The sequence below is a fragment of the Pseudoalteromonas sp. APC 3691 genome, from assembly GCF_030408135.1.
Lineage (GTDB): Bacteria > Pseudomonadota > Gammaproteobacteria > Enterobacterales > Alteromonadaceae > Pseudoalteromonas.
Genome location: NZ_JASDCB010000018.1, coordinates 1 through 57,671 on the forward strand (window position 1 = coordinate 1; position 57,671 = coordinate 57,671).

Below are 57,671 nucleotides of genomic sequence, written 5' to 3' on the forward strand. Positions count from 1 at the left end.
TGCGCATCTTATACAGTATGCCTTCGAGCGTTTTTCTATGGTCGGGCTTATTATAAATTCGACCACTTAAGTACATTACTTTTGATAAGACATTCCATGTCCCGTCTGTTAACATTAATCTTGGCATGTAGGTTCGGTGTAAAGTTTTCTGGCGAATTCAATTATACCTTATCTTCATGCTGTTTGTTTTTCATACCACAAAGATCAACACGCCCTAGATATAAAAATTTTTGCCTAGTTCTAGCGTAATTTTCTTAACGTTAAATAGACCCCATATATAAGCAGATTGGTATAACAAGTTTTGTCTTGTTATCGACATTATTTTCTTATCTCATAATAGATTACTTAGTTAAGCGAATTGGTATTTTTTGAGTTTTTATATAGGTGAAATTAAAAACGCCTAATAAATTAGGCGTTTTTATTTATGCTTTATGCTTCATTAAGCGTTCTTTTTCACGCGACCAGTCTTTATCTTTACCGTCTTCGCGTTTGTCGTGTAATTTCTTACCTTTTGCCAAATGAAACTCAAGTTTTACCCAGCATTTTTTCCAGTACATCGCTGTAGCTATTAAAGAATAGCCATCGCGCTCTGTAGCACCGAATAAACGGTCAAGTTCGCGTCTGCTTAATAGCAATTTACGATAACGTAGCGGGTCGCAAATTACATGGGTCGATGCACTGATAAGTGGCTGAATTTGACTGCCAAGTAAAAATGCTTCGCCATTTTTAAGGTGAATATAAGTTTCTGTGATATTTACTTTACCAGCTCGGATACTTTTAACTTCCCAGCCTTGTAGTTCAACACCCGCTTCAAACTTATCGTGTAAAAAATACTCATGTCGCGCTTTTTTGTTTAGCGCGATGGTATTACTTGTCGATTTTGATGAATTTTTCTTAGCCATAGTGCCCTATAATATACGTAATGTGAGATGTTTTACATCGATTTTTTTAATAATGCTTTTAAAAATTTAGCTTTAATTTAAGCAGCATGAAAATTTGGGGAAACGCGCAAAGCTTGCTAAAATTCGCCCACACAGTTGGGAGTGAGTATGCCACAAATAGAAAAAAGTGCGCTGGTTATGTACAGCACTAAAGAGATGTTTGATCTAGTTAATGATGTAGAAGCTTATTCACAGTTTTTACCAAATTGCTCAGACTCAAAAATTGTTTCACAGCACGATAATAACATGACCGCGAGTTTAGAAATATCTAAGGCGGGTATAAAAAAGTGGTTTACCACCGAAAACACCTTTGTTGATGAGCAAACCGTGATACTGCGCCTTGTTGATGGTCCGTTTAAGACGTTAAAAGGGCGCTGGCATTTTCAAGAGCTTGACGCCAAAGCATGTAAGGTTCATTTGCACCTAGAGTTTGAATTTTCAAGTAAGTTAATAGAGCTTGCCTTTGGAAAGATTTTTAACGATGTAGCAAAAAATATGGTGAGTGCATTTACTCAACGTGCAAAACAGGTTTATGGAGCGCGAGTATGATTAATGTTGAAGTGGTCTTTGCATTACCGACCACGGCCACGTGTTTATCAATTGAAGTGCCACAAGGGACTACAGTCGAGCAAGCTGTTATTCAGTCAGGTATTATAGAAAAGTGCCCAGAAATAGATGCCACATCGCTAACGTTAGGTGTGTGGAATCGAACTGTAAAAGCTAACTATGAATTAAAAGACGGTGACCGTATAGAAATATACCGTCCACTAATTGCAGATCCTAAAGATGCCCGCAGAAAACGTGCAGAAAAAGCAAAAGAAGAGGGGCGTGCAAATAAAATAACGGGTGGTCGCCCACTCGAGAAGTAATACCAATCGGCATAAACTTCGAACAATTTAACAGATTAAATCACACGCTAACGTCGTTTAAAATGGTAAAAGCTTTTTAAGTAAACCAATAAAAAAGGTGAGCCATGCTCACCTTTTTTACTACCTGAGACGTTTATTGCTCTAGCGGTGTAGTAAAGTTTTCAGGTTGGTCATAATCACCTGAGATTGAAACTAACTTTTCATTTTCAAAGTTAATTACTAACTCTTTATTTTGTTCGTTTTTACGGCCTTTATTAAAGCTGTAAATATAGCGCCAAGTATTGTTATCAAAGGCGTCCTCGGCAATAGGTCTACCTAATACATAAACAACTTGCTCTCGGGTCATATTTACACGAAGTTTTTCAACATCCGATTGCTCTAAAAAGTTGCCTTGTGGGATGTTAATTCGGTATACCCAGCTAGAGCAACCTGCTGCTGAGCTAAGTGTTAAAGCGACGATAAGCCAAAGAGAAAAAGTTTTTAACGACTGCATTGTTAGTTGTGATCCTTATTTTTTATAATCTGCATGATACCGATTAGTCACTGAAGGTAAAACCCTTTTAAGCAATTGTTTTATGTTAAGGGCGTTAAGGTAATGTTTTGACCACTGATAATGAAAAAAGTTTACAGTATATTGAAACGAATATTTTAAAAACTGAGTCTACTTGGTTTTTATATATAGTTGAAACACGATTTGGTCATTGGTACACAGGGATCACGACTAATGTTGAAAAACGCTTTGCAACTCATCAGGCTGGTAAAGGAGCTAAAAACCTTAGAGGAAAAGGGCCTCTTTTACTTATCCATCAACAACAAGTAGGTAATAAAAGTGAAGCAAGTAAGCTTGAGTATCAATTAAAAAAGCTTCCTAGAGCTAAAAAGGAAGCGTACGTTTTAGCGTTTAATAGCGGCGATAGTGAAAACACTTAGTTTGTATAAATTAAGCATATTAGCTATGAGCAAAAACTATCTTCGAATATAGTTTTTGCTCATAGCTGGCGTGTAATATTAGAGTCGCTTAGCGATGCTTTTCAAAGGTAGCTACAAGTGCATCAAGGGTTTGTGCGCTGTTTGCTAAGTCTCGAATAGCTTGCTCTGTATTGATTTGTTCGCTCATTGCTTTATCGCTAATTTCGCTAATCTGCTCAATATTACGACTTACATCGGCAACCACATTACTTTGCTGCTCAGTTGCAGTCGCTATGAGCGTAGCCATATCGTTTATCTCATTTGCTGTTTCGGTTATTGTATCAAGTAATTCAACAGAGCTTTGCATAGCACCAACGCTTTGCTGAGCTTTATCTTTCGATTGACCAATATCGTTAACTACATCGTCAGATATTCTTGTAAGCTCTTCAATCATAGATTGAATTTCGGTGGTTGATTGCGATGTACGGTTTGCCAGTGCACGTACTTCATCAGCAACAACAGCAAAGCCGCGTCCGTGTTCACCTGCGCGAGCAGATTCAATTGCAGCATTTAAAGCAAGTAGATTAGTTTGATCCGATATGCCTCTAATTGAGTCAACAATACTTGCAATATCAACCGTTTTTTTAGAAAGCAAAGTAACTTGCTCTGTTATGCCATCAATATCGCTGGCAAGGGCTGATATAGTTGCTTGGCTTTGGAGTACTTGTTTGTGACTTTGAATGGTGTTTTCGCGGCTATTATCGGTTAACTTAGCTGTATTTGCTGCGCTTTGCGCTATTTCTTGTACTGTGGCGCCCATTTCGTTGATTGCTGCTGCGACAGATATTGTTTGTTCTTTTTGGTGATCTATTGCTTGAGAATTTCGTTTGGCTTGTTCAAATACATGATCAGAGCTTTGACGTATATCGTGGCTTTCGCTTGCAACCTGAGTAATGGCTGTTTCTATTTTGTTAATAAACTGATTAAAGCCATTACTTAGGTTGTTAAGCTCTGGTTGGCTCGATTCTGGTAAGCGGTACGCTAAATTTGCATCGCCTGAGCCTAATCGTGAAAATAACTCAGCCATTTTAGAAAGTGGAGATGAAAGTGAGCGTGCAAGTAAGTAACTGATTAAACTCGCAACTAATGCTGTAATTATCGTAAAGGTAAAAATTTGCCATTGTAAGGTATTTACACTTGCGAAAACTTCACTTTTTGGTACTTGAGCTACAACATATAAATCGGTGTTTTTAATAGGCGTAGCAGCTACAAGTGTCGGTTCGCCATTTAAATTAATTTCTTCTAGTGCAAAGCCATTACTATTAAATAGTTGGCTGTGGATATTTGCAGTATACAAATCATCAATATTTGCTTTAGCTACTTTACTTGCATCTTTATGAAGCTGAATCAATCCATTTTTATCTGCAATGAATACAAAGCCTGTTTGCTCAATTTTAAATTGCTGTAATAGCTTTTGCATATCAGTGATGCTTTTTGCAAGACCTGCTAAACCAGTACCATTGGCCTGCTGATGGTTTACAAACATTTTCACATCATTGGCTGACTCTTGATAAATACTGATAGAGTAAGGTTGTTTTGATTGCTTAAAAGCAAAAAACCAGCCATCGGCTGCATCGTTTTTTAACACACGCAAAAACCCATTCTGGTTCCAGTACTGTGCAGTGTCTCTATTTGCCCAAGATGCTGTGGCTAAATCGTATTGCTGGGCAACGCGATTTAATTCTTTTAATAGTAATGTATCGTCTTGGTTGTTTGATTGAGCCCATTGTAAAATAAATTCGTTTGATGATAGTTGCTGAGCAGCACCGAGTAACTCGTTGATTTCACCGCCTATGTGATTGCTGATTGTTTGCAGTTTACTAGGGAGCTCTGACTCAATCATACGTTGCTCAATTATATCTTCTGAGCTGTATAAAGAGGTCAAGCCAATAAGCGCGGCTACACATATAGCAATAGCACTGCCTAAAGCTGTGATTTTTTGAGTAATAGAAAGGTTTTGTATCGTCATGATATTAATTAATTTTACAACTGAGTAGAGGACTATATTAGCACATTATTTATTTTGATCTAAATATTGCCTATAAAGGGATGGATAAAAGGTAGCGTTGGATGATTAAAGTTTTATGAATGAGCATAAAAAAGCCCACATGCAAAAAGCATACGGGCTTGGTTTCTAACAAGCGAAACATTTACTGTTTAGGGTTAAACAATCTTTTTCATTGCTGACATGTAGCCACGTAATTTAGCACCTACTTTCTCAACTGGGTGTTCGCGCAATGCAGCGTTAATTTGAATTAATGTTTGGTTATCAACTTGGTTACTGTGCTCGCCAAGGCCTTTACCGATAATGTCTGTATCAACGTTTTTCATAAAATCAGCAAGTAATGGTAAACATGCATGGTTATATAAATAACAGCCGTATTCTGCAGTATCAGAGATAGTACGGTTCATTTCAAAAAGCTTTTTACGCGCAATAGTATTGGCGATTAATGGCGTTTCGTGTAATGACTCGTAGTAGGCCGACTCTTCGATAATGCCGGCTGCTGTCATGGTTTCAAATGCAAGTTCAACACCTGCCTTAACCATTGCTACCATTAAAATACCGTTATCAAAAAATTCTTGTTCTGAGATTTCCACATCGCCAGCAGGGGTCTTTTCAAAGTTAGTTTCTGCCGTTTCTGCGCGCCATTTAAGTAAGTTTACGTCATCGTTATTCCAGTCTTCCATCATAGTGCGTGAGAAAGTGCCGTCGATGATGTCATCTTGATGCTTATTATAAAGCGGGCGCATAATTAGTTTTAGCTCTTCACTTAGTTCAAACGCTTTTACTTTTGCTGGGTTTGAAAGGCGGTCAAGCATGTTAGTAACGCCACCGTACTTAAGTGCTTCGGTAATTACTTCCCAGCCGTATTGAATTAGTTTTGATGCATAACCCGCATCAACGCCTTTTTCTACCATTTTATCAAAACATAAAATAGAGCCAGTTTGTAACATGCCACATAAAATGGTTTGCTCGCCCATTAGGTCAGACTTAACCTCAGCAATAAATGATGATTTAAGTACACCTGCGCGATGTCCGCCCGTACCCGCTGCATACGCTTTAGCTTGTGCTAAACCAAGACCTTGAGGGTCATTTTCTGGGTGAACTGCGATCAGAGTTGGTACACCAAAACCGCGTTTGTATTCTTCACGTACTTCAGAACCAGGACACTTAGGTGCAACCATGATTACAGTAATGTCTTCACGTACTTGCATGCCTTCTTCAACGATATTAAAACCATGAGAGTAAGCAAGTGTAGAGTCTTTTTTCATAAGTGGCATAATTGCACTTACTACAGCGGTATGTTGTTTATCTGGCGTTAAGTTAAGTACTACGTCAGCGGTAGGTATTAATTCTTCATAAGTACCAACAGTAAAGCCGTTTTCAGACGCATTTAAAAATGATTGGCGACGCTCAGAAATAGCTGAAGCACGTAATGTGTAAGAAACATCTAAACCAGAGTCACGTAAGTTTAAGCCTTGGTTTAAACCTTGTGCGCCACAGCCTACAATAACTAGTTTTTTACCTTTAAGTGCGTCAACGCCATCGGCAAATTCGCCTGCGTCCATAAATTCACATTGCGCTAATTGCGCTAATTGCTCGCGTAAAGGTAAGGTGTTGAAATAATTCGCCATTGTTAGTGTCCTATAAAGTCATGTTTGTTAGATGCGCAAGATTTATTGCGCTTACAAACACCATATGTAAAATCGTTGCTTGCGTAAAATGATATATTTGAATTAAAGTGTTTCATAATATGAAATACTGGGTTTGGCATGGATCATAAACATTTAAACTACTTTTTAGCACTGGCTAAAACACTTCATTTTGGACGCGCAAGCGAGCTTTGTCATATAAGCGCACCCACTTTAAGCCGCAATATAAAACACTTGGAAGAAGAGGTCGGTGTTGCATTATTTGTACGCGATAACCGCAGTGTTAAATTAACGCGTGAGGGTGAGTCGTTTATTGATTACGCCACAGCAACGCTTGCTAATTGGCAGCGGTTTAAAACGAATGTGAAAGACCCACAACAACATATTTACGGCAAAGTAAGTATTTATTGCTCGGTTACTGCATCTTATAGTTTTTTACATCAAATATTAGAGCAACTTCGTGCGCAGCATCAGTATATAGAAATAACATTAAATACAGGCGACCCTGCACTTGCTATAAACCGTGTATTAGATGGGCATGAATTAATGGCTATTGCAGCTAAGCCAAATAAGTTACCGGCGCAAATTGCTTTTGTAGATATAGGGCATTCTCCACTTATATTAATTGGACCAAAAATTCAATGCCCGATCACACAAAAACTAACGCAGAATGGTGATGACATTAATTGGTCTGATTTAGAATTTATTGTGCCAGAACAAGGTTTTTCTCGCCAAAGGTTAGAACACTGGTGGCGCAAAAATAATATTCACGGGAAAATTTACGCACAGGTTGCTGGGCACGAAGCAATGGTATCCATGGTGAGCTTAGGATTAGGTGTCGCAATGGTCCCTAAAATAGTGCTAGATAACAGCCCGCTGCAAGATAAAGTACAAATACTAACACCAAAAATGCAAGCACCTGATGGGTTTGATATTGGTTTGGCAGTATTAAGGAAAGAGTTAAATGACCCTGCAATCAGTGCTTTGTGGAATATTGCGCAAACTTTAGATGCAAAAGCGATTTAATGCGCGCAGAGAATAAGCAAGTTAGTTAAATAGTATGAATATAGGTTGCGTATAAGTTTACTATTACTTAACATTGAGCGCTAATAACAAAAACAATGACGCTTGAGAGTTTATTTATGAACCACGCCGTATCACTTGCTCATTCTGCTCAATGCCTAAAAAAGGCGATTCCTTTGATGGTAAAATACCGAATGCCGGTTACACCCATCAACTATGCAATTTGGTACTGTTATATTCAAGGAAACAAACCTTCATTAAATGCTGAGTTAGACCATGTTATTGCTCTGCAACAAACATGTTCACAAGACAAAGTAAAAGAAATTTTTGATAAACATTTAACGCAAGACGATCTCGTTTTTTTTCAAGAAATGACTGAAAAATTTCATACAACTATGGAGCAAGTTCAGCAAGATATAAGCACAACGCTTGATCACTCTAAAAGCTTTACGACGAGTTTAGTTGACTCACAAAATGAATTAAATATGCTTGTTGATGTAAACTCTTACAATGAGATACTAGGTTGTGTTGAGCGTTTAACCGACGATTCTATTGCAATGCAAGATTATGCTCGGGAGTTTCAGACTAAATTAGCCGTTGCCTACAATGAAATAAAAGATTTAAAAGAAGCACTCAATATTTCAAAGGAAGCAGCCGATATCGACACGCTTACGGGTTTTTATAATCGAGGTAAGTTTGATTCTGATATTGTAAACTTTTGCCTCGAATACTCAGAGCAAGCGCAAGAAGACTCTCTTGCCGTACTCATTATGTTTGATATTGATCATTTTAAGCGCTTTAACGATGATTTTGGCCATCAAAAGGGTGATGAAGTGCTTAGGCTAGTTGCTAAAAAAGTGAGAGAAAATACAACTGAAGCTGCAAATGTGTATAGATACGGTGGCGAGGAGTTTTGCATAACAGCCTACTTTGACACTATTAACGATATAATAGCGTTTGCCGATTGTATACGTTTAGCTATTGCGAAATTAGCGATTCGTAAAAAGCATGATATAACAGCTAAACGTGCTATTTCTGCAAGTTTTGGTTTAGCTATTTTACTTCCATTTACTAATAGCTCAGTTTTAGTTGAGCGTGCAGATAGAGCCTTATATATCGCAAAAACACATGGCCGAAACCGAATAGAAATAGCCCCTGATATTTAATAAGCATCAGAAGCTTGATTTATTACGGCTAAAGCCGCTATTAACTTTGGTAACCTAGTAGCTTGTAAGGTTAATAAAAAAAAGTTGTTAGAGTTGGCTTCCTGCAGATTTTATTTGAATTAAAGCATTTGCGAGGTTATCCCTCATTTCCAAAGTTTCTCAAAGCAGTGCCAGCTTAGCCAACGCACATAACTAATTTGAAGGGTTTGTCACTTCAAAAACACAAAAGTTAACATTTGTGTATACAAATTGTGAATAATTGTAACCAGCTAGAGCTAGTTTAAAAAGACCTTGCTAGTATGGGGAACTTACTTAATTTAATACTTTGATGTACGCTGATGCGGTATTCCTTCTCCTTATTAACTGCTCTATGTTTTAGCACTTTGTTTGCTTGCCTTTCGGTGCAAGCAACACAGGCAAGCAAGCATGCTGACGATTATACAGAGCAAGATATAACAACTGATCGCCTGCATTTGAGTTTAAGCGTGGGGGCTGGAGTTATAACCAACCCTTTGCATGGTGGAGATAATATTCCGCTTGTGCTTATTCCACAAATTGCGTTTTATGCAGAGCAATGGTTTTTTGATAATGGCCGCCTTGGCTATTCATTTTCACAATCCCCAAAGCATCACTTTAATCTAGTTAGTGAACTCAACTCTGAATCTCGCTTTTTTATAGACTGGCACCCTAAAAATGTATTTGCATTGCAAAGTAGTGCTCTTAATAATCAGCTCGTAATGCAAAATGAAGCCTCGTCCTCTCGCTATGTTGATATTGATAATTTGCATAAACGGCAAATTGCCTTGGATGCGGGTATTGCATATCACTATGTAAATGATGACCATGTTTTTTCAGTTCAGGCTCTGCATGATATAACCGATGTTTATCGAGGTGTACGCGGTGCATTGCAGTGGCAATATCATACTGTGCTAGGAAAGCTTAAAATAAAGCCAACACTTGGAATAAACTATAAATCTGCGGAACTAAATAGCTATTTTTATGGACTTAATGAGGGTGAAACTCAATTTGGCAAAATAGACGTTGGTAGTAGTTGGCAACCTTATGCTAAAATCGACGCCCGTTGGCCACTGAGTAAGGCTGACTCTCTTCGTTTTCATGTAGCATATTACGACTATTCGGCTATGGATGGCAGTCCGCTCTTTGAACGTACTTATTCAATGACTGCATTTATAGGATTCGATCGTACTTTTTAATATGAAGTATTCAATATTAGTTGTGTTTATTACCACTTTTTTTAGTGGTTTTAGCGTGGCACAAACCCCTGTTTTTAGTGTTTCTCCAAAAGTCTGCGTGGTTTCCGAACAGCAGGATTTTTGCGATCTTGATTTACAGTTTAAATGGCTATTAAACACCTATAGTGATGTCTGTTTGTATCAACAAGAACAACTACTTCAATGCTGGCAGCAGCAGCGTTCTGGGCAATTTAATTATAAAGCGCGTGTTCAGGTGGAGACCATATACTCCTTAATCAATCCTCATACGGGTGTGTTAATAGCAAAAACACAGGTTGAAGTACAAAGCGCCCATGCTAAAAAAAATAGGCGTAGGCTTCGCTCTCCGTGGAGCTTTTTTTAATTTAGGAGCAACTAATGCCAAAAATTTTACTTGTTGAAGATGATCTCGGTTTACAACAGTTAACAAAAGATTACCTTGAACATAATGGCCTTGAAGTCGAAGTGTTAGACCGCGGTGACGAAGTGTTTAATTACCTAGAAAACAATACACCCGATTTAATGATTCTAGACGTTATGCTGCCAGGTAAAGATGGCTTTAGCGTTTGCCGCCAAGTAAGAGATAAATTTACTCTACCAATTTTAATGTTGACTGCTAAAGGTGAAGACTTCGACCAAGTACTTGGTTTAGAACTTGGTGCTGATGATTATGTAATAAAACCAGCAGAGCCACGTGTATTACTAGCGCGGATCAATGCATTACTTCGACGTGGGCAACCAACAGTAAAATCTAGTGAAGAACTGCAGTTTGGTGATTTAGTCATCGATAAAACAAGCCGTATTGTAAAACTAAGTGATTCAGAGATTGTATTAACTTCGCACGAGTTTGAACTACTATGGCTATTAGCGTCAAATGCGGGTGAAGTACTAAGCAGAGAGCATGTGCACCAACATATGATTGGCCGTCAATACGACGGACTTGATAGAACTGTGGATGTACGCGTATCACGAATTCGTAAAAAATTAGGCGACAACAGTGATAAGCCGTATCGTATAAAAACTGTATGGGGACAAGGCTATTTATTTGTTTCTGATGCGTGGGATCTCTAGAACTATTTAAGGTTAATCGGCTGTAATGGGAAAACTGTTTACCAGCTTATACTTATATATCATTGTTTCATTATTTGTTGTAAGTGGTGTTATTGAGCAGCTGTGGCCTTATGAAGAGTCGCAGCAGCAGGTCTTCTTAGACGATGAGTTTGGGCAATCACTGTGGTTGCTTTCGCAAACCCCAAATGGTCTTAAAAAGCTAAAGCATAACTTTGAAAGTAAAGTGATTGAACGACGTGATTTAATACTCCCTCAAAAACAACAATCGCAGCTAAATCAAAATCACTACTTATATTTGTATGATAAGCAACAACGCATTGTTTGGTATGTAGATCTCGGTAATGATTCATTACTTCAGGTAGGGCCGGTAGGTGTATTAACGCAAGAATCATCTTCAGTTTGGCCGTATTTATTACTACTTATTATTGTAGGTATACCAGTTGGGCTATGGAGCTTTTTACTCTGGCGTGACTTTGCAAAGCTACGTAAAGCGTGTGAAGCGGTAGAGGGTTTGCAAGACTTTCAACTAAATGACTCTTCTAAGTCTTTCTTTTTACCTATAACAGATACATTAAAGGTAATGCAGCAACGTATTGAGTTTTTACTTAGTGCGCAGCAAGAGCTTACCTCATCGGTATCACATGAATTTAGAACGCCATTAGCACGTTTAAAGTTTGCAATTGTAATGTTACAAGAGCAAATGCTTGATGAAAAAGGCGAAAAATACCTAACAAACATGCAAACAGACATTAGTGAGCTTGAGTCACTAGTCTCTGAAATGCTTGAATACGCGCGATTAGACTCTCAACAACCAAGTTTACAGCCAATAAACTGCGATTTAGCTGGGCTGGTAAAAACCACTGTTGAAAAGCTAAATTTTGAAGCTAGAACAACGCTCTCTATAAACCTCCCTGAGCATTTAAATTACTACTGTGATAGCCACTTTATGGCGCGAGTATTTCAAAATTTAATTGGCAATGCGCTCAAATACACTCATCAACAAGTCAAAATTTCATTGCTACAAGAGGCAACTCACATCGTATTGATTGTTGAAGATGATGGTGAAGGGATTGACCCCGTTGAGCGAGAAAACGTATTTAAGCCTTTTACTCGATTAGATAAAAGTAGAGGCAAGGACACTGGTGGCTTTGGTTTAGGGCTTGCTATAGTTGCTAAAATTGTGTCGTGGCACCAAGGAGAGTGTAAAGCAGAAAGCTCAAGCTTAGGTGGTGCTAAATTTATTGTATATTTACCTCTCAAATTTAAGACATAAAAAAAGCGCCTAAGGCGCTTTTTTTGCGGTTAAAAACCAAAATCAACAAGTAGCAATATAATAGACCGCAAGTATTTAAAAAAGTTCTCAATTATTTTTTATTTTTTTCAAGTAATGGCATTAACATTTGCTCAAGGCCATTTAGTTTAACCTCATACATCATCGCTAGTTGGCTACCAAGTTTTGAGTCAGGAAATCCCTGCTGTTTGAACCACACCAAATAAGGTTCTGGTAGTAGTAATAAAGGGCGCCCAGCATATTTCCCAAAAGGCATCGTTGTATTTACAGCTATTTTTAATTGTTTTGGATCCATAAGAGTTACTTAGGTTTTAAAGTCTGCGTAAGTGTAAGGGATTTTAGAAATATAAAATAGGCTGTGACGGGCAAGAAACAGCCTATTTTGCGAGGGAGTAGGCCCTCTGATTTAATAATTTTTGTTGATTAATATAAACCTAGTTGAACTTTAATTAGCTGGGATCTAATTAAGTTATTATTAGAACATGGGTTTTTATTTAACCAACACGGATAGTCTACCTGTTTTTCATTGTTGTGGTGAAATGGCTTGTAAAGGAATGTAAATAGAATTGCTTTTTATTTAGAAACTAATAACAAAGCCTTAATAATTCTAAGACTTTGTTATTTATAGACGTTATAAAAAGTGATTATTCGTTAAATAGCTCTTGTTTAACGTGTTCTGCAAAACCACTACCTGCTTCTAAGTAAAAGTTATAAGTAGAATGAACACCTATTTCTTCTAGCTCTTTTTGTTGATCAGGGTAGTTTGCAATAGCTGTTACTTGGCCTTTATAACCTGAGGCTTGTAGTTGCTCTAGCGCAAAAATATTTTGCATATGCTTTGGCATTGCAAGCATGACCATTTCTACTTGCGAATGATTTACTCGTTGCCAAAAGTCAGGATCTGTTGCATCAGCAATTAATACGTTGCGGCCTCTGTTAACGTGCTTATCTACCACTTCAGGTTTTATATCTATGCCTGCAACAACATTTGGGTGAGTCGCGTTGATTGTTTCATAAGCACCAGTACCAATACGTCCCATACCAAAAATGACTATTTTAGTATCGTTTAGGTTAACAGGTAGCTCTTCAGCTAAACGAGTTTTGCTTTCAAACTTTAATAGCCAGTGCTCTATTTTTACGTATAGCTCGTTTGAGCGCTTATTTAACGGCGAGGCAATTACAAAGGTAATAGAAACAGCAATTGCCATTACGGCCAGCCACTCAGAAGTGATCATGCCTGTGCTAGCTGCTACTGCACATACAATTAACCCAAATTCACTGTAGTTAGATAAACTAAAGGCGGTAAGTAATGATGTACGTGCGCGTAGTTTGAATATATTTGTGAACACGTAATAAAGCGCTATTTTAATAGGTAAAACTAAAACAAGTATAATAGCAACGATTAATGAGCTAGTGGTTAGCTCTGCGCTCAAGCCAATACTTAAGAAAAAACCGACTAATAATATGTCTTTTAAATTAAGCAGAGATTTTGATAGTTCTCCTGCTTTTTTATGTGGTGCAAACATCATCCCAATTATGAGTGCGCCTAGGTCGCCTTTTAATCCTGCAAATTCAAATGCATGATAACCAGCAACTAAAGCAAAGAAAAAACCAAATAATGGTAATAGTTCACCATGTTTAGAGCGATTTAATACGCCATACATGACAGGTCGTAATAAAGGCAGAGCAATTATTAATGCAATTGCCCATACATTTGGAATTTTACCGGTGCTAATAGCTAAAAATATTACAGCAAAGATATCTTGCATGACTAGTATACCAATGGCTATTTTACCGTGAAGGCTTGCCATTTCTCCGCGTTCTTCAAGCACTTTTACTGCAAATACAGTACTTGAAAAACTAAGCGCAAACCCAACTAATAAAGCACTTTGCCAACTTAAATCAATAAACAGTGGAATAGCGAAAACACCAAGCAATAACATAAAGCCACTAAAAAGCGCGCTGCTAAAAATAATATGCAATGTTGCAGGCGCCCACACTTGGGGTTTAATTAAACTGTTTACCTTTAGCTTTAAACCAATACTAAAAAGAAGAAGGGTTACGCCAAGTGCTGCTATTGTATCGAGCAACTCTGTACTTTTATAACCCGATAAATTTAAAGCAAAACCTGCTAATAAAAATCCAATAAGAGGAGGCAGCTTTAACTGATAAACAGCAAAGCCACACACAAACGCGGCGGCAAAATAGATTAGTTCCATAATTCTTAATATCACTTCATTTGGGGTTGCAGTGTAACGAAAAATTTATACCATTGAAAATAAAAATAGACCTAAAAATGAACGCGTCTAATCAATTACTTGCCCCGCCACGTATAAAAAATGCACATTAAACACGTATTTAATCGTAAATAGTATGTAAATAACATTTTTTCACTGACAACCGCTTTTAAATATGGTTAAGATGCAATAACGAAGAAGTTTAAGCTGGAGCAAATAATACAGCCGCTCAGCTTAAGGAGAGGTATATGTTTAAAAAGATTTTAGCGTCGGTAGGTATTGGTTCTGCAAAGGTAGACACTATTTTAGAAACTGAACACCTACAACCAGGTCAACTTTTTAACGCACAAATAGTCATTACTGCAGGTGATGTGAGCCAAGATATTTCAGGTTTAGATTTATTATTAATGACTCGTGTTAAAGTTGCAGGTGATAATGGCGATTATTTTACGAATCATGTGATTGAGCAATGGCGAATTACAGATATAGGTACAATTGAGCCTGGCGAAGTTAAAAATATCCCTTTTGAAGCGCGTCTTCATTCTGAAACTCCTATTACAGAAATTAATGCAGGTTATAATCAATCACATGTATGGCTAGAAACAGGCCTAGATATAGACTTAGCACTTGACCCAACAGATAAAGATCATTTACACATTTACCCTAATGAAGCGGTTAAAACGTGTATGCAAGCGATGGAAAAGTTAGGTTTTAGTTTAATGAAAGCTGACGTAGAAAAAGGTCACTTACGGGCTTCAACTTTTCAGTCATTATCTGGATGCTATCAAGAACTTGAGTATAAACCTAATAGCCGCAGCTTATTTGGCATTCAGGAGATTGAATTATCGTTTGTACCAGAGGCACATAAAACACATGTGCTTATAGAGCTAGACAGAGCCTTTAAAGGCGATGGTTATGTAGATTTGACCATAGAGCACGATCATGTGAATTTATCGCAGCTGTGTGATCAGCTAGAGCGATTATTTACTTAGTATAAGTTAACTAAGCTAGCGAGTGATTTTAATAAACCCAGCCTAAGCTGGGTTTTTTGCCTATAGGATTTGATATGCAGTTTAAATGTGAGCAGTTTGACGCTCTTGATACACAGACTCTTTTTACTATTATGCGGGGGCGTGTTGATGTGTTTGTTGTAGAGCAGGAGTGCCCTTACCCTGAACTTGATGATGTAGACATTGCTTTAAATACACAGCATTTATATACATTGAGTCATGGGCAACTACAAACTTACGCGCGATGCTATGAAAAAAGTGCACAATACAGCGCAATAGGTCGCGTGCTAGTAAGTGAAAGCGCGCGTGGCAATGGGTATGCTACTTTACTTATTACTGAAGCTATAGACTGCTGTAAAGCACAATGGCCTGAGCGAGATATTTATATAGGTGCACAAACTTACTTGCTTGATTTTTACCGCTCTTTTGGCTTTGAAGATTATAAAAGTGAATATCTAGAGGACGGTATCCCTCATCAAGATATGATTTTAAAACTCTCTAAATAAATCCAATTTAAGCAGCTATAAAAAAAGCCCACTAATGTGGGCTATTTTAATTTAAGACTATTTAAGGTTAAGGTATTATTTAGCTTAATAGTGAGTGTAAAAACACCATACCAATAGCAAGTGGACACACAAACTTGGTATACCAAGGCCATACTTTCCAAAATAATGTGTTATGAACTTCAGGATTACCTTCTTTAATTGCTTTAAGTAATGAGCCTCTGTACCAAATCCAGCCTACAAATATACAACACATAAGGCCAAGCAAAGGCTGAGCTACTTTTGTAGTGAGGGTGATTACTAAGCCAAATAAGCTGCTAAGGTTACACACAATTGTAATGCTAACGATAGCAATTAAAGCTCCAATCAACCAGGTTGCCTGAACGCGTTTCATCCCAAAGCGTTCTACAGTGTATGATACTGGCGCCTCTAACATTGAAATAGATGACGTTAAAGCGGCAATACTCATTAACGCAAAAAATGAAAAGCCCACAAATAAGCCAACTTCGCCCATTCCATCAAATAAAGCAGGGAGTACCTGAAATACTAACGTATCTTCAGAGAGTAGCTTACCCGTTGTGGCCGAGAATATTTCAACGCCTTGAGCTTGTGCTACATACATAGCTGGAATAATCAGTAAACCTGCAACAAAGGCTATAAATACATCAATAAGGGTTACATAGGCACCTAAAGAAACGAGGTTTTCTTTTTTACTAATGTACGAGCCGTAAATAATCATTACGCTAGTACCTAGCGATAAAGAGAAGAAAGCTTGTCCTAGCGCACTCACTAATAATTTTGCGTCAAAAATAGATGAAAAATCAGGAACTAAGTAAGCCTTTAAACCTTCCATTGCGCCATCTTGGGTCATTACATAAGCAATAAGTGCAAATAAAATACCTAAAAGAGCAGGCATTAAGCGTTTCGACCATTTTTCAATACCATTCTCAACGCCTCTACTGATAATAGCGACAGTTAGTACAATAAAAACCATAGTGAATATAATGTTTCGGGTAAGCGATTGCTCACTTAGCCATGTCGATGCTGTGTCGGCACCAACAAGAGTAGCTATTGGTTCAGCTGTGGCGCTGAGCATCCAACCGGCAACAATGGCGTAAAAGCTTAGTATAAAGCCAGCGCATAAAATACCGCCAAAACCAACAGCAAAGGCAAAGTGTTTTTGCCATGGCTTATTAGATATTTTTTGAAGAGATGACACTGCGTTTGCTTGGCCATGACGTCCAATCATAAGTTCAGCCATTAAAGCGGGGTAGGCTAAAAAGAACGCAAGCACTAAATATGCGACTAAAAATGCAGCACCGCCATTACTGGCTGTTTGTGTAGGGAATCCCCAAATATTGCCCAAACCAACGGCAGAACCCGCGGCGGCCATAATAAAACCAAAGCGAGAGCTAAACTCGCCTCTAACTGCGCTCATATTATTGTACTTCTCTATTGTGTGACGGCGGTGACAATCTACTGGAAATGTAAAAAAATAAAAAGTGCTTATTTGCTGATCTAGCACAAATTAATAAGTAAAGTGTATGTTATAACCATCGATTTTAATTGTTGTTATTAAGTCGTTTAAAATAACGAGTTGATTTTGTTTAATAATTGTTAATTACAGTCTGTAACTATTGCTTTACGGATTATGGTGCTGTGCAATAGTGAGAGTAAAACACGCACCACCTAGCTGTGTACTTTTACTAACTTTAACACTGCCATGATGCCAGTCGGCTACTTTTTCAACAATAGCTAGACCAAGGCCGTAACTTTTATCAGCTCTGTTACGGTGAGCCTCTTCTCTAAAAAATGGACTAAATACGTTGCTAAAGTTTTCTCGAGCTATGCCAGGGCCGTCATCTTCTACCGTTATTATAAGCTGTTGTTCGTGTAACTTCGCACTTAAGTAAATATGTTGGTTTGCGAAATCAGAGGCATTAGTTAATAAATTGGTAATTGCACGAGCAAGCCAGTGAAGATCTGCATTTATTATTTTATCAGTACTATTGAGTTGTACGTTGAGCATTTGCATTTCAAGTTTTGGTGCAAGTTGAACTAAAATATCTTCAAGGTAGGATTTAATATTGGTTGATGAATAGGTCAGTTTATTAGCGTTTTGCTCTAAAGTAGCAAATGCTAAATAGCTACTAAGCATCGATTCCATATGATCTAAATCGTTTTCCATACGGGTTAAATACTGTTTTACTTTTTGCTCATCATGGCTATCTAATGCCGCATCTAAACCAAATCGTAGGCACGCGATAGGGGTACGTATGTCGTGAGACAAGCTTGAGGCCATTAGTTTGTTTTCGGCGACAAGTTTCTCTATTTGGCTAGCCATGCGGTTAAAAGTAAGTTCTACGTCTTTTATATAGGTAAAGTGCGATACCTTTATTCGGGCTTGAACATTACCAGAGGCAAACTTTTTAGCGGCTTCATTTAACACGGTTAATCGTTTAGCTAAGGGCGCGATAATAAACCCCATAAATACACATAGGCCTGCGTAAAATAGTAGGGTTAATATAATGTCGTTATGCTGCTCGCTATCAAAAATTTTATCTAAACGCATTGATAAGTGAAAAGGATTTAAAACGTCGCTACTATAAAGCATATAAAAGCCTTGCTGATCCTCTAAAATCAGCCCACCTGGCGTGTGCATTTGTAATAATAATGAAGGCGGTAAAGCAAGTGATTCATTAGGCTTGTAGTCAATTAAAACATCAAACTCTCGGGCTAGTTGTTTTACATAATCGCTGCGCTCAGATGTAGGTATGTTAGCTAACTGCTTGCTAAAACCCATGATCATTTTACTTTGCTGACTAAATTCATCCTGTGGGGTATGCGCTTGTTGACTAAAAGCATCAATAAGCCAGCCCAATACCACAATAGATAAAAGTGCACTGCCTAGAAGCGATATATAAAACTTTTTCATTTATTTATTCATCACTTTATTACCACGCAGTAGAAACAAGTAAATATCCACGGCCCCAAATAGTTTTAATTTTTTCAGGGTTTTGTGGATCATCATTAAACTTTTTACGAAGTGCAGAAATAAGTACATCAACACTTCTATCAAGCCCATCATACTCTCTGCCTTTGGTTGCTTTAAATACAGCGTCGCGAGAGACTACTTGCCCTGCGTTACTCGCAAGGTAGTGAAGCAGTAAATATTCAGCACTTGATATATTTACGTCTTGCTCGTTAAGTTTTACATTTCTAGATTCAGTATCAATACTAAGCGCACCAACATTAATAACACTTTCGTTAACGTGTGGCGTATTTGGCTCATTTTTTTGGCGAAGGGCTGCTTTTATACGCGCTAGCAATGCACGAGGACGCACAGGTTTCATTATGTAGTCGCTTGCACCTACTTCTAGACCAATAACTTCATCCATTTCTTCATCGCGTGCAGTGAGCATTATGATAGGCGAATTATAAAAACTACGAAGCTCTCTACATACGCTTATACCATCTTGCCCTGGAAGCATAATATCTAGGAGCACGATATTTGGATTTAATGTTTTGACTTGGCTAATTACTTCGTCACCTCTGTGACAAACATGCGTTGTGTAGCCTTGCTCTGTTAAATATTCAGCAACCCATTGAGCAAGAGATACATCGTCTTCAACGAGTAAAATAGTGCCGTAGTTATCCATGAAAATATCCTTAATGCGATTGGTATTAAAATAGTCGCCAGCGGCGCTTTTTTTGCCTGTTTTGATATACCCATTGAAGCTTTACTTCGGCAACACTAATTATTTTAGATGTATTGCTGTCAAATAGTTCAAATGAAATACTTTGCTGTGAATCAAATGCATAATTAAAAGTACCGCTCTGTTGCTTGAGCCAACATTGCATTATGTACTTTGAGGTGGCGTCACGTAGGCAGTAATTACCAATGATAGGTTGCTCCCACGTTAGCGTAACGTCAGCATAGCAATTTCGCCCTTCGCGAAGTGCAACGCACGTGTCGGGTAGTGCTATGAGTGCTTCAGGAGGTTCCTGAGCTTTAACAGTAAAGGTACTGGGGAAGATCAGTAATACACAGATCCATCTAAAATACATAACGTAGGCCTACCTTGGCTTTATGTTGATATCCTTGGGAAATAATTGGGCTGTCGTCAATTTCTTTAGAAAACCATGTGGTAAGCCAGCCGGATAAAAACACCCAATCTTGGCTTATTGGGTACTCAGCATGGAACTCAAAAATAATACTGGTACTGGCATTACTGCTGTAAATAGGGCGAAGGCTGGTGGCTTCATCGCTATCAATGCCAAAATAATAATTAGTAAAGTCAGCAGAGTAGGCGCTTAAGCCAACACCCGATCTAAACTCCCAGTTTCGCCATGGCAAAATGTGACTAAAAAAGCTGTTTATAACCCAGCCATTGTGCGCGCCAGATACATCATGAAGGTATTCAAAAGAGAATTGAGAATTTTCAAATCGACGAGAAAGTCGAAGGCCGACGTCAAAGTCGTAATTACGTTTTTTTATACCTTGGAGTTCTTGTATAACACCGTGGTTATAAAACCCTAGGCCTTTTTCGTCAAATCCAGCTTGAGTATTTGTGCCTAATATATCTAGGCCCCAATCAAATTTATCTATAAGACTGTAGCCTATTACAAGGCCGCCACTGAGCTGATTGTGATCGAAATCAAGGTAAAATTTATCGTAGGAAACAGCAAGACTTAAATCGAGCTCAACGCCTTTGTCGTAAGACTCAATGCCGACAAGGTAAGAATCTTCAATATAAAAGCCCGCGCCAGCACTCCAATCCCACGCAAAGCCTTGGGTTGGCTCTAACGTATTATCTGCATAATAGCGGTTACTTGCCATACTCGATGTGCTAAAAATGCAGCAAAAAAGCAGTGTTATGCTCAGTAAAGTATGGTTAAGCAAAGCGTTTCTCATCCCTTAGGGCCTAATTATTATTTGTTATTAACCGTAGTATATTGTTAATTCGTTCCTTTAATCTGTAAAAAAATGTAGTAAGTGTTAGGTCTGTTGATCTTTCAAGGTTAAATTTGCAGCAGTCTGTTTGGTATTTAGGCAAGGCAGAGCCTATACAGTGTGGTTATTCCCCATAAATAGGCGATAACGTAGCATTAATACCAAACAGGCGCTGCCCAAAGGGTTCTTCCTTGGGGCTATTTACTCTTTGTTGCTCGGTTTTTACTTATTCTTACATGGATGTAAGCCAGTAGAATAACGCAGGAGCAGTTATCGAGCCACTAGGTTACAAATCTCGCGCCGCGATTAAATAGCCCCTAGTTTGAACAAATTTTAATCCGTAAAGATCAAGAGACCCTAATTTACTGAACTTTAATTTTATCGATTAATATACTGCTCAAGTAAAACTGCATCATAGGTGTTAATGCACTTACTTCTGTTCTGTTACATGGACCGCTAAGTTTGGTAAGACTAGATAGTTTTGACAACGTTTTGTACTGAGGGATTTGAATGTCTTTCCCAAGTCTTTCAATGCGAGCTTCATCAGTGTTTTGTTGATGAACAAAAGCGACAACCTCAAGCTCATTAGTTATTTTTTGCTCTTCGGTAAAATTGTAAATTAGCGGCTCGCGATGAAAACTAGCACTGTCGATAGATGATTTAGCAAACCAAACAACATCACCCGATGACTTGTGCGTAAGACGCATACTAACTTGTGCGAACATAGCTGCGCACTGTTGGGTTGGATATTGTTGTGCAACATTTGAATATAAAGTAAAAGGATTCTCTGGTTGCTTTATTGCGTACTTGGTATCGTCTGTAAAAGTTAAATCGAGTTGCTGAATTGTCAGTGTATAGTCGCTGTTATTTTTAGTTGTCACTTTTAGTTGTTTATCATTCAGTGCTTGGCTAATTTGCGATAGAAGTTTATCGGTCACGCTCGCTTTATCGGTAATGATTTTTACTGTCTGGTTTCTAACTACTTTATGTGCAGGAAGTTGAACCGATTTAACTTTTGGAGATGAGTGCTCTGTAGTGTACTCAAGCTGATAGGTCTGACTTTTTAATGTTGGCTTTAACGGCATAGCCAATGGCTCGGCTGGCTGCTTTGTAATAGCACAACCAGTTGATAATAATATAAAAAGTGACACAACTAAAAAACGCATAAGTACTAAACACCCGCTAAAAACCAAATAATCGTCGTATTGTACGTTAGTCCAAACAAAACTTCATGATATTATCTGCGCAGATGTGGTTAAAAAGATAAAATTTATAAAAATGAAGTATCTCAACTCTTTATTGTATAGCCTACCTGCTTTGTGTTTGTTGTTTAGCTCTGTGGGTTTTGCGGCAAAAGCGGATCCTGATTGGGATGCATTTGTAAAAAAATACGGCCGTTACGCACAAAAAAAATTAAAAAGTAAAGGTATACCTGGTGCAGCGCTTTCGATTGTAAGTATAAACAACTCAGACTACATCCACACTATGGGCGTAACTAAAACACGAAATGGACAAAAAGTTAATAAGCATACCCGCTTTAGACTTGCGTCTGTTTCTAAGACATTTGCAGGCTCGTTATCAGCTAAATTGGCTGCTAACGGCCTACTGGAGTTAGATAAGCCTGTTAGTGATTACATACCTGATTTTAAAGGAACTGTATATGAAAATGATTTAAAGGTGTTTCATCTTTTAAGTCATTCAAGCGGGTTAGTTCCTAATGCATACGATAATTTAATTGAATCTCGTATGGATTACCCCGGTATTGTTGAAAAGCTACTTAGTATCAAACCAATTTGTAAACCTGGTGAATGTTATGGCTATCAAAACGTTATGTTTAGCCTTATAGGTGATGTGATATTACAAAGCAGTGGTAAAAGTTACGCGCAATGGTTACGGGAAACTATTTTTGCGCCTTTAAAAATGAGTGATGCCAGCTTAGGTTTTGAATCTATGGTTCAGGATGAAAATTACGCATTACCACACGTGCGCGGTACAAAACGTTGGTATAGCGCTAAGCTTAAAAAAAATTATTATAAAGTGGGACCTGCAGCGGGTGTAAACGCAAGCGCAAATGACATGGCCATTTGGTTAAAAGCCCAGCTAGGGCAATACCCAGATGTTTTGTCATTGGATACTCTAGCAAAGCAAACGCGTCCTTATACACATACAAAAAAAGAAATGCATCGCAGGGTGTGGAAAAAACACCTTAATGAGGCTTATTACGGACTAGGTTGGCGGGTTTATAATTATGCTGATGAAACGCTTTACTATCATAGTGGCTGGGTGCAAGGATATAGAAGCGATGTGGTTGTGTTTCCCCACTTAAATGTTGGTTTTAGTTTAATCGTTAATGCTGAAACCGGCGTAATTAATGAATTAACAACTGAATTTATCGACAGGCTATTAGAATACAAACGAGGTAAAAAAATATGAATAAAATAATATTAGCAATCACTTTTTTAGCCTTGTCATTTAATTGTAGTTTGGCATTTGCCGCACCTGACGAGGTATATTTGTTTCGTCATAGCGAAAAGTTAACGGGGAAAAACCCAGCGCTCTCAGAAGAGGGGAAGGCACGTGCAAATAATTTAGTTACTTTGTTTAAAGAACATCAAAATATACATCTTTTTAGCAGCAACTATAAACGCACGTTGCAGACAGCCGCACCTTTGCAGGCACATTTTAATACCAAATTAAATGTGTATAACGCAGGTGAGCTAAGTGATTTAAAAAAAGAGTTACTAAAACTAAAAGGTGTAGTTGTTGTTATAGGGCACAGTAATACCACACCGCAACTAGCCGAGCTGCTTTCGAATGAAAAAGTGTCAGCAATGAGTGAAACACAATTTACTCAGTACTTTATATTGAATAAGAAGCCGAGGAGTAATGGTAGCGAATATGATTTAACCCATCATAAAATGAGCTTTTGATTTAAAACGTTAAATAATAAAAAACCAGCATTAAGCTGGTTTTTTCAATTTGAACGCACTAAATCCTTTAACAGGAATAATTAGTTACGAGGTAAATGTATTTTTTTCTCAACGCTTTGACGATAAAGCACAATAGTGTGACCTATCGTTTGTAGCTTAGTCGCACCAGTTTCACGTACGATTGCTTCAAAAATTAGTGCTTTTGTTTCACGATCGTCAGTTGGAACTTTAACTTTGATTAATTCGTGAATTTCTAATGCACTTTGAATTTCTACTACTACGCCTTCGGTTAAACCGTTAGAACCTAGTAAAACTACAGGCTTAAGGCTATGTGCCTGACCTTTTAAAAATTGCTTTTGTTTGTTTGATAATGTCATGTTTATACAAATTTTGCTGAATATGGCTTGAATTAAGGGTATTCTAACGCCATCTAAAGAATATTACTAATTAGTTGCGTGTTAATTTATGACAAATAAAAAACAGTCAGCCAGTTCACAGCGATGGCTGAAAGAACATTTTGATGATAAATATGTTCAAGAAGCGCAAAAAAAAGGCTGGCGTTCCCGAGCGGTTTTTAAATTAGATGAAGTACAAAATAGAGATAAGATACTTCGTCCAGGTATGACAGTTGTTGATTTAGGGGCAGCGCCAGGAAGTTGGTCTCAATATTTGGCAGAGAAAGTCGGTGACAAAGGTCAAGTGATAGCGTGTGATATATTACCGATGGACTCACTTGCTGGTGTTGACTTCTTACAAGGCGACTTTCGTGAAGAATCAGTATTAAATGCGTTGTTAAAACGTATTGATGGTAAAAATGTTGATGTGGTACTCTCTGACATGGCACCAAATATGAGTGGCAATAACTCAGTAGATCAAGCAGGTAGCATGTATTTGGTAGAACTTGCGCTAGATATGTGTAGCCAAGTACTAAAGAAAAATGGCGCATTTATTGTTAAAGTTTTCCAAGGCGAAGGCTTTGATCAATACTTGCAAGATGTACGTAATAGTTTTAAAGCAGTGAAAATACGCAAACCTGATGCCTCACGTGCCCGTTCTCGGGAAGTATATATAGTAGCGACTGGATACAAACTGTAGTACAGTTGCTTGGCGTTTAGTTGAACTTAAATTAATTGGATACAAGAGGTTAACCCCTTGAGCGATATGGCGAAAAATTTAATACTATGGCTGGTGATTGCAGTTGTGCTGATGTCAGTCTTTCAGAGCTTTAATGGTGGCGAGCAAGTTGATCGTCAAACTAGTTACACTCAATTTGTTAAAGATGTCCGTAGTGGCTCTTTACAAGAAGTTATTATTGACCGTGGTACAGGTAATATTACTGGTACTAAGAGCAGTGGTGAGCGTTTTCAAACAACGATGCCAATGTACGATGAAGATTTAATTAATGACTTACTTAAAAATGATGTAAATGTGAAGGGTGTACAACCTGAAGAACAATCATTTTTAGCAAGTATATTTATTTCTTGGTTCCCAATGATACTGCTTATAGGTGTGTGGATATTCTTCATGCGTCAAATGCAAGGCGGCGGCGGTAAAGGCGCTATGTCATTTGGTAAGAGTAAAGCTCGGTTAATGAGCGAAGACCAAATTAAAACAACGTTTGCCGATGTGGCAGGTTGTGATGAAGCGAAAGAAGACGTTACTGAATTGGTCGACTTTTTACGTGACCCATCAAAATTTCAAAAGCTTGGCGGTAGTATTCCTAAAGGCGTACTGATGGTTGGCCCTCCAGGTACCGGTAAAACGCTACTTGCAAAGGCAGTTGCTGGTGAAGCAAAAGTACCGTTTTTTACAATTTCGGGTTCAGATTTTGTTGAAATGTTTGTGGGTGTTGGTGCATCACGTGTACGTGATATGTTTGAACAAGCTAAAAAAGCGGCGCCTTGTATTATCTTTATAGATGAGATTGATGCTGTTGGTCGTAAACGTGGTGCTGGTATGGGCGGCGGTAACGACGAGCGTGAGCAAACACTTAACCAAATGCTAGTAGAGATGGATGGCTTTGGTGGTAACGAAGGTATAATCGTTATTGCAGCAACTAACCGACCAGATGTATTAGACCCAGCATTACTTCGTCCAGGTCGTTTTGACCGTCAAGTTGAAGTAGGTTTACCTGATATTCGTGGTCGTGAGCAAATACTTAAAGTACACATGCGTAAAGTGCCATTAGGCGATAACGTAGAAGCGGCTCTTATAGCACGTGGTACTCCTGGTTTCTCAGGTGCTGATTTAGCAAACTTAGTAAACGAAGCTGCGCTTTATGCTGCACGTGGTAATAAACGTGTTGTAAGTATGGCTGAATTTGACGCTGCTAAAGACAAGATCATGATGGGCGCAGAGCGCAAGACCATGGTGATGAGCGAGCAAGAAAAAGCAATGACTGCGTACCACGAAGCAGGCCATGCAATTGTTGGCCGTATGGTGCCAGAACATGATCCAGTTTATAAAGTATCTATTATTCCACGTGGCCGTGCGCTGGGTGTAACAATGTACTTACCAGAACAAGATCGTGTTAGCCATTCAAAAGAGCTTTTAGAATCAATGATTTCTAGCCTTTATGGTGGCCGTATTGCTGAAGCGCTTATTTACGGTGCAGATAAAGTAACAACGGGTGCAAGTAATGACATTGAACGAGCTACAGATATAGCGCGTAAAATGGTTACGCATTGGGGTTTAAGTGAAAAACTAGGTCCGTTACTTTACGCTGAAGATCAGAACGAAATGTATATGGGTGGCGGTGGCAGCCGTTCATCTAGCATGTCAGACGATACAGCTAAAATAATTGATGCAGAAGTACGTTTATTTTCAGATCGTAACTATCAAAGAGCAGAAGAAATATTAAAAGAAAACATTGATATTCTTCACTCAATGAAAGATGCATTAATGAAATACGAAACTATTGATGCTAAGCAAATTGATGATTTAATGGCACGCCAACCGGTGCGTGAGCCGCGTGATGCACATGACCGTCACGAAGCAAAACCGGTAAAAGCGGAAGAACCTCAAGAGCCAGTAGTTGATGAAAGTCAAAATACTGACGATTCATCAAAAAAAGATGAAACAAACCTTGATGATAAAGCTGAATAATCGTTAAAATAGTAATGAAAGCCCCGAACTTCGGGGCTTTTTTGTATCAGCTATTTAGAAAAAGAATAAAGGTTGGCAATGACTAGCATACTAAAGCTTCCGAGAGGGCGTACGCTTAATCTTGAAAAGCCCGTTATTATGGGGATATTAAATGTAACGCCGGATTCGTTTTCTGATGGTGGGCAGTTTTTAGATCCCAAAATAGCGCTAAAGCGCGCTATGCAATTATTAGATGACGGTGCGACAATTTTAGATATAGGGGGCGAATCTACTCGCCCTGGCGCGCCAGATGTCAGCTTAGAGGATGAACTTTCTCGAATAATCCCTGCTATTAAAGCGATACGTCAGCACAGTGATTGCATTATTTCAATTGATACTAGTAAAGCACTGGTAATGGAGCAAGCAATACTCGCAGGGGCAGACATAGTCAATGATGTTAGAGCTTTACAAGAGATAGACGCCTTAGAAACGGTTGCGCAGTATGAAGATGTAGCAATTTGTTTAATGCATATGCAAGGGCAGCCCCGCAGCATGCAATCGGCACCTCATTACGATAATTTGTTTGCAGATATAAATATGTTTTTTAGTGAACGTATTAAAGCATGTGAAACAGCTGGGATTAAGTTTGAACGACTTATTCTAGACCCAGGTTTTGGATTTGGAAAAACGCTTAGTCATAACTATCAAATATTGGCTAGGTTTGATGATTTTAATAAGTTAGGTTTGCCATTATTGGCCGGATTATCTCGTAAATCGATGATAGGTAATTTATTAAATAGAGATACAAATGAACGGTTAGCGGGCAGCTTAGCGGGTGCGTTAATCGCAGCGCAAAATGGCGCAAAAATTATTCGTGTACATGACGTAAAAGAAACCGCAGATGTACTTGGTGTATATCAAGCCTGCGAACAAGGAATTTCACAATGAAAGAAAGAAAATATTTTGGCACCGATGGCGTGCGTGGACTTGTAGGCGCTGCTCCTATAAACCCTGAGTTTGCAATGAAGTTAGGCTGGGCTGCTGGACGTGTATTATCACAAAGTGGTACTAAAAAAGTAATTATAGGTAAAGATACACGTATTTCGGGCTACATGCTTGAAACCGCACTTGAAGCTGGTTTAATCGCCGCTGGTATTGATGTTGTATTATTGGGTCCTATGCCTACACCTGCTGTAGCCTACTTAGCTCAAACATTTCGTGCAGAGGCAGGAATTGTAATTAGTGCTTCACATAATCCGTATTACGATAACGGTATTAAGTTTTTTAATGGTCAAGGTTTAAAGCTCGATGATGCAGTAGAACTTGAAATAGAAGCAATGCTTGATGAGCAAATGACGTGTGTTGCTTCAGATAAATTAGGTAAAGCATCGCGTTTAGTTAGTGCGGATGGCAGGTATATAGAGTTTTGTAAGAGCCAGTTCCCGCAAGGCCTATCTTTAGAAGGTCTTAAAATTGTTGTCGATTGCGCAAATGGCGCTACTTATCATATTGCACCTTCTGTTATGCGTGAACTTGGCGCAGAAGTAATGACACATGCATGCGAGCCTAATGGCGTTAATATCAATCATGAATGTGGCGCTACTCACGTAGATGCCCTTAAACGTAAAGTGCTTGAACTTAAAGCCGACGTAGGTATTGCATACGATGGTGATGGTGACCGCGTAATGATGGTTGATCATAATGGCCGCGTTTTTGATGGTGATGATCTGGTTTATATTATTGCTTGCCAAGCAGCCCAAGATGATAATTTGGGTGGTGGTGTAGTTGGCACTGTTATGTCTAACATGGGCCTTGAAAATGCTTTAAAAGCAAAAGGTATCGAGTTTGCTCGCAGTAAAGTAGGGGACCGCTATGTTATGGAATTACTACAGCAAAAAGGCTGGAAAATTGGCGGCGAAAGCTCAGGCCATGTACTGAATCTAGATTTAATTAGCACGGGTGATGGCATTATATCAAGCTTGCAAGTACTGGCTGCTATGGTTGCACAAAATCGTACATTACAAGATTTAGGTGCTGGTTTTACCAAGTATCCAATGAAAATGATAAACGTGCGTTATACCGCTGGAACTGACCCTACAAAAGCACCTGAAGTACTTTCAGCTGTAGCAGAAGTTGAGCTTGCTTTAGGCGATAAAGGCCGTGTTTTACTGCGTAAATCAGGCACTGAACCTGTGGTTCGTGTTATGGTTGAAGCCGAGCAAGAAAAAATTGTAATAGACAGCGCTCAAAAAATTGCAGCTGTTGTAGAATCTATGAGCAAACAAACTGATTAATAACAATAACCTCTTGTAACTTTGGGCGAGAAAAGTTAATATCTCGCCCGCTTTCTAATGTGGAGTGGATAATGGCAATACGCAAGGCGATGGTCGCAGGCAACTGGAAAATGAATGGCTCTTTAGAGTTAGTTAAACAAATGTCTGACGCCATTAACGATGTAAAATCACAAGAGATGGACATTGTTTTATTTCCTCCATACCCACTTGTATCTGCAATGGTAGCTAGCGGTGTTTCTACAGGAGCTCAAACTGTTTCTGAAAATACACCTGGCGCATTTACTGGTGAAGTTGATGCGCAGCTTATAAAAGATTTAGGTGCAACTTACGTACTCGTTGGTCATTCTGAACGCCGCAGTATTTATAACGAAAGTAATGCAACAGTCGCTGAAAAGTTTGCTAGGGCACAGCAAGTTGGTTTAACACCAATTTTATGTGTAGGCGAAAGCGAAAGCGAGCAAGAGAACGGTCAAACTGAACAAGTAGTTGCTGCACAAATTGATGCAGTAATAGAGAAATTAGGTGTAGCAGCACTGAAAGATTCTGTGATAGCATACGAGCCCGTTTGGGCCATAGGCACAGGTAAGACTGCATCGCCAGAGCAGGCACAAACTGTTCATAAATTTATCCGTGACAAAATTGCATCACTTGACAGCAATTTATCACAAGGGCTTACCATCTTATACGGTGGTAGCGTTAATGAAAAAAATAGCGAATTATTATTTGCACAAACAGATATAGATGGCGGCTTAATTGGCGGCGCAAGTCTAAAGGCAGAGTCTTTTACTGCAATCTGTAACAGTGCAAAAGGGACTGTATAAGATGTACGAAATTTTATTAGTAGTTTATTTAGTTGTGGCTTTAGCTTTAGTTGGAATGGTTTTAATTCAACAAGGTAAAGGCGCAGATATGGGTTCTTCATTTGGCGCTGGTGCATCAGGCACTGTTTTTGGTTCGTCAGGTGCTGGTAACTTTATGACAAAAACAACCACAAGCTTAGCAACGGTATTTTTTGTTTTAAGCATTGTGTTAGGAAACCTAACAGCTGGTCAAATTAAAAAGACCGACGAATGGGAAAACCTAGAAGCAGCTCCAGCAGTAGAAACAGTAGTTCCTGTTGAAGAAGATGTTCCAGTAACATCTACAAAAGAGCAAAGCTCTGAAGTACCGAACTAATTTAGCGTAAAGCTATCGTTAAACGATTTATCTTCCTCAAATAAGTCACATGTTTAACACCTGAGCGAAAGTTTAAAATGCGGATGTGGTGGAATTGGTAGACACGCCACCTTGAGGGGGTGGTGCTTTAGGGCATGGGGGTTCAAGTCCCCCCATCCGCACCAAATTTAGAAACCAGTAGCAGTGATGTTACTGGTTTTTTTGTGCTTGAAATACATTTTGAGTATTTTCGAATATTATTTTATTGTTGTGAATTAATGCCGTATAGACCTTTTCGATCGCAAGACAATTTTTGGATCGTTGAAATAGAGTGCATTGCAGGCATATATTTGGTTTTTTGTTGAGGTATCATTTGATACCTCTAGCCCTGATGGGTTTGCGCTCCTAGCACCTCATAAATCCAGCGGCTTATGATTGTCCTTGGTATTAAAAGGTTTCGTATAGGGCTGTGCTGAACTGTACCAATCAATCTCTATTATCAGTAATATTACAAGGTTGTTTACTTATATACTTTTCTAAAACCCATTTAGGCTGTTAATTGAATGCGCTTTTAAATTTTTAATCTTATTGGGAACGCAGCATCACCCACGCCATACGCGCCATTTATTCGTTAAAGCAACGGTCGCGTTATTGTAATTACTGCACTCTTTCAATTGTCTTGTCCACTACACCACTTACAAAGAATCTAAATGCCATATTGATTTTTATAATAAGCAATATGACTATTTTGTAGTTATTTCAGGTGTTAATAAAGTGTAAATGTGGAATGTGATTTTTATTGGGAGCCTTATAACACTAAAAGTAGAATGCTAGTGTTAACGCTCACTCGGTAGGCATCTACAAAGTACGGTCTAAAAAATTAAGTACGGATTGCACTAAGCACTTAATTAGATCTAATTTTGACTTGATACTTGCAGGAAAAAACAAAAAGAAAAAAGTTAAAATAACTAGGTTTGAAGTAAGTCCACTTAGCTATTAATTTTATTTAAGTTTTTTTTACACCAAAGTAATGCTTGTTGTTTATTTTTCACAGCAATCTTTTGATACACTTTGTGTAAATGTACGCGAACAGTAGCTTCACTTATAAATAAAGAGTCTGCAATTGCACTTGAATGTAAGCCAGAAAACAGTAAATTTAATACTTTCATTTCTTTGCAGGTTAAGTTATTGGATTGCAGTGTAGTTTGTTGTTCACTCGCTAGCATTTGCCTCATCCAACCGTCAGTTACTGCACGTGGAAACCAAAGTTTTCCTTGTTCTATTGCTTCTAACCCTTGCTGAAATAGTGCCTCGTTAGTGCCTTCATAAAACAACCCTTTTAAATTTGGCCACTCTTTTAATGCAAGTACATCACTGTCTTTAGGGACGTCAAAAATGGCGAGTCCTTGATGACCACTTTTTAACATGAACTGATTAATGAGTTCATAATTCGTAATGACGTTTAAGGCTTGATAGTTCACAAGTAATATGTCGAAGTGGGCAGCAACACAAAAAAGTGAAGTATAATTTGGGTTATTAAAACACTGCACATGCTTATCGGTTGTATTTGCTATATTCATAATATTCTATCCATAGATTACATTTTGGTACTATATTCTTATTTTTGGTTAAATTCAATGATAGGCTAATTCATTTATGTTCTTTTATTGTTCTTTTTTTGTTTTTGGAAAGCGAGTGGCCAAGATACTTGTCTATTTATATCGCTAAATTAAATTATTATTTTTTTATTATAATACAATTATTTAGTGCGTTTTTAAGTCTTTAAGTGTAGTGAAAAATTTAAATTCACCTGTTGATTCATGTGTTTATTTAAATAATTTATACATTTATTTACAATTCTGTCATATAATACCTATCCAGAGGAAAGATGCTATTTAGCGTCTTTTTTTATGCCTAAAATTTATATTATCAATATAAAAGCATAACTAAAATCACACGGTATCCTTTGGAGAATATTTTGAAATTACGTAACCTCTCACAACTAAGCTTAGCAATTTTTGCTGCACTCACTACCTCTGTAAACGCCGAAGAAACTAAAACAACAGCTAAACAAGACGCATTTGAAAAGATAGAAGTCACAGCTCGTAAACGTACAGAGAGCCTGTTTGAATCTCCAACCGCTATCACTTCAATTGGCGCTAACCTAATTGATAAAGCCAATATGAGTAACCTAGAAGATATTGGTAAATATGTTCCAAATTTAAATATTACCCGCTATGGCGTGGGCAATTCTGCGCATGCGTCTGTATTTATCCGCGGTATAGGTTTGCAAGATCACATAATAACTACCGATCCGGGTGTGGGTGTGTATCTTGATGGTGTGTACTTAGGTCGTCAAATGGGTTCTAACTTATCATTACCTAATGTTGAGCGTGTTGAAGTGCTTCGTGGCCCACAAGGTACTTTATATGGCCGTAATACATTAGGTGGCGCTGTAAATGTAATTACAAAGCAACCTGGTGATGAAGGTATTGTTACTACTACAGCTAAGCTGGGAAGTCGTGGACGTATTGCCGGTGATGTTTATTTTAATAACTCACTAACAGATGATGTAAGTATGTCTGCAAGTGCATCGTACAAAACACGTGATGGTGTGGGCGAAGCTGTTAATTTAGCAAACCCAGAAAAAGAAATTGGTGAGGAAGAAGAATTTAGTGGTCGTGTTGCACTTAAATGGCAAGCAAATACCGACTTAGCATTCACTTTTTCTTTAGATGGTGTTGATAACGAATCTGGCCAATCGCCTTATACAATTGAATTGACAGACCCACTAGACTCAAATGATGTTTTTAATGGCGACTTCCCATTATTGACTCAAGATTTAATTCCATCAGACCCTGATGATTTAGGCACAACTGTTGCGGGTATTGAATCTACCTCTTACTCAGGTTGGGGCACATCGTTCTCGGCTGATTGGGCAATTAACGATACTTATACGACTAAATTTATCTCAAGCTACCGTACATCTGAGTATGAAGGTGGCCTAGATGACGATGCATCACCTTTAAACTTATCTGAGTTTCCAGAGGAGGGCGGTGCTGATCAGTACTCGTTTGAAATTCAACTAAATGCAACATTTGATAATATGGACTTTGTGTCAGGCCTTTACTTTTTTAATGAAGATGGCTTTACACGTTCAGGCCCATTTGTATTCAGCCCATTTAATACACCTAATGGCTTGTTGAATGATGGTGTAACAGAATCATTTGGTGGTTACGGCGAATTTGAAATTAACCAAGAAACTAATTCGTATGCAGCATATATAAATGCCAGCTACGATTTAACTGACGATTTAACGGTTGGTGGTGGCCTTCGTTATTCAAAAGATAAGAAAGATGCAAATGCTATATTCCCATCATTTCCAACTCGTAAGTATGTAAGTGCGAATTTTGATGCAGTTACGTGGGATGTAAATGCATCTTATCAGCTTAGCAATAATATGAATGTGTATGGCCAGATTCAAAAAGGCTATCAAACAGGTGGTTTTCCACCGCGTCCATTTGGTGGACCAGATCAATTTGTATCGTTTAACGAAACAAAAGCGGTTAACTACGAAATGGGCTTAAAAGGCCAAGTACACGAAAATGTATCTATGATGCTTGCGGTATTTGTGACTGATTACACTGATTTAGCATTACCGTTTTCAGACCCAACAGCAGGTGGCGGTTTCGTAACAATTGTAGAAAATGCGGGTCAGTCTAAAGCACAAGGTATTGAGCTTGAAACAACCGTCGCTATTACTGATGACTTTACTATTCGCAGTGCAGTTGGTTATTTAGATTCTGAAATAACAGAAGTGGCTGAGGGTGTACAAGGTATAGGTAAAGGCGATTCACCAGCACTTACACCACGCTGGACTGTAATGGTTGCACCTTCTTACTTTATGGATTTAGAGAGCGGCGCAACACTTGCATTTAATGCTAACTATTCGTACCGAAGCGACATGCAAGGGCAATCAGTTTATAACCAAAGTGAGACAATAGATTCACGTGAACTAGTTGGTTTTAATATTTCCTACACTAATCCATATGGCGATATGGAAGTTACACTGTATGGTGAAAACGTTCTAAACGAAGTTTACGATGTTGGTCGTCTACAACAATCAGGTTTTGTTGGCGTAATGCGTAGTAATGATCGAAGTGAATTTGGTTTGAAATTCAAAAAAGACTTTGAGCTATAAACTAAAATCAAGTAAATAAAATATAATGTAATTGAAGTTTATTTTGCATAATAAAGGCCGAATCATGCTGTGATTCGGCCTTTGTGTATTCAATAGTAAGGTTATTATTTGCATCGTTTAAATTCCTAATTTTAATTGCTGATTTAAAACAATCCACATCCCCATTTTTGAGTGTTTGTATTAACTAAAATGCGCCTTTTTAGTTTGTGTAAAGGCTAGGTTGTTCGCTACAATGGCGCCTCTTAATTGCCAAACGGACTCTGTAATGAAAATTCTTGCCGATCAAAATATGCCTTTAGTTGAGCAGTACTTTGCAGACTTTGGTGAGGTTGAGCGTTTTGATGGTCGTAAATTAACGCCTGAACAATTAATAGATGTAGATGTTCTTCTTACTCGTTCGGTGACAAATGTTAATCATGAACTTTTGGTACAAGCTGACAAGTTGAGCTTTGTAGGTACTGCCACAATCGGCATTGACCATATTGATACGCAATTACTGCATGATAGAAATATTGCTTTTACAAGTGCACCTGGTTGTAATGCGGTTGCTGTAGCTGAATATGTAATTAGTAGCTTATTTGCATTAAGCCAAGAAAATGCGCGTCCATTGTGTGGTCAAACAATTGGTATTGTAGGGATGGGCAACATTGGTACATGTTTGGCGCAAAAATTAAAAGCATTAAACGTAGTTGTACTGCTGTGCGATCCGATTAAGCACGAACAAGGCTTATTACAAGAGCATGTAGCGCTTGATGAGTTATTAGCGCAGTCAGATGTTGTTACTTTTCACGTTCCCCTTGTTAAAAGTGGCGAGCATAAAACACTGCACATGATGGGTAAAGAGCGTTTAAAGGCACTTAAGCCAGGAACCACGCTAATTAATGCAAGCCGTGGCGATGTAATTGATAACCAAGCATTACTTGAGGTAATGGAAGCTGGGGCTGATTTAGATTTAGTACTTGATGTATGGGAGAAAGAACCCAATATTTTAACTGAATTACTAGAGCATGTTCGTTACGCTAGTGTGCACATTGCAGGGCATACACTTGAGGGGAAAGCTCGTGGTACACAAATGTTGTATCAAAAATTGTGTGACCTAAAAGGTGTTGAGGCGATTAAATCGTTGGATGATTTTTTACCAACACCAGCCATTACAAATGCAACTGTTACGCAAAGCCTTAATGAGCAAGATATTGCCCGTTTAGTGCATTTAATTTATGACGTACGCCGCGATGACGGAATTTTACTTCGTCATTTAGAAGGTGAGGGCTTTGATAGTTTACGTAAAAACTATCCTATAAGGCGAGAATTTAGCACTTTATTTCTACAAGGTGATAGCCCACAACTAGCAGCACTTAGCCAGCTTGGCTTTAGCATAGCTGAATAATTATTTAACTAACGATGTTGTTTTAATGTCGTTTATAGAGGAAGAAATATGTCGCAAAAATATAACGTTGCCGTACTTGGCGCTACTGGTTTAGTAGGCCGTCAAATCATTGAAACGCTAGCAGATCGTAAGTTTCCTGTCGATCAGCTTTTTTTACTTGCAAGCAGCCGCAGCGCAGGTGAAGACATAAAGTTTCGTGGTGAGACCATTGAAGTACTTGACGTTGAAGGCTTTGACTTTAGCCAAGCGCATATAGGTTTGTTTTCTGCTGGTGGTAGTGTATCTGAAAAATATGCTCCTATTGCTGCTGATGCCGGCTGTATTGTAATTGATAATACATCGCACTTTAGAAATGATTTTGAAATCCCGCTAGTGGTGCCAGAAGTTAATGCTTCAAGTCTGGCTGATTTTAGAAACCGTAATATTATTGCTAACCCTAACTGTTCAACTATTCAGATGATGCTAGCACTTAAACCAATTTATGATGCTTATGGAATAGACCGTATCAACGTATCCACTTACCAAGCTGTATCGGGTGCAGGTAAAGAAGCGGTTGATGAACTTGCAAAGCAAACAGCTAATTTGATGAATGCACGTCCAATGGACAATAAAGTATTTCCAAAGCAAATTGCATTTAACGTTATTCCTCAAATTGATAGCTTTGAAGATAATGGCTATACACGCGAAGAAATGAAAATGGTAAATGAAACTCATAAAATTTTGGGTGATACCACTATTGCAGTAAATCCTACATGTGTACGTGTTCCCGTGTTTTTTGGTCACTCAGAATCAATTAATATTGAAACGCGTATGCCTTACGATTTTGAGCACGTTAAGCAACTTTTAAAAGATGCGCCTGGTGTCGAGCTAATTGATGATGAAGGCGATTACCCAACAGCAGTTTCTGACGCTAGTGGTAACGATACTGTTTATATAGGCCGATTACGTGCTGATATTTCTCATCCTCATGGATTAAACATGTGGGTTGTAAGTGATAACACTCGTAAAGGTGCTGCAACTAACAGCATTCAAATTGCAGAAGAGCTTATTGCCAATTACATGTAATAGTTAATTGCGCTAAACATGCTTTTTGAAGCGGTAAACAGTAGTTGTTTGCCGCTTTTTGTTTATATGGCTTGTCAAATTTTTGCCGTTTAATTTTAAAAATACAAAAACTGATTGATAACACTCAATAAATTAATATTTATAAAGATGTTTTAAGGCATTTATTTTCAAGGTGTTGCGATGGATATTACGCTCTAACTGGTTTATAGTTTGTAATTGGAATAGAGCTTGCAATAAAAATAGATTGTAATAATAAATGCGAGTCAGTCATTTGGCTGATAATAGCAATAATAAACAATATTTATGCACTTAAGTTTTAGGTGTTTTATTAATATTTAAATATTAAAGGATCAGCATGCGCGGTTTAGCTACACTTATTATATTAGCGTCTGCATTGATAGTAACGCCAGTTTACTCTCAGGACAGTACCCAATTAAAGGGGCCTAAAGGCGTTGACTATGGTGCGCAAGGGCGATCAATTGGGCCAATTAAACCAACAGACACACTTTGGCGTATAGCGGCTAAAGTGCGCCCAGATAACTCCGTCAGCATTTATCAAGTTATGCAGGCCTTGTATAACAAAAACCCCAACTCATTTTTAGAGCAAAATCTTAATCATATTCAAAATGGTGCCTATTTAAAAATCCCTACCTTAGCCGAAATCAAAGGTGTAAATACACAGCTTGCAAAACAACGTTCTGAGCAAGATGATGCATTATGGGAAAAGAAAAAAAATGGCACGCTTACACAAAGTGAAATTAACTCAGCGCAAACCAAAGTAACTCAAGCACGTAAAATTGACGTAGATGATGCTAAAAAAGAAATACAGAAAGAATTAAATGAGATAAAAACAGAGCAAGGTACCAAGCTGATTGAGTTACAACAACAGTTTAAAAACTCTGTAAGTAATGTAGAAGAAATTTTAGTTGAAAATAATAATCTTAAAAAACAATTATCAGGAATTTCAAAAGAGCTCGAAAATTTACGTTTACAACTGGGACAAGACAGCGAAATTCAAAATCAGTTAAAAGAACTGATTGGTAAACAAAATGAGATTATTGCTGAACAAAAAAAACAAGAGATAATACCAAAAGAGTCATTTGATTTTGGCTCATTACTTTCAAATCCGATAGTGCTGGGCTTGTTAATGTTTATTCCTGGGCTAGTGATTATTTTTGCTGTTGTTATGTTTTTACGAAAACGAGTAAATAAGCAAGACGAGCCACAAAACGACGATGATTTTTTACCGCAAACCCCAACTTATACTGGTGATGACGATTTAGGCTCAAGCTTAAATGACGATCCAATTGTCCCCGATCCTCTAGATGATTTAAGTGTTCAACTAGATGATAGTCTTGAAAATGATATGTTGCCTGATGATGATTTAGACGACGGCTTAGATGATTTTTCTGGTGGCGAGAATTTACTCGACCAAGACGAACTTGAAAGTCTATTAAGTGATGACATCATTTTTGATGATGAAAATACCGATGACAATGATGAACTTGATATTTTTATGCAGCAAGGGTTTGATCAACCTTCAGATGAAAACGCTGAAGATATAGATTTAGACTTATCTGATGACTCAATAAACAATGATGAAATTCTAACTAATGACGATTTAGATAGCCTGTTTGATGAAGATGACAGTCTACCTGAGTTTGATGCAGTGCAAACAAACGAAGCTTTAGAAGATGATAGCTTAGAATCCCATGATGAAATGGCGGCTTTAAGTGAGGAGCTTGCAGATGATGATAATTTTGATATAGATGAATTATTAGATCAGACATCAACAGAATTAGATACCTCAGATAACACTTTAGATGAACTTGATTCAAGCGACGACTTTGATTTAGATGATATAGATAGCTTAATTGATGAAGCGAATGAACCAAAAAGTGATGTGGTAGATGACTCAATTGATGCAGAGTTACTCGGCGAAAATGAACTTCTAGAAGAAAACGACAACTTTGATTTAGACGACATAGATAGTTTAATTGATGAAGCAGCAGTTGATGCTGCAGATGATTCATTAGTTGAGGAAAGTGACGACTTTGATTTAGACGACATAGATAGTTTAATTGATGAAGCAGCAGTTGATACTGCAGATGATTCATTAGTTGAGGAAAGTGACGACTTTGATTTAGACGACATAGATAGTTTAATTGATGAAGCAGCAGTTGATACTGCAGATGATTCATTAGTTGAGGAAAGTGACGACTTTGATTTAGACGACATAGATAGTTTAATTGATGAAGCAGCAGTTGATACTGCAGATGATTCATTAGTTGAGGAAAGTGACGACTTTGATTTAGACGACATAGATAGTTTAATTGATGAAGCAGCAGTTGATACTGCAGATGATTCATTAGTTGAGGAAAGTGACGACTTTGATTTAGACGACATAGATAGCTTAATTGATGAGGCAGCGGTTGATACAGCAAATGATTCATTAGTTGAGGAAAGTGACGACTTTGATTTAGACGACATAGATAGCTTAATTGATGAGGCCGCAGCTGATACTGCAGATGACTTGTTAGTTGAGGAAAGTGACGACTTTGATTTAGACGATATAGATAGCTTAATTGATGAGGCCGCGGTTGATACTGCAAATGATTTATTAGTTGAGGAAAGTGACGACTTTGATTTAGACAATATAGATAACCTAATTGACGATGAACTAAAAAATTCAGATGTAAGAGATTCAGAAATTGATAATGCATTGGCAGACTCAGTTGAGGATTTAGCAGATGCTCAAGAAGAATTAAATGTTGATAATATTGAGTCGCTTGCTTCATCATTAAATGAAGAGCCCGAGCTTGCAGAAGAGCCTGAGCTTAACGATGAGCCAGAGCTTGTAGAAGAACCTGAACTTAACGATGAGCCTGAGCTTGAAGAAAAGCTTGAGCTTGAAGAAGAACCAGAGCTTGTAGAAGAACCAGAGCTTGTAGATGAACCAGAGCTTATAGAAGAACCAGAACTTATAGAAGAGCCAGAGCTTATAGAAGAACCAGAGCTTATAGAAGAACCAGAGCTTGTAGAAGAACCAGATCTTGAAGAAGAGCCTGAGCTTTTAGAAGAACCAGAGCTTGAAGAAGAGCCTGAACTTTTAGAAGAGCCTGAGCTTATAGATATTACCGTAGATGATTTTTCAGACACATCAGAGTCGCTTCTTGATCCTGAAGATGCACTTGAAGAATATACAGATGATACTTTAAAGAGCGTTGATGAGCTTTTAAATGAGCTACAGCAAACTACAGATGATGACTATTTAGAAACACCTGATTGGTCTTTAGACGAGCTTGATGATGACCTTGAAGAAATAGAAGTAGACCTTGGTGACGATCCGCTAGCGGGCGACGATGATTCAGATCTTACTGAAATTGAAGAGCAGCTTGATAGCGAGCTTGTAACGCCAAGTGAAGAGTTGGATGAATATCCTGAACTCGAATTAGACGACGCTCAACCATTATTAGAGAGTGAGCCCTCGTTTGAGTCGCAAGAACCCAAAGAAGAAGCATTAGATGATGAAAATGCAGTAGCACTTAGTCAAACAGAGAAAGATCTCGTAAATGCGCTTATGGCAGATGGTGATTTAGATAGTTTAGAAGATGATTTCGATGATGAACTATTAATTGATAATGACTTCTCTGAATTAGAAACTGAGATTGAAGATGAGTCACTTGATGATGAATTACGTCAAAAAATTAATGATGAGGTTGATTCTGTTGAACCACCAAGTATAGAAGATGACACCAAACCCCTTAACCTTGATGAAGTTCAAGAAACATTAGAAAGTGAGTTGCCATTTACCCCTGAAGAATTACAAGGGGATGATTTAGATGGCGAGGCACCGGGAATAGCTTCTAGTCAGGCTGAGCAAGATTTAGCAAATGCGCTTATGACAGATGCTGATTTAGATGGTTTAGAAGATGATTTCGATGATGAACTATTAATTGATAATGACTTCTCTGAATTAGAAACTGAGATTGAAGATGAGTCACTTGATGATGAATTACGTCAAAAAATTAATGATGAGGTTGATTCTGTTGAACCACCAAGTATAGAAGATGACACCAAACCCCTTAACCTTGATGAAGTTCAAGAAACATTAGAAAGTGAGTTGCCATTTACCCCTGAAGAATTACAAGGGGATGATTTAGATGGCGAGGCACCGGGAATAGCTTCTAGTCAGGCTGAGCAAGATTTAGCAAATGCGCTTATGACAGATGCTGATTTAGATGGTTTAGAAAATGATTTTGATGATGAGATTTTAATTGAAAATGATTTTTCTGAATTAGATGCTGAATTTGACGAAGATAGTTTAGATCAAGCGCTAACTGATGAGTTATCAGACGAATCGCAAGAGCAAACAAATGCAGAGCGCCAAGCACAGTTAACAAGCTTAGATGAAGTGGGTAGCACTGATATTAGCTCTGACGACGAACTTGATGAAGAGTTTATGTCAAATTTGACGCAAACTGATTTTGGTTCATTACTTAGTGAGTTAGCAGAGCCTGAAGAGTTAAGTGTTGATGACAGCAGTGAATTTGATGTTGACTTTGACAGCTTGTTAAAAGAAGACTTAGAGACAGATGACCCATTGACTACAAAAGAGTCACTTGTTGAAAGTAGTGATGTTGAGCAGTTTGATAATGATGAATTTGTAGATATTGATTCATTATTAGAAGAAAGTGACGACGCTGAACTTGAACATGAACCTTACACCGACGTTAATATGGATGTCGGTTTGAGTGAGTTTGATGCATTACTTGCCGGTGATAATCCGACGGATGTTGATGCTGAAAGTGGTGGCTACTCAGCTAAACTTGATTTAGCGCGTGCCTATATTGAAATTGATGATTTTGATTCTGCGCTTAAAGTCATTGAGGATGTCATTAACAAAGGTCCTGAAGAAGTTCAAGAGGAAGCACTTAGCTTAAAAGCTAAACTAAAATAAAATAATTAAAATGTTTATAAGAACCCGTATCTGGCTCAGCTAAATACGGGTTTTTTTATGTGTATTGGTTTGATTACGACAGGTCTCCTTTTATTGCATCGTTAGATAGCATAAAATGCCTCGTTCATTAGCACAGTAGGTAAAACGGTAATTATGCGAGTAGCACTTGGAGTTGAATACAACGGCGCACGTTACAGTGGTTGGCAGCGTCAATCACATGTAAATAGCGTACAGCAAGAAGTAGAAAAAGCGTTGTCGCGTATCTGTAATCATCCTGTTGAGGTTATATGTGCAGGGCGTACAGATGCTGGTGTGCACGGTACAGGCCAAGTAATACACTTTGAAACGCAAGCCGATCGCGATATGGTCGCATTTACACTAGGTATGAATACTTTAATGCCTAAAGATATTGCTATTCGCTTTGCCCAACCGGTTGCTGATGACTTTCATGCCCGTTTTAGTGCTACAGCTCGTCGTTATCGCTATGTTATTTATAACTCTCCCCTACGAGGAGCCGTATTAAACGAGGGTGTTACGCATTTTCATCATCATCTTGATGAAACAAAGATGCAAGAGGCGTGTCAATATTTAATAGGTAAACACGATTTTACCTCTTTTAGGGCTATACATTGCCAAGCGAATACACCGACAAGAACAATTCATCATCTGTCGGTACAGCGCCAAGGTACTTACGTTATTATTGATATTAAAGCGAATGCATTTTTACATCATATGGTACGTAATATCACAGGCAGCTTAATGGATGTTGGTTTACATAAACAACAACCTATATGGATAAAAGAGCTACTTGATTGTAAAGAACGCGCAAAGGCCAGTGCTACCGCTAAGGCCGCTGGTTTGTATTTAGTGGATGTTGACTACCCTGAGCAATTTAATATTCCTCAAACACCTTTAGGCCCTTTATTTTTGCCTGATATAGATGTGGTATAAGTACTTTTTATAAGCACTTTTAACTACTAAGACCAGTTTTTTATACCGCGTTAGTGTAATTCATGTTTTAATTGAAAAAATTTGTCTGCTAATTGCTATTAGTAGGCTCGCGACACAGAACAGTATTAAGAGAGTTGCAAATGAGTTGGCTAGAAAAAATCTTACCTAAAACGACAAAATCATCAGGTCGTAAAGAAATCCCAGAAGGTGTTTGGGCTAAGTGTACATCGTGTGATTCAATTTTATATAAAGCTGAATTAGAAAAGTCATTAAACGTATGTCCTAAGTGTGACCACCACATGCGTGTTAGTGGCCGTAAGCGCCTAGAGCATTTTTTAGATGAAGGTGATCGTCAAGAGCTTGGTACACAACATGAGCCTAAAGACATTCTTAAGTTTAAAGATTCTAAAAAGTACTCTGACCGTATCAGTGCAGCGCAAAAAGCAAGTGGTGAAAAAGATGCACTTGTAGCTATGAAAGGCCGATTAAAAGGTATTCCGGTAGCAGCGGTAGCATTTGAATTCTCATTTATGGGGGGGTCAATGGCTTCTGTTGTTGGCGCTCGCTTTGTTGATGCTGTTGATCAATGTTTAGAGCATAACATGCCGCTTATTTGTTTTTCTGCATCAGGCGGAGCACGTATGCAAGAAGCGCTTATGTCGCTTATGCAAATGGCTAAAACAAGCGCTGCACTTGCAAAAATGACTGAAAAAGGTCTTCCATTTATTTCAGTAATGACCGATCCAACAATGGGTGGTGTATCGGCATCACTTGCTATGCTGGGTGATATTAACGTTGCTGAACCTAAAGCGTTAATTGGTTTTGCAGGTCCTCGTGTTATTGAACAAACTGTTCGCGAAACATTACCAGAAGGTTTTCAGCGTAGTGAATTTTTGCTAGAACACGGTGCAATTGACATGATTATTGACCGCCGTGAAATGCGCGATACCCTTGCACGCATTTTAGCTAAATTTATGAACTTGCCTTCTACGGAACAAGAGCATAGAGTAGCGTAAATTTCAGCTTTACTGATTACACGCTATGACAAAATCAATTCCTAGCCAATCATCAAGCCTTGATGATTGGCTTTTTTATTTAGAAAGTGTTCACCCAGCTAACATTGCAATGGGGTTAGAACGAGTTACTAATGTTGCCAACAATATTGGCCTTTTAAACACCCCAAGTAAAATTATTCTTATTGCCGGTACAAACGGTAAGGGCACCACTGCACGTTGCTTAGAGTCGCTATTGCTAGCGCAGGGGTTTAGCGTGGGTACTTACGCATCTCCTCATTTAATTCGTTATAACGAGCGTGTACGAGTTAATGGCGAAGAACTGGCAGACCAATTCCATATAGATGCTTTTCACCAGCTTGAGCAAGGCCGTAAAGACACTCCTCTTACTTATTTTGAATACGGTACTTTGGGTGCGTTGGCAATTTTTAAACGCTGCAGCGTCGATTATGTATTACTAGAGGTGGGTCTAGGTGGGCGCTTTGATGCTACAAATATAGTAACTCCCTTTGCAAGCGTGATCACCACCATCGATTTAGATCATAAAGAGTACCTAGGTGATACACGAGAGTTAGTGGCTTATGATAAAGCCGGTATTTTTCGTGAAAATACGCCTGCTATTATAGGGGATTTAAATATTCCTCACACAATGACTGATTATGGCAAAGAAATTAATGCCAATATGACGTTGTCGGGCAGTGACTTTATTTTCAAAGAAAATGCTGAGAGCTTTAATTGGCAATATAAAGAACATAATCTTGAAATAGATAAGCCAGCAATACCATGTCAAAATGCAGCAACGGCGTTAACTGCACTAAGTGTTTTAAGCTTATTACCTAGTGAGCAAGTCATACGAAGTTGCCTCGCTAATTTAGTTGTAGAAGGGCGGTTTCAGCAGTTAAGTACTGAGCCTTTAGTCTTTACCGATGTAGCACATAACCCTGAGTCGGCACGTTATTTAGCCAATAAGTTATCAAGCTATAAAGATAAAGGCTTTAAAATTCATGCATTAGCCGCTATGCTTGCTGATAAAGATAAAGCAGGTGTACTTAAAGAAGTAAGTCACTTGGTCGATGAGTGGTCATTAGCTAGTTTAAGTGGCCCCCGAGGCGACACTGCAAGTAATTTACAAAATGCGCTGCAGGGTATATCTCATCATAATACTATCAATAGCTATGATAGTGTGGCACAGGCACTAAGTGTAATTTTACCAAAACAACAAAGTGATACTATGTTGATTGTATTTGGTTCATTTTTTACAGTGGCCGGCGCTATTAATTACTTTAAAAAATAGAGAGGATGTCGGTGAACTCAAGTTTTATTAATCGCTTAGTCGGAACAAGTATAGTAGTGATCGCAGCAATTGTGTTTATCCCTAATATACTCGATGGCGAAAAAGTGCATTATAAAGAAGGCTTTAAAGCGATTCCTGATAGCCCTGAGTTCAAAACAATCGATCTTCAAGAGTCAATTGATGAAAACATGGCTAATGCTGAACCACTAAAACAAGATGAAATTGAAGATATTCAAGCTGATGATGAAGCTTTTGAGCAGCAAAATGCTATGGATGAGAGTGACTACGCTGTAGAGAATAAAGTTGTTGAAGCGACTATTGAACCTAAAGCTACACCAATTACAAAAGCGCCTGTTCAAGCTAAACCAAAACCTATTGCGCCTCGTAAAAGTGATGAAAACCTAACAAGTATGGCTTACGTTATTCAATTAGGTAGTTTTTCACATGTTGCAAATGTAAAAGCATTACAGGCTAAATTAAAAATTGAAGGGTTTAAAACGTTTACTAAACCGATTAAAACCCCAAATGGGACGTTAACCAAGGTATTTGTTGGTCCTTCGCTTGATAAAAATGAATTACAAAAGCAGCTTCCCCAGCTGAAAGAGCTTACTAAATTGAATGGTAAAGTTACGCAATACGAAGTTACAAAATAATTATAAAGAGGCTTGTATCACAAGCCTTTTTTTATTTATTTATATTTGTTTTTATCATTATCTTTATCTCATAATACCCATTCTATAATGTTAATTTTTTGTATTGACTACAACCCAGTAATCTCCCGTTTAAACTTGCATACTAACGATGTTTGGGTATAGAATGCGCCCCAAATTAGCGACTAATTGGTTCTTATGATCTGGGTTGATTACGCCATTATTGGCATCATTGCATTGTCTACCATCATCGGTTTAATACGCGGCTTTGTAAAAGAAGCAATGTCATTAGCGGTATGGGCTGGCGCCTTTATCATCTCTAGCTTATTTTACCAATATTTAGCTTCCTTCCTAACAACCATTTCTGAACCCCTTTTAAGAAATGCTGCGGCCATAGCCATATTATTCTTTGCGACGCTACTGTTAGGCGGTTTACTAAACTATATTTTAGGTGAGCTTGTACATCGTACTGGTTTATCGGGTACCGACCGTGTTTTTGGCATAGTGTTTGGTGCTCTACGAGGCGTGTTGGTCGTGAGCGCGTTACTCTTCTTTCTTGATGCTTTTACTGGTGCACCCAATACGCACTGGTGGGGCAATTCTATTTTGATTCCAGAATTTGGCTTTGTAGTTGAATGGTTCTTTTCGTACCTAGAAAACAACTCGAGCTTTTTAAATTCAGTAAACCGTTAATCGGCGAGGATAAATTACATGTGTGGTATCGTTGGAATAGTCGGAACATCCCCTGTGAATCAGGCGATTTATGATGGCTTAACTGTTTTGCAGCACCGTGGTCAAGATGCCGCGGGTATCATTACCATTGAGAATAATACGTTTAGCTTACGCAAAGCAAATGGCCTTGTGAAAGATGCCTTTCACACCCGTCATATGAAACGACTACAAGGTACAATTGGCCTTGGCCATGTGCGTTATCCTACAGCAGGATCTTCAAGCTCATCTGAAGCACAACCTTTTTATGTTAACTCACCGTTTGGTATAGCGCTTGCCCATAATGGCAACCTTACTAATGCAGAAGCTTTAAAAGAGCAGTTATTCTCAGAAGCACGTCGTCACGTTAATACAACGTCAGACTCTGAAATTTTACTTAATATCATGGCACATGAATTAAGTAAGTCTGATAAGTTGCATTTAGACCCTGAAGATATTTTTACTGCGGTAACCGAAGTAAACAATAAAGTAAGCGGTGGCTATGCAACTATTGCTATGATTATCGGCCATGGCATTGTTGCTTTTCGCGACCCTAATGGTATTCGCCCACTTGTATTTGGTAAACGCGAAACCGAAAAAGGTACTGAGTACATGTTTGCCTCAGAAAGCGTTGCGTTGAAACCGGATGGTTTTGAGTTTGTACGTGATGTTGCACCTGGTGAAGCTATATATGTTACAGAAGAAGGTGAATTCCATTCACTTAGTTGTGCTGATAAGGCTTCTTACTCGCCGTGTATTTTTGAATTTGTTTATTTTGCTCGACCTGACTCAACAATAGACCGTATGTCTGTATACGCAACACGCGTAAACATGGGGACTAAACTAGGCGAAAAAATTGCACGCGAATGGGCAGACAAAGATATTGATGTAGTTATCCCAATTCCAGAAACTTCATGTGATGTAGCACTGGAAATTGCACGTGTACTTGATTTACCATATCGGCAAGGTTTTGTTAAAAACCGTTATATTGGTCGTACATTTATCATGCCCGGCCAAGAGATGCGTAAAAAATCAGTGCGTCAAAAGCTAAACGCAATTGATCGCGAATTTAAAGGTAAAAACGTATTATTGGTTGATGACTCAATTGTTCGTGGTACAACATCAGCACAAATTGTTGAAATGGCCCGAGAGTCTGGCGCTAAAAACGTTTACTTTGCATCAGCGGCACCTGAAATACGCTTCCCTAATGTGTACGGTATTGATATGCCTTCAGCCGCTGAGCTTATTGCTCACGGACGTGAAGTAGAAGATATTAATGCAAGCATAGGGTCTGACGGTTTAATCTTTCAATCGTTAAAAGATTTAATTGCTGCGGTTAGCCAAGAAAATCCTGAAATTACTAAGTTTGAAACCTCAGTATTTGATGGCCAATATATTACTGGCGATATTGATCAAAACTATTTAAATCGTATTGATAAGCTACGTAACGATTCAGCAAAAAGCACCCGCGAAAGTGCGATGTCTTCAGGTTTAGAGATACACAACCAAGACGAAAACGAAGCTGATTAATGGTTATTGATAAAAACTATTAAATATAAAAAAAGGAGCTAATTAGCTCCTTTTTTGCGAAGGAAAGAAAGGGAACATTTCTATCAAACACGACTTTTTATTAGGTAAACTTTATTAAGTAAACATAGGGCTAACAATCCCATTTGTCCAAAGCATCGCTGTTACAGCTAAAATAATAACCAGTAATATTAATCCACACGTTACTACCGAGCTGGCGTAAATAAAGCCACGCTCTTCGGGGATATGCATAAGTATAGGTACGCCGGTGTAGAGCAAATAGACCGAGTAAGTTAGTGCAATAATTCCAGCACAAACTACAAACCAAAGTACAGGCCAAAAAGCGGCGAGTGCCGACATAAACACTGGTGTTGCAGTATATGCTGCAAGTTCAAGTGTTTGTGTAAATGTAGGTTTAGAGCCAAATGTAACCGCCATCCAATGGGCTAAATACGCCAATGCAAAAACACCCGCTATTAAAGCAAAATACATTGCACCTGCAATTAGCAGTGCACTATCGTGCGTTAAAAATACGGGATTGCCTGCACCTATACTCCATCCTAAATAAACAGATGAGTAGTAGCCCATTATTGAAGGAAATAAAGCAATCAGTAAAATATGCGACAAACTATAGGTTAAACTTTCATGGCGATTATCTATTGTTTGCCATTCTTCAAGTGGGTGAGCATAAATGCCCCAGAGGTGATTTAGTATCATAGTACTTACTCCATAAAAGGAACGTATTATTGTTTTGGTTGGTTTATTTTTATACAGTCTATGTACAGTTATGGTTCACTTATTTTGCAAAGTCAAGTTAACTCGTTATTAACATTTAGACGCAGATAAGGGCTTTGATTTATCCCAAGCAAAATTTCGTGTTAAAATAACGGTCTATCAAATTTATTTAGTAATGAGCAGTCAACGTGCCACATAGCCAACTTTTAGAGCCGATTAATAACTTTTTATTGTGTACCACCCCAGAGCAATGGGTGGAGCAAGCAATTAAAAAAGAAAACTTATCAGTCATTTTAATAGATCACTTAATTTGTGAATTAAAAGCAGCTCAAAGTGCGATGTTTTTAATACGTAAATACGCGGTAGATAAAGAGGGTAGTGATGCATTACTCGAGTGGCTAAAGCCATTTGAAACGCTTATTTACAAGCGAGAAGGGAATTGGCGCGATCTGGCTGCTAAAAATAAGCTCACTAAATCAATAATTCCTAAATCGAGTTCTCCATACGGGCAAGGTCTAATCGATAAAATGGTTTTGCTGATAAAAGAAGAGCTGCATCACTTTTATCAAGTGCTCGAAATTATGGACGAGTACGGTGTTGAGTATCGAAGTATTACACCATGTCGTTACGCAAAAGGCATGCTCCGTCATGTTAAAACGTTCGAGCCCGATGCATTAGTCGATAAGCTAATAGTAGGCGCTTATATTGAGGCGCGTTCGTGTGAGCGTTTTGCAAAGCTTGCACCGCATGTTGATAAACGCTTAGGTGATTTTTATATTTCGTTGTTACGTTCAGAAGCGCGTCATTACCAAGATTATTTAACTTTAGCGCAAGAAATTGCTGATTTTGATATTACCGAACGCGTAAACTTTTTTGGTGAAAAAGAAAAAGAGTTAATTTCTACAACCGATACTGATTTTAAATTTCATAGCGGTATTCCTACTGTTTAAATACCCTCATTTTCTTTTAAAAAATTAATATACTCTGTTATTTTCTGATTGCTGAAATTATGTTTTTTCATAATTTTAGCAATGCGACCATTGTTAATTATTATATCAATTCCTCTATTAAATTTTTGTAAGTATTCTTTAGCCCTATAATTTGATTTAGAGACAACTACATATAGTTTATGAGAAGCAAGATCTGGCGATAAATACTCAATATTATCATCATCCAAATCTTCGGTTTTAGTGTTTTCAAGCCAATATTTTCCAACCTCTTTAGTACCCGCGACTAAATCAATACGCCCTTGTTGTAGTAAATATAAGCTTGTAGGAAGACTTTTAGTGGACGTTATTGCCAGATCCGTATTTCTAGCAAACTCTTGGCTTACAACGGCATTGTCTTCTATACCAATACTATAAGGAGTTAATGATTGAACTGTACCATCGAAATTAATAATACTTTCTTTTCGCTTAAAAACTCCTGAGTGAGCAACTGCAAGTGGACGGGAGTAGTAAAAAACTTCATTTCTTTTTAATGAATAAAAAGCACCTAAAATAGCTGTTTTTCTGTTTTTTTCTAATAGCTTTAAAGCGCGATTCCATGTCGTAAACTCGACTTCGCTATTAATACCTTGTGTTTTAAGTGCTGATTGGGCTATTTCATATAACCAACCATTATTGGGCAAGTTTTCGCTAAAATAGGGAGGGTAGTTTTCAGTAACAATTTGCCATGTTTGTTCGCTAAATACTTTTGTTGGAATGGCAATTACTACGATGAAAATTAACAGCTTAATCATTAAACCTCTCACTATTATTCAAATGTATAGATAAATAATAGTCAGAATTTTAAATTATGCGAAAGGCGTGCTAATTAATTCTTGTGATTGAGGGGTAACGACTAAATAAGAGCCTTGGGTGTACCAGTCACCTAGCACTGTGCGAGTAAGTGTTTGTTCATTAACTTTATACGTATGAACATTAGGGCGGTGAGTATGACCATGAATCATATTAGTAACGTTATGTTTAGCAAAGGTGGCAAGCACGGCTTCATCTACAACGTCTAAAATTTCGATAGGTTTATCAGCTTGGCGCAACTTACTTTTTTCACGGGCATTACGCGCTATTTTTTTACGATACCAAAGTGGCATTGCAAGCATTAGTTTTGGCCACCACCAACCACGGCTTTTTTTACGAAATTTTTGATACTCAGTATCTTGAGTGCACATTTCGTCGCCATGTAAAATAACGGTAGGCGTACCATATAAATCAATGACTGTTTGTTCATCGAGTAAAGTCATTGCGGCCATGTCTGCATATTGCTTGCGCATGATGAAATCACGATTGCCATGTATAAAATAAACAGGTGTCCCACCATCATTAACGGCGCTTAAATGCTTTGCTACATCGGCACTCAGCGCTGTAATGTAGTCATCTCCAACCCATACTTCAAAAAAATCACCCAAAATATAAAGTGCATCTACATCTTTATTTAGTATATGCGTATTTAAAAAGTCAAAAAATGCAGCGCTAATGTCGGGGCGGTTTTCGCTTAGGTGTAAATCTGCAATAAAGTAAGTTTGGCGAGTCATAGGTCAGTCTTTTCGATATAAATAAAGCGGGCGTATACACATTGCGTAAATGCCCGCTGATACTCCACATTACGTGGGTAAACTTACTATTAGCTAACAGTAACGCTTTCGATGATCACATCTTCAAGAGGCACGTCTTGGTGAAAACCAGTACTACCTGTTGCTACGCCTTTTATTTTATTTACTACGTCCATGCCTTCTACTACTTCAGCAAAAACACAGTAACCCCAGCCTTGCGATGTTTCGCTACTGTGGTTTAAAAAGTCGTTGTTGTTCACGTTAATGAAAAACTGTGCAGTTGCTGAATGAGGATCAGGCGTACGCGCCATTGCTAAAGTACCTATCTTGTTAGATAGGCCATTATTAGCTTCATTTTTAATTGGGTCGTTAACTTCTTTTTGTTCCATACCTGGTACAAAACCACCGCCTTGAACCATAAAACCATCGATTACACGATGAAAGATAGTGCCGTTGAAAAAATCAGCATTTGCATACTCTAAAAAGTTTTTAACAGTGTTTGGAGCTTCTTGCTCAAACATTTTAATGGTGATGTCACCAAAATTGGTGTGTAGAACAACCATGTGTTTTCCTATATCTGGTTTAAATATTGGCGCTATTTTATCGTAGTTGGCTAAGATTAACAAAGTAGATGTTTGGTTTGTTATAAAGCGCTAGAGCAGGGGCTTTTCAAGTGGTAACATAACTGTTCAAGTAAATAGTCAAGGACTCAAAGTAAATGGTAAATATATACAACACACTCACGCGACAAAAAGAGCAATTTAAACCTATGGTCGAAGGCAAAATCGACATGTATGTGTGTGGTATCACCATTTATGATTACTGCCATATTGGACACGCTCGTACTTTTGTTGGTTTTGACGTTATTGTGCGCTATTTACGTCATATTGGTTACGATTTAAAATATGTACGTAACATTACAGATATCGACGATAAAATAATTAAACGCGCAAATGAAAATGGTGAGTCAATAAACGATTTAACTGTGCGCATGACTAAAGCGATGCATGAAGATTTTGATAGCCTAAATATGCTACGCCCAGATATTGAACCAACAGTTACAAGCCATATGGATGAAATTATCGTTATGGTTAAGCGCTTGATTGAAAAGGGCCATGCCTATGTTGCAGCTGATGGCGATGTATTGTTTGATGTATCAACGTTTGAGCAATACGGTGCGCTTTCTCAGCAAGATTTAACTATGCTGCAATCGGGCTCTCGCGTTGAAGTAGCGCAAGATAAAGACGATCCACTTGATTTTGTGTTATGGAAAAAAGCCAAAGCAGGTGAGCCATCATGGTCATCACCGTGGGGTGAAGGGCGTCCTGGTTGGCATATTGAATGTTCGGCAATGAGCTCAAAACACTTAGGTGAGCATTTTGATATTCACGGTGGGGGGTCTGATTTACAGTTTCCACATCATGAAAACGAAATTGCCCAGTCGTGCTGTGCAAACAACGGCAAGTATGTAAATACATGGATACATACTGGCATGGTGCAAGTAAATAAAGAAAAAATGTCTAAGTCGTTAGATAACTTTTTTACTGTGCGTGAAGTTTTAAAAGCATACGATGCCGAATCTGTTCGTTACTTTTTAATTTCAGGGCATTACCGCAGCCAATTAAATTACTCGCAAGAGAATTTAGACCAAGCGCGCTCATCACTTGAACGCATTTATACAGCGCTTCGTGATGTCGTACCGGTAGAATGCGATTTAGAAGGCAATGAGTTTGTTGCTAAATTTAGAAAAGCAATGAATGATGACTTTAATACACCAGAAGCACTACCTGTGTTGTTCGAACTTGCTAAAGAATTAAACCGCGTAAAAGAAAGTGACGCAGGTCAAGCTGGCAAGTTAGCGTTTATACTGCGTAGCCTTGGTGAAGTGTTAGGCGTTGCTCAACAAGCACCGGAAGCTTTTTTACAAGGTGGGCAAGATGACGACGAAGTTGCGACAATTGAAGCATTAATTGTAAAACGTAATGAAGCACGTGCTAGTAAGGACTGGGCTGCTGCTGATGAAGCTCGCGATGCACTTAATGCATTAGGTGTAATACTTGAAGATTCAGCTGGTAAAACAACGTGGCGTAAAGCGTAAGCGTTTAAAGTAATTCAGGTCAAACTAAAAAAGGGTTGCCAAACGGCAACCCTTTTTTGATTTTTTAACAGCTTAGCTGTGATACTTTTCACACGCTTCAAGTGTGTTTTCAATTAAGCTTGCGACAGTCATCGGGCCAACGCCACCTGGTACAGGTGTAATAAAATGCGCTTTTTGTTCGGCCACACTGTATTGAACATCACCGACTAATTTACCCGTATCTAAGCGGTTAATGCCCACATCGATAACAATAGCGCCTTCTTTTATCCAATCTCCCGGTATAAATTCAGGTTTACCGACAGCCACAACTAATAAGTCAGCGCGGCGAACATGTGTTTCTAAGTCTTGAGTAAACTTATGACACACAGTGGTAGTACAACCTGCTAATAAAAGCTCTAACGACATTGGACGACCAACAATATTTGACGCGCCAACGACAACTGCATGCATCCCTTTATAACGTACACCCGTTGAATCAAGTAATGTAATAATACCTTTAGGCGTACATGGGCGAAGGGCAGGCATACGCTGTGCTAATCGACCAATGTTATATGGATGAAATCCATCAACATCTTTATGTGGGGTAATACGTTCTAAAATCTTTTCAGCATCAAGGCCTTTTGGCAGTGGTAACTGCACTAAAATCCCATCAACTTCGGCATCATTATTTAGCTCGTCAATTAAATCTAAAAGAGTTTGCTCTTGTGTGTCTGCTGGTAAATCAAATGATTTAGAGATAAAGCCAACTTCTTCACAGGCTTTACGTTTTGAACCAACATAAACTTGGCTTGCTGGATCAAGTCCAACGAGCACTACTGCAAGTCCTGGTGCACGTAAACCATTTGCTACACGTTCACTTACGCGTTCTGCTACAGCGCTACGTACTTGTTTTGCGATTGCCTTACCATCAATGATGTTTGCCGTCATGGGTGACCTTTAATTGGGGTTAATTAACTAGATACCGATACTCTAAAAACGAGTGCATAATAAAATAGGGGTAAAAATGCTAATAAAGAAAACATACTCTTTATATAACTCGTTTTATAATGTGCCTACTATTTTCGCAGAAAAGCATAGCAGCGCCAAGTTGCTTTTAATGTATATAACATTTGAGTTGTTAAATAGTTTAAATTTCAGCCTACTATTGTAATATTTAACCATTGTGCACTAAAAATGAGCACTTGATTGGTTTTATTAAAAAAACGTTTGACCTAACCCCGTCAAATCACTATTATGCACCCCGTTGTCAACGAGGTCACTCGCTAACAATAATAAGTTTCGGCGATTAGCGCAGTTTGGTAGCGCACTTGGTTTGGGTCCAAGGGGTCGCAGGTTCAAATCCTGCATCGCCGACCATTTTTATAATTTATTATAATCGAATAGCTTATTGGTAAACTATGAAGTTTTCGATGCGCCCATAGCTCAGCTGGATAGAGCAACGCCCTTCTAAGGCGTGGGTCGAAGGTTCGAATCCTTCTGGGTGCACCATTTGAAAACATGTAAATATAGCGGTGATTGTAGCTCAGTTGGTAGAGCCCCGGATTGTGATTCCGGTTGTCGTGGGTTCGAGCCCCATCAGTCACCCCATTTACAACGAATATCGGCGATTAGCGCAGTTTGGTAGCGCACTTGGTTTGGGTCCAAGGGGTCGCAGGTTCAAATCCTGCATCGCCGACCATTTTCTTAAAATGGTCTTATACTCTCAGTTTAAGTGTTCAGTATGAAAAAAGAAGTTAACTCTTCAATGTCGGCGATTAGCGCAGTTTGGTAGCGCACTTGGTTTGGGTCCAAGGGGTCGCAGGTTCAAATCCTGCATCGCCGACCATTTTCTTATCTAGTAAGAATAATAAATAAACTCCTCTAAGTTATAAATCTAAATTCGTTAGCCTTTAATTCTATTAAATAATTTGTATTTTATTCTATTCAATGCTCAGTTAGCCTGTTTTTTATTCAGTTAGTCTCTATAGTCCCTTATCTAGTCCAAATAATTGCCCCCTATACTCGACTATCATAAATATTAGGTTATAATGCCGCGTCTATTGTTTAACATAGTGCCCGAAGGGCAAAGCAGCAATGGTATCTCATGGTAGCGACGGATGCTTTTAAGTGTGAAAAACCGCTTAAACTTTATCAAGACTCATGCAGATCACTTTGTTTGTAAAGGAAGGCGAACAGTCGCCAAAATTGAATATTGAGGTAAATCATGCAAGTTTCTGTTGAGACGACCCAAGGCCTTGAGCGCCGTATAACTATCACCGTTCCTTCAGAGAACGTTGAGACCGAAGTAAAAAAACGCCTACAACAACTGTCAAAAACACAGCGTATAGATGGTTTCCGTGCTGGTAAAGTTCCAGTATCTGTAATTAACAAGCGTTTTGGCCCTGCAGTTCGTCAAGAAGTTGCTGGCGAAGTAATGCAACGTAATTTTTACGAAGCAATCGTTTCTGAAAAAATCAATCCAGCTGGCGCGCCTACATTCGCACCTAAATCACTTGAAGCAGGTAAAGATTTAGAGTTCTCAGCAACGTTTGAAGTTTACCCTGAAGTTGAAGTTCAAGGTTTAGATAAAATTACTGTTGAGAAACCAGCGGTAACAGTAACTGACGAAGATTTAGCTAACATGCTAGAAACACTTCGTAAGCAACACGCTGAGTGGGCTGATGTTGATACAGCTGCTGGCGAAAACGACCGTGTAACAGTTGATTTCGTAGGTACTATCGACGGTGAAGTATTTGAAGGCGGCAAAGCTGAAGACTTCCCATTAGAACTTGGCCAAGGTCGTATGATCCCAGGTTTTGAAGATAACATCGTAGGTAAAAAAGCAGGCGAAGAAGTAGTTGCTGATGTAACTTTCCCTGATGATTACCACGCTGAAAACTTAAAAGGTAAAGCGGCTCAATTCACTATCACAGTGAAAAAAGTTGAAGCGCAAGAATTACCAGAATTAAGCGAAGAGTTTGCAACTAAATTCGGTGTTACCGAAGGCGGCGTAGACGCGCTTAAAGAAGAAGTTAAAAAGAACATGACACGTGAGCTAGACCAAGCGGTTAAAGCAAGCGTTAAAGACCAAGCAATCAAAGGTCTTTTAGCTAACAACGAAATCGAAGTGCCTAAAGCACTAGTTGATCAAGAAGTTGATGCTCTACGTCAGCAAGCAGCTCAACGTTTTGGCGGCGACGCTCAAAACATGCCAGAGCTTCCTGCTGAATTGTTCCACGAGCAAGCTGTAACACGTGTTAAAACTGGCCTTTTATTAGGTGAAGTGATTAAAGCTAACGAGATTAAAGTTGATGACGCTAAAGTTGAAGCATTAATTGCAACGGTAGCTTCTGCATACGAAGATCCAACTGAAGTAGTAGAATACTACAAAGGTAATGATCAACTTATGCAGCAAATGCGTAATGTAGCAATGGAAGAGCAAGCTGTTGAAGCTATTTTAGCTAAAGCAGTTGTTACTGATGTTGAAAAAGCATTTGATGACATCATGAATCCACAGCAAGGTGCTTAATAAGTCATTGACTTAAGCTCTCGCTAACGATTAAATGGCTCGTGCTACTCTGTTTATACAGCGTGCCCGGGCCATTTTAGTTTTTGGCTCTAAATTTGCGAAAAACGATAACTATGCTTCCTTATAATAAGGATAAGTATAAGCGCATAAGGAATTAAATAAGTATGAATACTGGTATTACAGATCCCCTAAATGCATTGGTCCCAATGGTTGTTGAACAAACACCAAAAGGCGAGCGCTCGTATGATATTTATTCGAGATTATTAAAAGAGCGTATTATCTTTTTAACAGGTCAAGTTGAAGACAACATGGCAAATCTGATTTTAGCGCAAATGCTATTTTTAGAATCAGAAAATCCTGATAAAGATATCTTTTTATACATTAACTCACCAGGTGGTTCAGTAACTGCGGGTATGGCTATTTACGACACAATGAACTTCATCAAACCAGATGTAAGTACAATATGTGTAGGTCAAGCTGCAAGCATGGGTGCTTTTTTACTTACTGCTGGCGCTAAAGGTAAACGTTTTTGTTTACCAAACTCTCGTGTGATGATTCACCAACCATTAGGTGGTTTCCAAGGTCAAGCATCTGACTTTGAAATACACGCTAAAGAAATTCTGTCTATTAAAGCTAAGCT

General features: G+C 38.4%; 52 protein-coding genes, 6 tRNA genes and 1 pseudogene (1 of these 59 running past the window's edge). 39 read left to right on the forward strand and 20 right to left on the reverse strand.

The annotated features are described in order from the left end of the window. Positions 1–127, reverse strand: a pseudogene (locus QL998_RS07905) (IS5/IS1182 family transposase); the annotation flags it as partial. Between the two features lie 295 nt (positions 128–422). Then, a complete protein-coding gene (gene smpB, locus QL998_RS07910; RefSeq protein ID WP_010553883.1) occupies positions 423–902 on the reverse strand; it encodes an SsrA-binding protein SmpB in 480 nt (159 codons plus the stop codon). Between the two features lie 147 nt (positions 903–1,049). Between smpB and QL998_RS07915 the strand changes: the two genes are divergently transcribed. Beyond that, on the forward strand, positions 1,050–1,490 hold the full coding sequence (locus QL998_RS07915; RefSeq protein WP_290192490.1) for a type II toxin-antitoxin system RatA family toxin: 441 nt from the start codon (positions 1,050–1,052) through the stop codon (positions 1,488–1,490). Continuing rightward, positions 1,487–1,810 (forward strand): RnfH family protein, encoded by a 324-nt coding sequence (locus QL998_RS07920; RefSeq protein WP_007584122.1) that lies wholly within the window; start codon positions 1,487–1,489, stop codon positions 1,808–1,810. The genes QL998_RS07915 and QL998_RS07920 overlap by 4 nt, the downstream gene beginning before the upstream one ends. Before the next feature lie 133 nt (positions 1,811–1,943). On the opposite strand, the gene bamE is transcribed toward QL998_RS07920, so the two are convergent. Next, a complete protein-coding gene (gene bamE, locus QL998_RS07925; RefSeq protein WP_004335706.1) occupies positions 1,944–2,303 on the reverse strand; it encodes an outer membrane protein assembly factor BamE in 360 nt (119 codons plus the stop codon). A 107-nt stretch (positions 2,304–2,410) separates the two neighbouring features. On the opposite strand from bamE, the gene QL998_RS07930 reads away from it, so the two are divergent. After that, positions 2,411–2,740 (forward strand): GIY-YIG nuclease family protein, encoded by a 330-nt coding sequence (locus QL998_RS07930; RefSeq protein ID WP_290192491.1) that lies wholly within the window; start codon positions 2,411–2,413, stop codon positions 2,738–2,740. A gap of 88 nt (positions 2,741–2,828) precedes the next feature. On the opposite strand, the gene QL998_RS07935 is transcribed toward QL998_RS07930, so the two are convergent. Continuing rightward, complete coding sequence (locus QL998_RS07935) at positions 2,829–4,748, reverse strand: methyl-accepting chemotaxis protein (protein WP_024606188.1); 1,920 nt, start codon at positions 4,746–4,748, stop codon at positions 2,829–2,831. Between the two features lie 194 nt (positions 4,749–4,942). Further along, positions 4,943–6,415 (reverse strand): ketol-acid reductoisomerase, encoded by a 1,473-nt coding sequence (ilvC, locus tag QL998_RS07940; protein ID WP_024589917.1) that lies wholly within the window; start codon positions 6,413–6,415, stop codon positions 4,943–4,945. 138 nt (positions 6,416–6,553) lie between these two features. Here ilvC and ilvY point away from each other — a divergent pair, with 138 nt between their 5' ends. The 6 genes from ilvY (at position 6,554) to QL998_RS07970 (ending at position 12,198) form a co-directional block, all read left to right on the forward strand. Beyond that, a complete protein-coding gene (ilvY, locus tag QL998_RS07945; protein WP_290192492.1) occupies positions 6,554–7,459 on the forward strand; it encodes an HTH-type transcriptional activator IlvY in 906 nt (301 codons plus the stop codon). 116 nt (positions 7,460–7,575) lie between these two features. Beyond that, the gene (locus QL998_RS07950; RefSeq protein ID WP_290192493.1) at positions 7,576–8,622 is read left to right on the forward strand and encodes a GGDEF domain-containing protein; all 1,047 of its coding nucleotides are present in this window, start codon (positions 7,576–7,578) and stop codon (positions 8,620–8,622) included. 401 nt (positions 8,623–9,023) lie between these two features. Next, positions 9,024–9,836 carry a MipA/OmpV family protein gene (locus tag QL998_RS07955; RefSeq protein WP_024606186.1) on the forward strand — a complete coding sequence of 271 codons (813 nt, stop codon included), beginning with the start codon at positions 9,024–9,026 and terminating at the stop codon, positions 9,834–9,836. A gap of 1 nt (position 9,837) precedes the next feature. After that, positions 9,838–10,218: a DUF3019 domain-containing protein gene (locus QL998_RS07960; protein ID WP_024594944.1), complete on the forward strand. Its 381-nt coding sequence runs from the start codon at positions 9,838–9,840 to the stop codon at positions 10,216–10,218. A 14-nt stretch (positions 10,219–10,232) separates the two neighbouring features. Further along, positions 10,233–10,925, forward strand: a complete 693-nt coding sequence (locus QL998_RS07965; RefSeq protein WP_024606185.1) for a response regulator — start codon at positions 10,233–10,235, stop codon at positions 10,923–10,925. Positions 10,926–10,950: 25 nt separating this feature from the next. After that, positions 10,951–12,198 carry an ATP-binding protein gene (locus QL998_RS07970; RefSeq protein WP_024606184.1) on the forward strand — a complete coding sequence of 416 codons (1,248 nt, stop codon included), beginning with the start codon at positions 10,951–10,953 and terminating at the stop codon, positions 12,196–12,198. 91 nt (positions 12,199–12,289) lie between these two features. On the opposite strand, the gene QL998_RS07975 is transcribed toward QL998_RS07970, so the two are convergent. After that, on the reverse strand, positions 12,290–12,511 hold the full coding sequence (locus QL998_RS07975; RefSeq protein WP_024606183.1) for a DUF3820 family protein: 222 nt from the start codon (positions 12,509–12,511) through the stop codon (positions 12,290–12,292). 349 nt (positions 12,512–12,860) lie between these two features. Continuing rightward, positions 12,861–14,435: a cation:proton antiporter family protein gene (locus QL998_RS07980; RefSeq protein WP_290192494.1), complete on the reverse strand. Its 1,575-nt coding sequence runs from the start codon at positions 14,433–14,435 to the stop codon at positions 12,861–12,863. Between the two features lie 266 nt (positions 14,436–14,701). Here QL998_RS07980 and QL998_RS07985 point away from each other — a divergent pair, with 266 nt between their 5' ends. Together QL998_RS07985 and QL998_RS07990 are read left to right on the forward strand one after the other, a co-directional pair. Then, positions 14,702–15,445: a sporulation protein gene (locus tag QL998_RS07985; protein WP_290192495.1), complete on the forward strand. Its 744-nt coding sequence runs from the start codon at positions 14,702–14,704 to the stop codon at positions 15,443–15,445. 74 nt (positions 15,446–15,519) lie between these two features. Then, positions 15,520–15,969 carry a GNAT family N-acetyltransferase gene (locus QL998_RS07990; RefSeq protein ID WP_024599166.1) on the forward strand — a complete coding sequence of 150 codons (450 nt, stop codon included), beginning with the start codon at positions 15,520–15,522 and terminating at the stop codon, positions 15,967–15,969. Positions 15,970–16,048: 79 nt separating this feature from the next. On the opposite strand, the gene QL998_RS07995 is transcribed toward QL998_RS07990, so the two are convergent. From QL998_RS07995 to QL998_RS08020, 6 genes are all read right to left on the reverse strand, one after another. Continuing rightward, positions 16,049–17,404 carry a sodium-dependent transporter gene (locus QL998_RS07995; protein WP_290192496.1) on the reverse strand — a complete coding sequence of 452 codons (1,356 nt, stop codon included), beginning with the start codon at positions 17,402–17,404 and terminating at the stop codon, positions 16,049–16,051. Between the two features lie 204 nt (positions 17,405–17,608). Further along, positions 17,609–18,901: an ATP-binding protein gene (locus QL998_RS08000; RefSeq protein WP_290192497.1), complete on the reverse strand. Its 1,293-nt coding sequence runs from the start codon at positions 18,899–18,901 to the stop codon at positions 17,609–17,611. A gap of 19 nt (positions 18,902–18,920) precedes the next feature. Continuing rightward, positions 18,921–19,625: a response regulator transcription factor gene (locus tag QL998_RS08005; protein ID WP_024599163.1), complete on the reverse strand. Its 705-nt coding sequence runs from the start codon at positions 19,623–19,625 to the stop codon at positions 18,921–18,923. A 25-nt stretch (positions 19,626–19,650) separates the two neighbouring features. Beyond that, on the reverse strand, positions 19,651–20,034 hold the full coding sequence (locus tag QL998_RS08010; protein WP_024599162.1) for a DUF3019 domain-containing protein: 384 nt from the start codon (positions 20,032–20,034) through the stop codon (positions 19,651–19,653). After that, positions 20,024–20,806: a MipA/OmpV family protein gene (locus QL998_RS08015; RefSeq protein WP_259365611.1), complete on the reverse strand. Its 783-nt coding sequence runs from the start codon at positions 20,804–20,806 to the stop codon at positions 20,024–20,026. Before QL998_RS08015 ends, QL998_RS08010 begins: the two co-directional genes overlap by 11 nt. Positions 20,807–21,282: 476 nt before the next feature. Beyond that, positions 21,283–22,086, reverse strand: a complete 804-nt coding sequence (locus QL998_RS08020) for a hypothetical protein (RefSeq protein WP_024597864.1) — start codon at positions 22,084–22,086, stop codon at positions 21,283–21,285. A 112-nt stretch (positions 22,087–22,198) separates the two neighbouring features. Here QL998_RS08020 and QL998_RS08025 point away from each other — a divergent pair, with 112 nt between their 5' ends. Both QL998_RS08025 and QL998_RS08030 read left to right on the forward strand, forming a co-directional pair. Next, positions 22,199–23,353, forward strand: coding sequence for a serine hydrolase domain-containing protein (locus QL998_RS08025; protein WP_290192498.1), 1,155 nt, complete (start codon positions 22,199–22,201; stop codon positions 23,351–23,353). Further along, positions 23,350–23,850, forward strand: coding sequence for a histidine phosphatase family protein (locus QL998_RS08030; RefSeq protein ID WP_290192499.1), 501 nt, complete (start codon positions 23,350–23,352; stop codon positions 23,848–23,850). The genes QL998_RS08025 and QL998_RS08030 overlap by 4 nt, the downstream gene beginning before the upstream one ends. Positions 23,851–23,930: 80 nt before the next feature. Here the strand turns inward: QL998_RS08030 and yhbY are convergent, their stop codons facing one another. Further along, entirely contained in the window at positions 23,931–24,227 is a 297-nt protein-coding gene (gene yhbY / locus QL998_RS08035) for a ribosome assembly RNA-binding protein YhbY (RefSeq protein ID WP_002963153.1), read from the reverse strand. 88 nt (positions 24,228–24,315) lie between these two features. Here yhbY and rlmE point away from each other — a divergent pair, with 88 nt between their 5' ends. The 7 genes from rlmE (at position 24,316) to QL998_RS08070 (ending at position 30,568) form a co-directional block, all read left to right on the forward strand. Further along, a complete protein-coding gene (gene rlmE, locus QL998_RS08040; RefSeq protein ID WP_024597867.1) occupies positions 24,316–24,945 on the forward strand; it encodes a 23S rRNA (uridine(2552)-2'-O)-methyltransferase RlmE in 630 nt (209 codons plus the stop codon). Positions 24,946–25,011: 66 nt separating this feature from the next. Further along, positions 25,012–26,955: an ATP-dependent zinc metalloprotease FtsH gene (gene ftsH, locus QL998_RS08045; RefSeq protein ID WP_033012255.1), complete on the forward strand. Its 1,944-nt coding sequence runs from the start codon at positions 25,012–25,014 to the stop codon at positions 26,953–26,955. A gap of 78 nt (positions 26,956–27,033) precedes the next feature. Continuing rightward, positions 27,034–27,882, forward strand: a complete 849-nt coding sequence (gene folP / locus QL998_RS08050; protein WP_290192500.1) for a dihydropteroate synthase — start codon at positions 27,034–27,036, stop codon at positions 27,880–27,882. Then, positions 27,879–29,228 (forward strand): phosphoglucosamine mutase, encoded by a 1,350-nt coding sequence (gene glmM / locus QL998_RS08055; RefSeq protein ID WP_024597870.1) that lies wholly within the window; start codon positions 27,879–27,881, stop codon positions 29,226–29,228. Before folP ends, glmM begins: the two co-directional genes overlap by 4 nt. Before the next feature lie 71 nt (positions 29,229–29,299). Beyond that, positions 29,300–30,049: a triose-phosphate isomerase gene (gene tpiA, locus QL998_RS08060; RefSeq protein ID WP_290192501.1), complete on the forward strand. Its 750-nt coding sequence runs from the start codon at positions 29,300–29,302 to the stop codon at positions 30,047–30,049. A 1-nt stretch (position 30,050) separates the two neighbouring features. After that, the gene (secG, locus tag QL998_RS08065) at positions 30,051–30,404 is read left to right on the forward strand and encodes a preprotein translocase subunit SecG (protein WP_024597872.1); all 354 of its coding nucleotides are present in this window, start codon (positions 30,051–30,053) and stop codon (positions 30,402–30,404) included. 79 nt (positions 30,405–30,483) lie between these two features. Beyond that, positions 30,484–30,568: transfer RNA gene (locus QL998_RS08070), tRNA-Leu, on the forward strand. A gap of 804 nt (positions 30,569–31,372) precedes the next feature. Here QL998_RS08070 and QL998_RS08075 read toward each other — a convergent pair. Beyond that, positions 31,373–31,963 carry a LuxR C-terminal-related transcriptional regulator gene (locus QL998_RS08075; RefSeq protein WP_149591810.1) on the reverse strand — a complete coding sequence of 197 codons (591 nt, stop codon included), beginning with the start codon at positions 31,961–31,963 and terminating at the stop codon, positions 31,373–31,375. Between the two features lie 398 nt (positions 31,964–32,361). Between QL998_RS08075 and QL998_RS08080 the strand changes: the two genes are divergently transcribed. The 10 genes from QL998_RS08080 to purF all read left to right on the forward strand — a co-directional run bounded on the left by QL998_RS08080 (position 32,362) and on the right by purF (position 48,142). Next, positions 32,362–34,584, forward strand: coding sequence for a TonB-dependent receptor (locus tag QL998_RS08080; RefSeq protein WP_182197943.1), 2,223 nt, complete (start codon positions 32,362–32,364; stop codon positions 34,582–34,584). A gap of 265 nt (positions 34,585–34,849) precedes the next feature. Beyond that, the gene (locus tag QL998_RS08085; protein WP_182197941.1) at positions 34,850–35,971 is read left to right on the forward strand and encodes a 4-phosphoerythronate dehydrogenase; all 1,122 of its coding nucleotides are present in this window, start codon (positions 34,850–34,852) and stop codon (positions 35,969–35,971) included. A 48-nt stretch (positions 35,972–36,019) separates the two neighbouring features. Further along, a complete protein-coding gene (locus tag QL998_RS08090) occupies positions 36,020–37,036 on the forward strand; it encodes an aspartate-semialdehyde dehydrogenase (RefSeq protein WP_007586655.1) in 1,017 nt (338 codons plus the stop codon). Between the two features lie 355 nt (positions 37,037–37,391). After that, positions 37,392–41,996, forward strand: coding sequence for a FimV/HubP family polar landmark protein (locus tag QL998_RS08095; protein ID WP_290192502.1), 4,605 nt, complete (start codon positions 37,392–37,394; stop codon positions 41,994–41,996). Between the two features lie 153 nt (positions 41,997–42,149). Beyond that, entirely contained in the window at positions 42,150–42,947 is a 798-nt protein-coding gene (truA, locus tag QL998_RS08100; protein ID WP_007584098.1) for a tRNA pseudouridine(38-40) synthase TruA, read from the forward strand. A gap of 140 nt (positions 42,948–43,087) precedes the next feature. After that, positions 43,088–43,963, forward strand: coding sequence for an acetyl-CoA carboxylase, carboxyltransferase subunit beta (accD, locus tag QL998_RS08105; protein WP_007376856.1), 876 nt, complete (start codon positions 43,088–43,090; stop codon positions 43,961–43,963). 25 nt (positions 43,964–43,988) lie between these two features. Further along, entirely contained in the window at positions 43,989–45,254 is a 1,266-nt protein-coding gene (gene folC / locus QL998_RS08110; protein ID WP_182197518.1) for a bifunctional tetrahydrofolate synthase/dihydrofolate synthase, read from the forward strand. 11 nt (positions 45,255–45,265) lie between these two features. Next, the gene (locus tag QL998_RS08115) at positions 45,266–45,907 is read left to right on the forward strand and encodes an SPOR domain-containing protein (RefSeq protein WP_182197517.1); all 642 of its coding nucleotides are present in this window, start codon (positions 45,266–45,268) and stop codon (positions 45,905–45,907) included. Positions 45,908–46,102: 195 nt separating this feature from the next. After that, a complete protein-coding gene (locus tag QL998_RS08120) occupies positions 46,103–46,597 on the forward strand; it encodes a CvpA family protein (protein ID WP_007376853.1) in 495 nt (164 codons plus the stop codon). Positions 46,598–46,615: 18 nt separating this feature from the next. Then, positions 46,616–48,142, forward strand: a complete 1,527-nt coding sequence (gene purF, locus QL998_RS08125; RefSeq protein ID WP_007580920.1) for an amidophosphoribosyltransferase — start codon at positions 46,616–46,618, stop codon at positions 48,140–48,142. Between the two features lie 114 nt (positions 48,143–48,256). Here purF and QL998_RS08130 read toward each other — a convergent pair whose 3' ends face one another. Next, the gene (locus QL998_RS08130) at positions 48,257–48,856 is read right to left on the reverse strand and encodes a Yip1 family protein (protein WP_182197515.1); all 600 of its coding nucleotides are present in this window, start codon (positions 48,854–48,856) and stop codon (positions 48,257–48,259) included. 206 nt (positions 48,857–49,062) lie between these two features. On the opposite strand from QL998_RS08130, the gene miaE reads away from it, so the two are divergent. Then, positions 49,063–49,824, forward strand: coding sequence for a tRNA isopentenyl-2-thiomethyl-A-37 hydroxylase MiaE (gene miaE, locus QL998_RS08135; protein WP_182197514.1), 762 nt, complete (start codon positions 49,063–49,065; stop codon positions 49,822–49,824). Here miaE and QL998_RS08140 read toward each other — a convergent pair. From QL998_RS08140 to QL998_RS08150, 3 genes are all read right to left on the reverse strand, one after another. Next, entirely contained in the window at positions 49,821–50,615 is a 795-nt protein-coding gene (locus QL998_RS08140) for a transporter substrate-binding domain-containing protein (RefSeq protein WP_182197513.1), read from the reverse strand. The genes miaE and QL998_RS08140 overlap by 4 nt on opposite strands. Positions 50,616–50,669: 54 nt before the next feature. Continuing rightward, a complete protein-coding gene (locus tag QL998_RS08145) occupies positions 50,670–51,407 on the reverse strand; it encodes a UDP-2,3-diacylglucosamine diphosphatase (protein WP_182197512.1) in 738 nt (245 codons plus the stop codon). Between the two features lie 89 nt (positions 51,408–51,496). After that, positions 51,497–51,988 carry a peptidylprolyl isomerase gene (locus tag QL998_RS08150; protein ID WP_002958350.1) on the reverse strand — a complete coding sequence of 164 codons (492 nt, stop codon included), beginning with the start codon at positions 51,986–51,988 and terminating at the stop codon, positions 51,497–51,499. Positions 51,989–52,143: 155 nt separating this feature from the next. On the opposite strand from QL998_RS08150, the gene cysS reads away from it, so the two are divergent. After that, positions 52,144–53,523, forward strand: coding sequence for a cysteine--tRNA ligase (cysS, locus tag QL998_RS08155; protein ID WP_182197511.1), 1,380 nt, complete (start codon positions 52,144–52,146; stop codon positions 53,521–53,523). 72 nt (positions 53,524–53,595) lie between these two features. Here cysS and folD read toward each other — a convergent pair whose 3' ends face one another. Continuing rightward, positions 53,596–54,450, reverse strand: a complete 855-nt coding sequence (gene folD, locus QL998_RS08160; RefSeq protein WP_002958348.1) for a bifunctional methylenetetrahydrofolate dehydrogenase/methenyltetrahydrofolate cyclohydrolase FolD — start codon at positions 54,448–54,450, stop codon at positions 53,596–53,598. 352 nt (positions 54,451–54,802) lie between these two features. Between folD and QL998_RS08165 the strand changes: the two genes are divergently transcribed. The 7 genes from QL998_RS08165 to clpP all read left to right on the forward strand — a co-directional run. Further along, a tRNA-Pro gene (locus QL998_RS08165) sits at positions 54,803–54,879 on the forward strand. A 55-nt stretch (positions 54,880–54,934) separates the two neighbouring features. Continuing rightward, positions 54,935–55,011: transfer RNA gene (locus tag QL998_RS08170), tRNA-Arg, on the forward strand. A 23-nt stretch (positions 55,012–55,034) separates the two neighbouring features. After that, positions 55,035–55,110, forward strand: a tRNA-His gene (locus tag QL998_RS08175). Positions 55,111–55,124: 14 nt separating this feature from the next. After that, positions 55,125–55,201 (forward strand) — tRNA-Pro (locus QL998_RS08180). A 70-nt stretch (positions 55,202–55,271) separates the two neighbouring features. After that, positions 55,272–55,348 (forward strand) — tRNA-Pro (locus tag QL998_RS08185). 378 nt (positions 55,349–55,726) lie between these two features. Then, complete coding sequence (tig, locus tag QL998_RS08190) at positions 55,727–57,031, forward strand: trigger factor (protein ID WP_024600100.1); 1,305 nt, start codon at positions 55,727–55,729, stop codon at positions 57,029–57,031. A gap of 164 nt (positions 57,032–57,195) precedes the next feature. Further along, a protein-coding gene (gene clpP / locus QL998_RS08195) for an ATP-dependent Clp endopeptidase proteolytic subunit ClpP (protein WP_024590978.1) crosses the window boundary here: on the forward strand, positions 57,196–57,671 show its 5' portion. The gene runs 142 nt beyond the window's last position; only the first 476 of its 618 coding nucleotides appear in the window; the start codon lies at positions 57,196–57,198; the stop codon falls past the right edge of the window.

Bases quoted from the DNA above. Each gene is read 5' to 3' on its own strand.
- smpB (WP_010553883.1), bottom strand. From the start codon at position 902: ATGGCTAAGAAAAATTCATCAAAATCGACAAGTAATACCATCGCGCTA.
- QL998_RS07915 (WP_290192490.1), top strand. From the start codon at position 1,050: ATGCCACAAATAGAAAAAAGTGCGCTGGTTATGTACAGCACTAAAGAG.
- QL998_RS07920 (WP_007584122.1), top strand. From the start codon at position 1,487: ATGATTAATGTTGAAGTGGTCTTTGCATTACCGACCACGGCCACGTGT.
- bamE (WP_004335706.1), bottom strand. From the start codon at position 2,303: ATGCAGTCGTTAAAAACTTTTTCTCTTTGGCTTATCGTCGCTTTAACA.
- QL998_RS07935 (WP_024606188.1), bottom strand. From the start codon at position 4,748: ATGACGATACAAAACCTTTCTATTACTCAAAAAATCACAGCTTTAGGC.
- ilvC (WP_024589917.1), bottom strand. From the start codon at position 6,415: ATGGCGAATTATTTCAACACCTTACCTTTACGCGAGCAATTAGCGCAA.
- ilvY (WP_290192492.1), top strand. From the start codon at position 6,554: ATGGATCATAAACATTTAAACTACTTTTTAGCACTGGCTAAAACACTT.
- QL998_RS07950 (WP_290192493.1), top strand. From the start codon at position 7,576: ATGAACCACGCCGTATCACTTGCTCATTCTGCTCAATGCCTAAAAAAG.
- QL998_RS07960 (WP_024594944.1), top strand. From the start codon at position 9,838: ATGAAGTATTCAATATTAGTTGTGTTTATTACCACTTTTTTTAGTGGT.
- QL998_RS07965 (WP_024606185.1), top strand. From the start codon at position 10,233: ATGCCAAAAATTTTACTTGTTGAAGATGATCTCGGTTTACAACAGTTA.
- QL998_RS07970 (WP_024606184.1), top strand. From the start codon at position 10,951: ATGGGAAAACTGTTTACCAGCTTATACTTATATATCATTGTTTCATTA.
- QL998_RS07975 (WP_024606183.1), bottom strand. From the start codon at position 12,511: ATGGATCCAAAACAATTAAAAATAGCTGTAAATACAACGATGCCTTTT.
- QL998_RS07980 (WP_290192494.1), bottom strand. From the start codon at position 14,435: ATGGAACTAATCTATTTTGCCGCCGCGTTTGTGTGTGGCTTTGCTGTT.
- QL998_RS07985 (WP_290192495.1), top strand. From the start codon at position 14,702: ATGTTTAAAAAGATTTTAGCGTCGGTAGGTATTGGTTCTGCAAAGGTA.
- QL998_RS07990 (WP_024599166.1), top strand. From the start codon at position 15,520: ATGCAGTTTAAATGTGAGCAGTTTGACGCTCTTGATACACAGACTCTT.
- QL998_RS07995 (WP_290192496.1), bottom strand. From the start codon at position 17,404: ATGAGCGCAGTTAGAGGCGAGTTTAGCTCTCGCTTTGGTTTTATTATG.
- QL998_RS08000 (WP_290192497.1), bottom strand. From the start codon at position 18,901: ATGAAAAAGTTTTATATATCGCTTCTAGGCAGTGCACTTTTATCTATT.
- QL998_RS08005 (WP_024599163.1), bottom strand. From the start codon at position 19,625: ATGGATAACTACGGCACTATTTTACTCGTTGAAGACGATGTATCTCTT.
- QL998_RS08010 (WP_024599162.1), bottom strand. From the start codon at position 20,034: ATGTATTTTAGATGGATCTGTGTATTACTGATCTTCCCCAGTACCTTT.
- QL998_RS08015 (WP_259365611.1), bottom strand. From the start codon at position 20,806: ATGGCAAGTAACCGCTATTATGCAGATAATACGTTAGAGCCAACCCAA.
- QL998_RS08020 (WP_024597864.1), bottom strand. From the start codon at position 22,086: ATGCGTTTTTTAGTTGTGTCACTTTTTATATTATTATCAACTGGTTGT.
- QL998_RS08025 (WP_290192498.1), top strand. From the start codon at position 22,199: ATGAAGTATCTCAACTCTTTATTGTATAGCCTACCTGCTTTGTGTTTG.
- QL998_RS08030 (WP_290192499.1), top strand. From the start codon at position 23,350: ATGAATAAAATAATATTAGCAATCACTTTTTTAGCCTTGTCATTTAAT.
- yhbY (WP_002963153.1), bottom strand. From the start codon at position 24,227: ATGACATTATCAAACAAACAAAAGCAATTTTTAAAAGGTCAGGCACAT.
- rlmE (WP_024597867.1), top strand. From the start codon at position 24,316: ATGACAAATAAAAAACAGTCAGCCAGTTCACAGCGATGGCTGAAAGAA.
- ftsH (WP_033012255.1), top strand. From the start codon at position 25,012: ATGGCGAAAAATTTAATACTATGGCTGGTGATTGCAGTTGTGCTGATG.
- folP (WP_290192500.1), top strand. From the start codon at position 27,034: ATGACTAGCATACTAAAGCTTCCGAGAGGGCGTACGCTTAATCTTGAA.
- glmM (WP_024597870.1), top strand. From the start codon at position 27,879: ATGAAAGAAAGAAAATATTTTGGCACCGATGGCGTGCGTGGACTTGTA.
- tpiA (WP_290192501.1), top strand. From the start codon at position 29,300: ATGGCAATACGCAAGGCGATGGTCGCAGGCAACTGGAAAATGAATGGC.
- secG (WP_024597872.1), top strand. From the start codon at position 30,051: ATGTACGAAATTTTATTAGTAGTTTATTTAGTTGTGGCTTTAGCTTTA.
- QL998_RS08075 (WP_149591810.1), bottom strand. From the start codon at position 31,963: ATGAATATAGCAAATACAACCGATAAGCATGTGCAGTGTTTTAATAAC.
- QL998_RS08085 (WP_182197941.1), top strand. From the start codon at position 34,850: ATGAAAATTCTTGCCGATCAAAATATGCCTTTAGTTGAGCAGTACTTT.
- QL998_RS08090 (WP_007586655.1), top strand. From the start codon at position 36,020: ATGTCGCAAAAATATAACGTTGCCGTACTTGGCGCTACTGGTTTAGTA.
- QL998_RS08095 (WP_290192502.1), top strand. From the start codon at position 37,392: ATGCGCGGTTTAGCTACACTTATTATATTAGCGTCTGCATTGATAGTA.
- truA (WP_007584098.1), top strand. From the start codon at position 42,150: ATGCGAGTAGCACTTGGAGTTGAATACAACGGCGCACGTTACAGTGGT.
- accD (WP_007376856.1), top strand. From the start codon at position 43,088: ATGAGTTGGCTAGAAAAAATCTTACCTAAAACGACAAAATCATCAGGT.
- folC (WP_182197518.1), top strand. From the start codon at position 43,989: ATGACAAAATCAATTCCTAGCCAATCATCAAGCCTTGATGATTGGCTT.
- QL998_RS08120 (WP_007376853.1), top strand. From the start codon at position 46,103: ATGATCTGGGTTGATTACGCCATTATTGGCATCATTGCATTGTCTACC.
- purF (WP_007580920.1), top strand. From the start codon at position 46,616: ATGTGTGGTATCGTTGGAATAGTCGGAACATCCCCTGTGAATCAGGCG.
- QL998_RS08130 (WP_182197515.1), bottom strand. From the start codon at position 48,856: ATGATACTAAATCACCTCTGGGGCATTTATGCTCACCCACTTGAAGAA.
- QL998_RS08140 (WP_182197513.1), bottom strand. From the start codon at position 50,615: ATGATTAAGCTGTTAATTTTCATCGTAGTAATTGCCATTCCAACAAAA.
- QL998_RS08145 (WP_182197512.1), bottom strand. From the start codon at position 51,407: ATGACTCGCCAAACTTACTTTATTGCAGATTTACACCTAAGCGAAAAC.
- QL998_RS08150 (WP_002958350.1), bottom strand. From the start codon at position 51,988: ATGGTTGTTCTACACACCAATTTTGGTGACATCACCATTAAAATGTTT.
- cysS (WP_182197511.1), top strand. From the start codon at position 52,144: ATGGTAAATATATACAACACACTCACGCGACAAAAAGAGCAATTTAAA.
- folD (WP_002958348.1), bottom strand. From the start codon at position 54,450: ATGACGGCAAACATCATTGATGGTAAGGCAATCGCAAAACAAGTACGT.
- tig (WP_024600100.1), top strand. From the start codon at position 55,727: ATGCAAGTTTCTGTTGAGACGACCCAAGGCCTTGAGCGCCGTATAACT.